Here is a 57671-nt window from a genome sequence, read left to right as displayed (position 1 = left end):
GTTTGCCCTCTTCTTGTTCAGTATTATTCTGTTCTTCTTTGTGCTTCGTAGAGGTTATCTTATCCAAACCTTAGCCAAGGAAGTGGACTCACTTCGTACAGACCTCTTTACGCACTCACGCTCGAAGCTTCCAAATTTAAGAATGCTCAATGCGAAACTGTCTAACGCCTTAGAACAAACCAGTCATACCTTCGAACAGTGGCAACTGGGTGAATTGATTTATGAACCACTGAACGATCGTTTACGCTTCGTGATGATTGATTTACCTTTCCTACGGAACATGTACACACAGAATGGTTATAAAGCAGGCCTAGAACTAGAAAATGCTTTCGGTGAGTTCCTTAAATCGAAGCTTGAAGGTCCGGCTCGCGTCTACCACTTTTCTGATTCAAACCTGCTTTATATTGAACCAAACTCAGACCGTGATTTATCACCAGAAGCAATATTCATCAAGATTCAATCTTGGGTTAATAACTTTGAGCCAGAGCGTAACATCAATCGAATTGTCCGTATGGGCATCGCTGACTACCCGTTCTTACCACGCGCTTATACCGCAATAAATGACCAAGAACTGCTAGATGTATTATTAATGTCGACTAACCTAGCACGTGAAATCAGCTTAAAAGAGCGCAGTAGCCAATGGGTATACCTAAAAGCTATCGATAATGCTCCCGCAGCTAGCCTTGCAACTGGTAACATAAGAGAAGCGTGTAAACATGCGATAAATCAAGGGTTAATTAAAATACAATCGTCGTACCAGAATGAGGACAACATCAAAAAAATGCTAAAAGATGACTGATTTGCGAGCGGTTAATACTGGTAAGTCGTGACCTTATTTTTAGTTTTGTTATTATTACTGCAATGGAACTTCACTACATGATCATGATCGATCTACGCGGCGCTAATTAATACATCTATGGGCATTCTTGAAAAAGACATTCAGGCGCAACTCCACCAACTGAAGTTTCAGTTAGAGCAAGTTCGTTTGACGCAAAGAGACACCTCGTTCAAGTTTATGAGAGAGCAGAAAGTTCTAAAGCGTATTGTCACATCTTTGAGTAAGGCGTGTGTTGGTAGTAACAGTCATCTAGATGAAAACCTCATTGCTCTTAGAGAAGAGTTAGAAAATCAAAAAGACATTAGCTCAATGATCCCAAAGTTGGCAGTCTTAGAGAGGATGCTTAAGCAGAAAACGTTGGCTATGGATAAACAGAACGGGTATCTAGACGATAGTATTAAGCACAGTGGTGAGACGTTACAACGTATAACTGGACTTCCCGCTCAGCTAAAACGCGACCTACGTAACTTACTGAGTTTCTCTGAATGCAATGGCAGCCAGAAAGTCGATCATGCCATGAAACTCCTCAGCATTTATGAACGTGCCATAAAGATTATGGCAAATAACTCACCGACTCATTTTGCCGAAGCTACACAAACGCCCGAGCAAGAATTACTTTCCGATTTATCGACAGAGTTACAACATCTGATTACTGAACTCGACTTCGAAGGTGAATCAGGCGATCTGCTTACCGATATTCGAGCGAAGTTGCTGCTTGGTGTTTCAGTACAAAACCTACTTGAACTAACACTTCAGATCCTCAAACAGGTTATCGAAGGCACCAACTTAGAACGAAAAAAATCTGAGCAATTTATCGAGCAACTCAACACATCACTCGCTTCCAGTATCAAAACAGCAGACCAAAATGCAGATCAAAGCCAAAGCTACTTTGAACACCGCCAAGGTCTAAATTCTGAGTTAAACCATCTTGTAACTAAGAGCCTGAATTCTGTTGATAAAGCTACGGACATTGATAATTTAAAGCAGTCGATAAACCCTTTGCTTCGTGAAGTCGCCTCCCTTTCAGAAAGGCTTAATCACGCAGAGCAGAAAGAACAAGCTCTGATAGAGAGAATGAGTTACGGAAAAACTCAGTTAGACTCTCTCTATGAGGTGACTCAGGATTACCGAAAACGTTTGGAAGATCAGGCTCAGCGAATGCTGCTTGACCCTCTGACTAAAGTCTACAATCGAACGGCCTTTACCGATCGCTTAGAGCTTGAATATCGCCGTTGGATTCGCGCGCAACATGCACTACAAGTGGTACTACTGGACATCGATAACTTCAAAGCCATTAACGATAGTTTTGGCTATACGGCTGGTGACAAAGCACTCAAGGTCATCGCAAGAACCATCACCAAAGAAACGGGGACTACCGATACCGTAGCTCGTTTTTCTGGTGAAGAGTTTATCTTATTGCTACCAGAGCAAACCGATGAATACTGCCATCAATTGATTCAAAATATCCAAACTCAAGTTAGCCGCCTACCATTTAAATTCCGAGACCAGCAGATCACTATTACTTTGTGTGCTGCAAGTACTCAATTTAAAGAGTCAGATACACCAGAAGAAGTATTAGAGAGACTAAATAAAACGTTAAATAAAGCAAAACAACGCGGTACAAACCAACTTGTTCGGTACTAATCCAGCTCCAAATTTAATTTATTTCATTTTTTCAAATACTTATCACATACTAATTTCCTCAATGTTTGCTAAGCTAATGATTACATTCGCTTAACAAACATTCTTGGCAAGCAATGCTGTATATACGCTCTTAAGCAAGTTTATATAATCCATTAAGCAACGCTGTCGTATCCGTTTCGTCTGGTTAACTCTCTCACCTTTAACCAAACACTTTCAACGTTTGCTTCTCACTCTCGAGCTAGAGGGTCACTTCAAAGTCGCCTCAGCTCTTTTCAGCAAGGAGGCATTATGATTACTCATATTAGCCCTACTGGTAGCATGGACTTACTTTCTCAACTTGAAGTTGAGCGCCTTAAGAAAACTGCATCTAGCGATCTGTACCAACTGTATCGTAACTGTACATTAGCCGTACTCAACTCAGGTAGCCACACCGACAACGCCAAGGAGTTGCTCGACAAATATCAATCGTTTGACGTTGAAGTACTGCGTCGAGAGCGTGGCATTAAACTCGAATTGAGCAACCCACCCGAGAATGCCTTCGTCGATGGCGCAATCATCAAGGGTATCCAAGAACACCTGTTTTCAGTGCTGCGTGACATTGTTTACGTCAATATGCATTTGGCCGACAACCAGCGACTCAACCTAACCAATGCCACCCACATCACTAACCTTGTATTTAGTATTTTGAGAAACGCGGGAGCTCTAACTCAAGGAATTGAACCGAACCTCATTGTTTGTTGGGGTGGTCACTCGATTAACGCGACTGAATATCAATACACTCGCGAAGTCGGCAATGAATTAGGTTTACGAGAACTGAACATTTGTACTGGTTGTGGACCGGGCGCTATGGAAGGCCCAATGAAAGGCGCTGCAATTGGCCACGCTAAGCAGCGTTATACTAACCATCGTTATTTAGGGCTTACCGAACCTTCAATCATTGCAGCCGAGCCACCAAATCCCATAGTAAACGAACTGGTGATCATGCCAGACATAGAGAAACGTCTCGAAGCCTTCGTTCGTATGGCACATGGTATCATTATTTTCCCTGGTGGCCCTGGTACTGCCGAAGAGCTGTTGTACATCTTAGGGATCATGATGCACCCAAATAATGCCGATCAACCTATGCCTATTGTTTTGACTGGCTCGAAAGAGAGCGAAGCTTACTTCCGTTCGATTGATAAGTTCATCAGTGAAACCTTAGGGGAAGAAGCACAGAAACACTACGAAATTGTGATTGATGACCCAGCGCGCGCCGCTAAGATCATGAAACAAGCCATGTCGAACGTACGTTCACACCGTAAAGAGACCGGCGATGCATACAGCTACAACTGGTCACTGCATATTGAACCAGAGTTCCAACTGCCATTCGCTCCTACTCATGAATCTATGGCGGCACTCGACCTTCACATGGACCAAAGAAAAGAAAGCCTTGCGGCTAATTTACGTAAAGCGTTCTCAGGAATTGTGGCTGGTAATGTCAAAGCCGAAAGTATTCGAGAGATAGAAAAATACGGTCCATTCCTCATTGATGGCGATAAAGAACTGATGACCAAAATGGATCTGCTGCTGAATGACTTTGTGGAACAACATAGGATGAAATTACCGGGCGACACGGACTACGTTCCTTGTTATAAAATTGCGCCAAATATCCGATAGCAAGCCATTCACCACAGACAAATGAACAAGTCATGACGTTTACGTCGCTAACGTTTCAACTCACGAAGTGATACGGTACTATAAGGGGCTAGCAACCCCTTATTTATTGGAAACTTATGTCTATCCATCTTGTTATTATCGATGCTTTAAACCTCATCCGACGCGTGCACTCAGTTCAGCCGGACCCAGCCGATATAGCAAGAACCATCACCACAACCACGCAAACTTTAAATCGAATTTTAAATGAGTCGCAGCCAACTCATATCATCGCAGTATTTGATCATCATGAGCAAGATCGAGGCTGGCGTGCTGAAATTCTGCCTACTTACAAGCAAAACCGTAAGCCGATGCCAGAACCATTGATGGAAGGCCTTGATGCGATCCAGCAAGCATGGTGGGAACTAGGCATTGACTCTCTGCTATCCGATGGAGATGAGGCGGATGATTTGGTGGCAACCCTCGCCAAGAAAGTGGCTGCTCATGGAGAAAAGGTCACTATAATCTCTACGGATAAGGGCTATTGCCAACTATTATCACCAACACTACAGATCCGTGATTACTTCCAACACCGCTGGTTGGACAAACCCTTCATTGAAGCTGAATTTGGTGTCAACCCTGAACAACTCGCTGATTATTGGGGATTAGCAGGAGTAAGCTCAAGTCAAGTTCCGGGGATCCCAGGTATTGGGCCAAAAGCAGCCAAAGAGATATTGACCACCTACCCGGATATCGAAACGGCATTCCAATCTGAAGAACTACCAAAGAAATATCGTAAAAAATTCGATGAGCATATCGAGTCGGCTCGCGTATGTAAGCTCGTTTCTGCACTCAAAACAGACATCGATTTAGGTTTTAATCTGCAAGATATTCGCTACGAAGCTGTGTCTTAATCCGACGTTACAAATTCAGTCATTAAAAGCTAACCGTTAGAAACAGATCGCTTATAAATCAAAAAATTAGAAACTCAATCATTAGAAAGCAGAAAGCCTTAGTCTGAACTAAGGCTTTTTTGTTGTTTCATTTTAAGACGAAACATTGCACTTATACTGATAACTCTCTATTTCTAGAATAACTTTCAGCTAAGAGCAGATTAGAAGCTATAAGCGATAGAAGCTTTAAAGTTACGACCCGCTTCATAGCTGGTGTACTTTTCTGAACCCCAAGAGATACCAAAACCAGTATGCTCAGCGTACTTCTTATCAAGCAGGTTATCGATACCAAGGTTCATCTCTAGGTCTTTAGCAAACGTCGGTGTGTAAGCCGCCCAAATGTTATGCGTTGCGAAGCCTGAGCGTTCGATCTCTTTGCCTTTTTCGTTCTCGTAATCGTTCCCCGGAACAAAGCGTGAATCCCAACCAAACACAAATTCATTGTTTAGGCTGTAGTTAAAACCGGCCTTAAAGTTATGAATACCGGTTTTATTCATGTGGCTTGTCTTGCCGTTTTTCAGGCTTTTTTGCTCACCATCTGAGTAAGAGTGGTTAGCGTAAACACTTAAAGCATCTAACTGATAGCTCAATACAGTCTCTACACCCCAAACTTCAACATCATACTTATTCGATAATGTTGCGTTGTTCTTAGTTGGGTGCATTTGGTTATCAAGGTCGTAGGTATAAGCCGTGAAACCTAGAATCGCGTAATCAGCCGCAAGCAAACGTGTTAGCTCGTAATCAAAGCCCGCTTCGTAGTTATTACCCGTCATCGCCTTAGTATCAGACTGCTTAACTTTGCTTGGTGCTTCCATCGTTAGCGTTTCTGGTAGTGACGCGCCTTTAAACAGACGACCGTAACCCACACGAAGTTTTAGGTTTTCCGTTGTTTGGTATTCACCTTTGAACTTTGGAGATAGCTGATCAAACTCGCCCTTATACACGCCACCCAGTTTATGAACGTCGTAACGAAGACCTGTTGTCAGACGGAAATCACTGAATTCGTACATATCTTGTAGATACAGACCGTAAGCCGTCACCGTACCACCATCCATGCTGTACTTCTCAGTTTGGCCTTGCTTAGTACCGCTTAGATATACGCCTTCACCAGCATCAATCCATTGCTTGGCTTTGTAGCCCTCAAGACCATAAGTAAGCTCATGCTCACCAACCCAAGAAACGTTACGAATGTCAGCACCAATGGTTGTCACATTGTATTCACGCTTAGGGTAAGACATTTTGCCATCTTTGAACCATTTACCTGCCGGTGTTTTGCCCCAAGCGGTACCTTCAAGAGCATCACGATCCATGTATTGACGGTTGTAGTAAACATTACTTTTCAGATGAACTAGATCACTACCTGCATCGTATTCGTGCTGTAGCGTCACTGTATCGCGATTAAGCGAATGATAGTCGTGTTTATCGTCAGCATACAGAGCACCCGCCTTTTCGCCAGAAAGCTGACGCGTACCACCATCACTGTATCGGTTGAAAGTCAGTTTAAATTCATTGGCATCATTAGGAATGAAAACAACTTTAGCCATACCCGACTTAAGCTCACCCTGCTTAGAGGTTACCGCTTCTTGATCAGGAATGTGCAGATCGCCATCTTCTGAATAGTTTGCAATACCCATGAACTGTAGCTTGTCGTTCACTTTTGCATACACAGCAACGTTGGTTGCAAAACGCTCATAAGCTGTTTGATAGCTTGTTTTTACTCGAGCACCAACGCTTTCACCCGGCTTAAGAAGATCGCTTGGGTCTTTCGTTTCGTAGCTAAATGAACCATTGATAGCACCAGAACCTGACAGTGCAGAGTTACCACCTAATTCAATTTCAGCTCTTTTTAGCATTGCAGGATCAATCGCTTGGTCACCAGAGTGGTGGAAAAGCTGACCTTCTTGTCGCGCACCATCAATAGTCACTACGGCAAATTTGTCTTCCATACCACGTACAAATACTTTGCGAGAGTAACGTGCGTTCCCGTCAACCGTAACGCTAGGCATAGTATTCAAAACATCTTTGATGTCTGATGCTTGCTTCTTTTCCAGTGTGTCAGAGTTGATTTCAGTCTGAATCAATTGGTCAAGGGCAGAACCGATAACTACTACGGTTTCTGGTTCGTCGGCAGCAAATGCTGTAAATGAGGTTAAGGCAACCGTAACGGCCACTGATAATGCTTTAAGTTTCATAATGCGACTTATATTTTATAGATTTAAGTAAGAGTGCACGAATGGTACACAACACTAATAACAATGTTAATAGTAATAGTTATCATTTACATTCTTTACTTACATTTACTTACTTATAATAAAATACAATTTGATTAGGATGTTCTTGCTGTAATTTACTGCTGAATTTTAAATAAACCCTTCTTCGTTTCATCGCTGAACTAGGTAGCCGTAAGTATCGATAGCTTACGGCTTTTTTGTCTCATATCGACACTACTAGTCGACAATTCGACGACTATCAACCAAGTTGAATTAGTCATATTTACAATTAAATATGACTAAAAAACGCACATAGACCAACCTTTCTAAACTATCCGTACGAAGCGATAATCAAGCTCATAAACAAACTTCAGATATAAAAAATGCCCCTTAAAGGAGCATTTTATTTATCATTGACACACTAACGTAAATATTAGTACGGTGAGATATTTGAAAGTGATTGAATATGCACCGTAATCTCTTCGCGATCATGGTAAAGATGCTTAGCTTGCATCTTGAACTTCACTTTGTTCTCAATAAGGAACACTTTTAGGTTCTCGATATCCTGCAGTACTTCATCGTAACGGCCTTTCATCGGCAGTTTAAGATTGAACAGTGCTTCTTTCGCCCAACCTTTGATGATCCATTCACCCATTAAGTGAGCAACACGAGCTGGCTTCTCAACCATGTCACAAATAATCCACGTTACGTTCTTACGGTCAGGTTCGAACTTAAAACCATCCACCATGTGGTGCTTAACCTGACCCGTTTGCATTAAGCTATCTGCCATCATGCCATTATCAACACAGTGAACGAACATCGAACGCTTAACCAATTGGTAAGTCCAACCACCTGGACACGCACCTAAATCCACACCCCACATCCCCGGAGCTAGACGTTCGTCCCACTCATCACGAGGGATGAATACGTGGAAGGCTTCTTCTAGCTTCAATGTAGAACGGCTTGGGGCATCTGATGGGAATTTCAAACGAGGAATGCCCATGAAGAACTGTGAGTTATTGGTTGGGTAAGAGTAACCAACAAAGCAATGGCCTGGTGCGATAAAACACAAGTGAAGCACTGGCTTCTTAGCGTTATCTTTCGCAGTCATCAAGCCTTTACCACGCATTGCTTGACGCATAGGCACAGTGAACTTACGGCAAAACTTCAAAAGCTCTTTAGCTTCGTTAGTATCTGGTGTTTCGATACGGATATCACCACATCGTGGGAAACCTTCTTGTTCAGAAAGCGCCTCAAGAATTGGAGATATACGATCATTGATTGGCAGGTCTTTAATTTCTACAGCCACTGCCAGCATTTGGCGAGCAAAGATCAGCGTTTGAAAATCGATCTCTTTGATCAGCTTATCAGCTTCACCTGCTTGGTAACATTCAAACAATACAAAGCCTGTATTGCTCTTTAAGCGAGGAAAACCAAACACTTCCAGTTGTGTTGCCTTGTCTTGAATTTCGCCAGCACATTCTTTTTCAAAACCAGAGCGACAATAAAGTAGTACGTGTTTCACTGAGTTACCTCTTTTATATTCAAAGCAGCGAAGGAGAAGACTCCCCAACCAATGATAAATAGTAGACCACCAAAAGGAGTTATAGGGCCAAACCATTTTATTCCTGTCAGCGCTAACCCATAAAGGCTGCCACTAAAACAAAGGATGCCGATGATAAAGCAAATTGCCGCAATGAAAAAATATTTTTGTGATTTAGCGCCAAGTTTCATCTGTAGTAACGCACCACAAGCCAATATCGCGAGCGTATGGATAAATTGGTATTGAACACCGGTCTCAAACACACCCAAAAGATACCCAGGCAAGATAGCTTTCAAACCGTGCGCGGCGAAAGCACCAAGCATCACGGCAATCGCCCCCGAAACACCCGCGATAGTGAGTAAATACTTACTTCTCATTTAGCACCTCTTTAATAAATGAAGAGAGCTTCTCAACGGTTAAGGCAATGTTCTGCTGTTCTGTGTAACCAGAGCTTTTACGCGGCTTGAAGCTGTGGTCGCCATCGGGAATAAATTCGACTCGAATTGAATCAGATAGGTTGAAGTCAGCAAATTCTTCACGCTTACCAAAGGTATCGCGCTCACCTTGTAAGATGAAACACGGCTTTGCTAACTCAGCCAAGTGATCGCCCTTATATTTCTCAGGCTTACCCGGCGGATGGAAAGGGAAACCCAAACACGCCATCGCAGCCACTTTATCCAATTCAGACAAATGGCTCGCCATACGCCCTCCCATCGACTTACCACCAATCACAAGCCTATCAGCATCACATTGCTCGATAATCTCTTGGTAGGCTTCAAGCAGCTTAGGGGCTCTGTCAGGTGGACGACGCTTGCCATCTTCAGCACGTTTAATCATGTAAGGGAAATTAAAACGGATAACTCGTATCCCTTTAAAGGCTAACCCTTTTGCCACCGACTGCATGAACTCATGGTCCATACCTGCACCCGCACCATGGGCGAAGATAAAGGTAATAGGGTTATTTTCACCATCAATAATGACGTTATTCATCCAGCAAGTCCTCTTGTTCACTTTGTGCTTTAGCCAGCATCCAGTCGCGAAAGGTGGCGATGCGTCCCATGTCGGCTTGTTTCTCATGGCACACCACATAGAAAGCATTCTTACTAACCAAGACTTCGTCAAATGGCGCGATCAAGCGACCAGCCTCAATTTCAGGTTGTGCTAAAACGTTATTGCCCAGTGCAATCCCTTGGCCATGGGCTGCCGCTTGTAGCACCATGGTTGAGTGACTGAAGATCGGACCGTGATTAACGTTGACACCTTCAATACTATTTTGCTTAGCGAACTGTTTCCAATCCTTTCGAGAGGTATCGTGCAGTAGCGTATGACATGCTAAGTCACTTAAGGACTCTAATGGTTTTGTGCCAAGTAACACTGAAGGAGAACAAAGAGGAATCAGATATTCTTGATAGAGCTTATCGGCTCTTAGCCCAGGCCAATTACCTCGGCCATAGTAAATTGCGACATCGACATCATCGGTCAGTGAGCCTTCATCCATATCCACGGCTTTGATTCGTACATCAATATCAGGTTCTTGCTGATTAAAATCGGCAAGCCTTGGCACTAACCACTGAATAGCAAAGCTTGGTGGTAAGCTGATAGTGAGAGCGCCCTTTTCACTTCGCTCAAGCACTTTATCCGTCGCTTCTGCTAATGATGTAAAAATATCTTTGATGTCTAAGAAGTAACTTTGACCTTCTTCAGTCAGCAACAAAGAACGGTTTCTTCGACGAAAAAGCTTCAAAGATAAGAACTCTTCAAGTGCTTTGATCTGGTGGCTTACCGCAGCTTGGGTAACAAACAACTCTTCTGCAGCACGCGTAAAACTCAAGTGCCTAGCTGCGGCTTCAAACACTCTCAATGAGTTTAATGGGGGTAATCGACGAGACATAGTTACTCTCTAAATAAGCATTAGTTTTTTTTATCTGAAACATTATAATTTGTCCATTGCCTAGCGGCCAGAGAAATTCTATATTTCATCCCGCAGAAGCTAGCCTGAACGGCTTGATTCTCTCCAGAATCAATTGGTTTAGCTCCTGCGATGTTGTGTTTGCAAACTCGTTCTTTTCGAGTTGGGTAGAGTTCTACCAAATGCTTTGTTGCAGTTCTATACTGAAACGAAGCATGTACTTCCTGTATTTATTTTGACCTGTCTGTCAAATTTGTTTACGCCGCCTTTATGGCGGTGTTTTTTTATGTGAAAAGAAAAACACCAACAAGTTTATCAATAGCTGTGCTAATTAATCTTTATTATTTTTCATCGTTAATCACAGAATCAGACATCCACTCAAATAATCAACTGAACACATACAAATAGAAACATTGAGTTGCATTAAAAAGTAACAGAATAGATCAAGATACTCACACTTTTCAGCCACTCAGAAACCAGCTAAACCGATCACTTCAGAATACAACACACCACACTCACTCCTGTTTCTGATGACTGTAAATCATTCATCATAGAAAACAAAAAAGCCGCTTACTTTTCAGTAAGCGGCTTTGCAAATATTTAACTATTCGGTTAACACCACACTAAGGGCGGTAAACCTTAACGTTATGGAAGCCTTGCTCTTGTAGGTAAAGTGCCTGTAGACGGCTCATTACACCACGGTCACAATACAGCAAGTACTCTTTCGCTTGGTCAAGGTCGCCAAACTGAGTCGACAGCTTGAAGAACGGGATGTGCTTAACTTCAACACCCTCAATCTCTAATGGGCTTTCGTCTTCTTCGTCTGGGCTACGGATATCAAGAACGATAGCGTGCTCAGCTACGGCTTCAACTTGTTCCACTTCAGGCGCTTGCTCTTGGCTCTCTTTCTCAATGTCACGGATATCCATAACACGAGCGTTCTCAATCACTTGATCCAGCACTTCAAAGTTAAACTTGGCTTCTTCTGCTTCAAGCTTGCCTTTCTTCGCTTTCACGGTTGGCTTCTTAGAGATAACACCACAGTACTCTGGCATTACTTTCGCGAAGTCTTCAGTACCAATAATACGAGAAAGATCGATGATGTCTTCTTTGTCCCAGTTAATAAGCGGACGAAGGATCAACGTATCTGTCACGTTATCGATGTGACGAAGATTGGTTAACGTTTGGCTAGAAACCTGACCAAGTGCTTCACCTGTGACTAGCGCTTCAATACCAAAACGCTCTGCAACCATACCACCAGCACGCATGAACATACGCTTAAGAACAACGCCCATTTGGCCGTCTTCTACATTCTCAAGGATCTCAGCAACAACTGGTTCGAAATCGACGGAGATGAACTTCACTTTTGCCGATGAACCGTATTTGTTCCATAGGTAGTGAGCCACTTGTTTAACGCCAATCTCGTGCGCAGGGCCACCAAGATTAAAGAAACAGTAGTGAACCTTAGAACCACGTTTGATATGAAGGTAGCTAGAGACACCAGAGTCGAAGCCTCCAGAGATCAAGCTGAGTAGATCTTCTTGAGTACCAAGAGGGAAACCACCAAGGCCTTTATGACGAGCGAGTACTTGGTTAAGTTTGTCGTTAGACACTTCAACCTTAACGGTCACATCAGGGTTCTTAAGTCGAACTTTCGCTGACTCAACCGCTTGGTTTAAGCCACCGCCTACGTAGCGCTCTAGCTCGATAGACGTAAAATCATGCTTACCACGACGCTTAGCACGCACAGAGAAAGTCTTGCCTTCAATGTCAGCACGGCTGCGTTCTAGTACTTGCTCATAAATATCGTGTAAGTCTTTAAATTCTGACTGTTGTACTTCTAGAGAATGATGAATACCCGGCGTGTGAGTCAATGCCTCTAACACTTCTGAGTAGTACTTATCACTTTCTGATGTTACTTCGATGTGGTCGCGACGGTTAAATACCGCAACTCCTTCACAACGACGCTGAATTACGTTACGAATGTTGCACTCTAGAATCCTTGTGAAGCGCTTACGCACCGATTCACTTTTTACAAAAATTTCCGGATGGGGCTTAACAATAAATTTCATAGTACTTTCACAACATTAATGTTCAAAATTTTTAAAAGGCTCTTCGCCAAGTAAATTAGACAATTTACACAGCACTTTAAGCAAGAGTAGATCATATCTAAATCTAAGGGCGCGAATTATACATGAGAAAGTGAAACAAGGAAAAGAGTGCTTGGCTTTGGCACCATTAATAAATACGCTCCTTATTAAAAATAGCGCCTCTGTTTGCCATCAATAGTTTGATAGATGCACCAACCCGCAATCAGTCGATGACAAGCCAATAACACAAAGAAACTAAATGAATAGAAAGAAAAGCCCAACTTCATCATAAAGTTGGGCTTTCTGGTTCACTCAATCACTTGATACTACTCAGAAATAACGGGGACTTCTTCACTGTAAAGTGGTTCACCCTGCATGATACTGATCTCTACACGGCGGTTTAGGCTGCGTTGCCATTCTGTATCATTGGGCTCTACGGGTTCGGTATCAGCCATACCACGCACTCTCAAACGTTGATGAGAGAAACCGCGAACTTTTTCCATCTCTTGAGCGACAGAGACTGCTCGTTGTGATGATAAGTCCCAATTAGAGCGATAAAGGTCGGAATCAAGCCGTTGATTATCAGTATGGCCTGAGATTCGAACGATACCCGGAACATCTTTCACTAACTCTGCAACTTGTCTGACTAAAGGTCTAAACTTCGGCTGCAAAAATGCAGAACCTGATGGGAATGCGCCTTTTTCACGAATACGAATCACGATCTGTTGGCCGAGATTTTCCACCTCAATCGCACCTTGATCGATTTCCCGTTCTAGCGCCTTCTTGATACTCTCCATCAAGGTTTCCATCTCTTGCGATTGGGCTTCAGCTTGCTGTTGTTGCTGGTCCGATTCCGAGTTTTGATTGTCATGAGTGGAAACTTCTGGTGACTTCCCTCCCGTCATCTTGCCTTGGTCACGCATTGTACCGCCCGCTCGATCAGATTCACCTTCATGAAACTCTAGCGTCTGCTGCGTAATATCAATGGTCTGTTGCATGATCACATCAATCGGTGTCGGCTCTGGGCGACCAGGACGAAACTCTTGGGCAATGATGCTGGTCCCTTTCGGGATATCTTTCACTTCCAAACGATTTTGTACACCAAACGCAAACTTCATCGATCCTGCAATTTGCTTGAACTTCAATACATCCATTTCTGAAAACGAAAGTAGCAGTACAAAGAAACACATTAGCAGTGACATCAAGTCAGCAAATGTCCCCATCCATTGAGGTAACCCCGGAGGAGGACATTTACATGGATTCTCTTCATCCATCTTCAATTCCTCTTACGCCGGTTCACCATCAATAGTACGTTTACCTTCATTTAGGTAGCTCTTCAGGTAACCATCGATCACTCGTGGGTTCTGACCATCTTGAATCGCTAATACACCATCCATAACCAAACGACGGTTCAGTGTTTCTTGGTCGCGACGCAGCGCAAGTTTATCTGCAATTGGAAAGAACACCATATTCGATAGGATTGCACCATAAAGCGTGGTTAAAAGTGCCACCGCCATCGCAGGCCCGATCGCTTTTGGATCATCCATGTTCGAAAGCATCGCTACCAGACCAACCAGGGTTCCAATCATCCCCATTGCAGGCGCAACATCACCAAAAGCAGAGAATACTTTCGCGCCTTGCTCGTGACGCTCTGTGGTTAACGATATATCTTTTTGTAGTGCAGCACGAACCACATCACCATCGTGGCCATCCACCAACAAATCGATGCCCTTTTGCATGAAGCTGTTGCTAATTTCCATCTCTTCAAGCGCTAAGAAACCACCTTTACGTGCTGCATCAGCCATCTCTACCACTTTAGCGATCAGATCTTCAGGCTCATCGGCTTTAAACATAAATGCTTTACCAGCAATTTTAGCCGCACCAAAGAACTGCCCCATGGTGAACTTCATTAGAACAACAAAGGTTGAACCACCAATCACGATCAAAATGGATGTCGTGTCATAGAACATCCCGAGGCTACCACCTAGGATCATTGCCATGATTACAAAGGCAAATCCACCAATTAAACCTATTAGGGTTGCTAAATCCACTGAGCACTCCTCATGCTTTTTGTAGTTCTACGTCGACGATAATCTTCTTATCGGCCAGACTATAAGATCTTTTAGTCAATTCTTGGCCTAAGTATCACACTTTTCGTTTTTGAATCACAACTATTGGCTTACTTTACTCTTATCCATAGCGCATAAACTCGATAAAGCTAAGGTTATTCAACCAAAGTAAGTTCAAACCTCTTAAAAACGAACTTTATAGCAAAATTTATTGGTTACATTTGACCATATCTGCGGCCTAGGGTAACGTTCGTTCATCTTTCCAAACGCAGATTTATTATGGCTACTAAGAAACCTGAAAATATGAGCTTTGAAGCGGCAATCGAAGAGCTTGATGGCTTGGTTGATCAACTAGAAAATGGTGATCTAGCTTTAGATGATGCGCTGAAAAAATTCGAACGAGGTATCTCCCTCGCTCGTGCTGGTCAAAGTAAACTAAACGATGCTGAACAGCGTGTCAGTATCCTACTGCAAAATGACGAAAATGCAGAACTTAGTGACTTTCACCCACTACCTGAATAACGAATTGTATGAGATCCCCTATGATCGAGACTTTATTATTGTCTTATCAAGCACGTAATAACGAGCAACTGAACCTTTGGCTTGATCGCCTGCCTCACCAAAATCAGAATCTTATCAACGCGATGCGTTATGGATTACTTTTAGGCGGCAAACGCGCACGTCCATTTCTTGTCTACATTACAGGGGAGATGCTCGGCTGCACCGCTGAAGAACTCGATACTCCAGCTTCTGCAATCGAATGTATTCATGCCTATTCTCTGATTCACGACGATCTTCCAGCAATGGACGATGACGACCTTCGTCGCGGCCATCAGACTTGCCATATCAAATACGATGAAGCGACAGCAATTTTAACTGGCGATGCGCTACAAACTCTCGCGTTTACTATACTTGCGGAAGGCACATTAAGTGCTGACGGGGAAAGCAATCGCGTTCGAATGATTCAACGCCTAGCTGAAGCCTCTGGTGCTCAAGGTATGTGCATTGGTCAGGCACTTGATATTGAAGCAGAAAACCGCGCAGTCACACTAGAAGAGCTGGAAGAAGTTCACCGTAATAAAACGGGGGCTCTGATGAAAAGTGCAATTCGTTTAGGTGCACTTTCTGCTGGTGAGAAAGCGTTTGAAGTACTGCCTCAATTAGACAAGTATGCCGACGCCATCGGGTTAGCCTTCCAAGTTCAAGACGATATCTTAGATATCACTAGCGATACCGAAACTTTGGGTAAGCCACAGGGTTCTGACCAAAATTTAAACAAAAGCACCTACCCTTCTTTGTTAGGTTTAGAGGGTGCTCAAGAAAAAGCGCACACTCTGCTACAGGAAGCGCTTCAAGCTTTGGCTGCAATCCCATACAATACCCAGTTACTCGAAGAGTTCGCCCGATACGTCATCGAGCGCAAGAACTAAGACAATAAGCGCGCATTACCTATGACTCTTGATATATCAAAGTACCCAACTCTTGCTTTGGCTGATAAGCCAGAGGATTTGCGTCTTCTTCCAAAAGAGACGCTAACACAGCTTTGTGATGAATTACGCACCTATCTTCTTAACTCAGTGAGCCAGTCAAGTGGTCACTTAGCGTCAGGCTTAGGTACGGTAGAGCTAACAGTGGCTCTGCACTACGTGTACAACACACCTTTTGACCAATTAGTTTGGGATGTTGGCCACCAAGCCTACCCGCACAAAATCCTTACTGGCCGTCGTAACCGTCTGTCGACTATTCGTCAAAAAGATGGACTGCACCCATTCCCATGGCGTCAAGAGAGCGAATACGACACGCTTTCTGTTGGTCACTCTTCAACGTCGATCAGTGCTGCTCTCGGCATGGCAATCAGTGCTAAGAAAGAAGGCAAGAATCGTAAAGTCGTGAGTGTGATTGGTGATGGCGCGATTACCGCAGGTATGGCATTCGAAGCGATGAACCACGCGGGCGATATTCACAATGACATACTGGTTATCCTTAATGATAACGAGATGTCGATCTCTGAAAACGTAGGGGCTCTAAACAACCACCTAGCTCAAGTTCTTTCTGGCAGTCTTTACACGTCTATTCGTGAGGGCGGCAAGAAAGTGCTATCTGGCGTTCCGCCGATTAAAGAGCTCGTTCGTCGTACAGAAGAACACCTAAAAGGCATGGTTGTTCCTGGCACCATGTTTGAAGAGTTAGGCTTTAACTACATTGGCCCAGTTGATGGTCATGATGTGAATGAGCTAATTAAAACGCTGAAGAACATGAGAGATCTCAAAGGCCCTCAGTTCCTGCATATCATGACCAAGAAAGGCAAAGGCTACGAACCAGCAGAGAAAGACCCAATTGGTTATCACGCCGTACCTAAGTTCGCTCCTGCTCATTCAAGTCTGCCTAAGAGCACCAGCTCTAAACCAACTTTTTCTAAGATTTTTGGCGACTTCCTGTGTGATATGGCCGCGCAGGATCCGAAGCTAATGGCGATCACGCCAGCGATGCGTGAAGGTTCTGGCATGGTACGTTTTTCTAAAGAGTACCCAGAGCAATACTTCGATGTTGCGATTGCTGAGCAGCACGCAGTGACGCTAGCAACCGGCATGGCGATTGCTGGCGATAAGCCAATTGTGGCTATCTACTCGACGTTCCTACAACGTGGCTACGATCAGCTGATCCACGATGTGGCTATCATGGATTTACCGGTGATGTTTGCGATTGACCGTGCAGGTCTTGTTGGCGCCGATGGTCAAACACACCAAGGTGCGTTCGACTTAAGCTTCATGCGCTGCATTCCAAACATGGTGATCATGGCGCCAAGCGACGAAAACGAGTGTCGCCAAATGCTATACACAGGCCACCAGCACACAGGTCCAAGTGCCGTTCGTTACCCTCGTGGTAATGGCATGGGTACTGAGATTCAAAGTGAATTTACTGCGCTTGAGATTGGTAAAGGTCGTATCATTCGCGAAAGTGCAAAAGCAAAAGATGGTTCGAAAGTCGCTATTCTAAGCTTCGGTACTTTCCTTGAGAGTGCACTTCAAGCCGCTGACGCTATTGATGCGACGGTTACAGATATGCGTTTTGTGAAGCCGCTAGACGAAGCTCTTATCAAACAACTTGCAGCTGACCACGATATACTTGTAACAATCGAAGAAAACGCAATCGCAGGTGGTGCGGGCACAGGGGTGGTTGAATTCTTAATGCAAGAGAAGCTGCTAATGCCTGTATTGAATCTCGGCCTACCAGACAAGTTTATTGCTCAAGGCACACAAGGTGAACTGCATGAAGAGCTTGGCTTAGATGCTAAAGGCATTGAGAAGTCTATCTCTGATTACCTTGCTAAATAGCTTTCACAAGAAAATGATATAAGCTACAAAACAAAAAAGGTTGACCTTAAGGTCAACCTTTTTTTATATCTGCTAACTCATTAACTATTCGCTGTTATTCCGCTAGTAACATGGCTTAAGCACAGGTGCGTCGTAGTTCTCTGGCTCATCAGAGTAGATAGCCACATTAAAGTTCTCAACCAAGCCTGTCTCTTCAACACACTGCTCTTGGAAGAACTGTTGAATTTCGCGACGTTGGCAATGCGCTTCAAACGCTTCGTTATCCGCCCAAATCTCGTTGAATGCGATAGGAAAGCTATCCCCTTCTGCAAATGGGCTCTGAATATGACGAGTCACTGTGTATTGAATACAACCATCTTCACGCAGAGTGTTTGGCTCTAGCGACTTTAATACTTCAAACAACTCGTTCAATTTACCTTCTTTTGGCTGAAACTGAGCAACACAATAAACTTTCTTAGACATTGTTATTCCTTGTTCTTATTCGGTATTTTCTATTTTTAATTAGCTAACCAACCAGCGAAATGTGCAACTGCATACAGCGAGATAGCGGCCATAATACCCGCCACAATATCATCAATCATAATGCCCCAACCGCCGTGGATCCTCTGATCTAGCCAACCAATTGGCCATGGTTTTACCATATCGTAAAAGCGAAATAACACAAAGCCAGTGAATAACCACTTCCAATCATCAGTAGGGATATTCAACATCGGCACTAGGCTCATGGTAATCCAAAAACCCGCAAACTCATCCCATACGATAGAACCGTGATCGTGCACGCCCATATCATCAGACGTCACTTGGCAGATCTTGATACCAATAATGCAACTCATAACAACAGCTACTATATAAGCAGGGAAAGGTAATTGAACCAACAATAGGTACAATGGAATAGACGCGAGCGTACCCATCGTTCCAGGAATAATAGGCGATAAGCCACTGCCAAAACCCGTTGCTAACAGATGCCAAGGGTTTTTAAGAGAAATAAGAGATAGTGGGTTTGTCATCAATTAACCTTAAAGTGATCGTAACCAGTTAAGTCCCAGCTTAGCGGTTCACCATTATTGTGTAATTCAAAATATTCTACAGGTCTTATCTGCCCAATGCAGGTGACTTTTGTTCCAGTGTGCGACAAAGCACTTTCCAACGAACCTTTATTTTCTTCAGGCACAGTAAAGCACAGTTCGTACTCTTCACCACTGGTAAGAGCATATTGCTGGGCAGATTCAATATCAGGGGCGAATTGACGTAATTCAGAAGATATTGGTAGCGAACTAACATCAATGCTAGCGCCAACCTGAGAACGCTTAAGGATATGTTTTATGTCAGCGATAACACCGTCTGATATGTCAATGGCAGACGAGGCAAGATTCACTAATGCCTGACCAGCCAAAACGCGTGGAGTGCTCAGGTAGTGTCTCTCTTCAAGCTCTAACGCATAAGGCTTCGCTTTGTTCTTTTCAGGGTTAAGTAACACGTCTAACCCAGCTTGGCTATCGCCTAAATTACCCGTGACGTAAATCCAGTCTCCGATTTTCGCACCATCTCTGCGTAACGCTCGTCCTTCGGGCACAAAACCTTGCACCGTCAGTGTCAGGCTTAGTGGCCCTTTCGTTGTGTCACCACCAATTAACTGAATACCGAAGTAGTCTGCGAGTTTAAAAAAGGAATCACAAAATGGAGCAAGCCACTCTTCATCCACCTCAGGCATGGTCAAAGCAAGTGAAGCCCAAGACGGGGTCGCCCCCATAGCTGCAAGATCGCTAATATTCGAAGCCAAAGCCTTGTGTGCGACCCAAGCTGGGTTCGCTTCCGCTAAGAAGTGTGTGCCTGCAACTAAAGTGTCAGTACTGATCGCAATCTCAACATTACTTGGGGCTTTTACCAAAGCACAATCATCGCCCGCAGCCAGGTGTACATCTTTACGTTGTGGTTGTCGATTTACAAAATATTTTTCAATAAGGTTAAATTCGCCAGACATCACATGCCCTATCTTTAGATTTCACAATAATTTAGTAACAAAAAAGGCCAGCATAAAAGCTGACCTTTATATTCAATAAGCGAACGTATTATTTCTTACGAACGTGCGGCGCAGCTTTATCAAGCACACCGTTAATAAACTTATGACTGTCTTCTGCTGCAAATACTTTTGCAAGTTCAATAGCTTCGTTGATAACCACTTTGTATGGTACATCTTCACGACGAGTCATCTCGTACATAGCTAAACGTAGAAGCGCGAGTTCCATCAAATCCAGATCTTGCATAGGGCGAGATACGAATGGACGAAGCTTGCTATCAAGTTCCATGTGGCTAAGAGCAACACCAGTTAGTAGGTCGCGGAAGTATGCAACGTCTGTTTCAGGCATAGCTAGAGCAGGCTCTGTAGCATGATGCTCTTCTTCATCATACTTACCACCAGATAAGAACTGTTCTTCAACGGTAGCAATATTTTCTTTAGTAATTTGCCATGAATAAATTGCTTGTAGAGCAAATTGACGTGCATTACGACGTGCGGCTGGTTTCACACTGGCCCCCATTAGGAATCGATTTCAGAAAGAACGTTGATCATCTCAAGTGCGCTAAGTGCTGCTTCTGCACCTTTATTACCAGCCTTGGTCCCTGCGCGTTCAATAGCTTGATCGATCGTATCAACGGTAAGAACACCAAACGCAACTGGAAGAGAATATTCCAGAGACACTTGTGCCAAACCTTTATTACATTCACTACAAACATAGTCAAAGTGAGGTGTACCACCACGGATAACTGTACCAAGAGATACAATCGCATCGAACTTACCTGTTTTTGCAACGCGCTGCGCTACCAGTGGAAGTTCAACTGCACCAGGGCAACGAACAACAGTAATGTTGTCTTCGCTTACTTGTCCGTGACGCTTTAAAGTATCGATTGCACCAGAAAGTAAACTTTCGTTAATAAAACTGTTGAAACGAGCAATAACGATAGCAATTTTTGCATTTGGCGCTGGGAAGCCACCCTCGATCACTTTCATAAGCCTTCCTTTAACTATTTTCATAAAGTGAGAATCGCCGGATTCTAGCACAAAACTGTGAGCAATATCTAATGCTAATTTAGAAGAACGGACACCTGGGATGTAAAGATGATAATGCAGTGTTGCTCCCAACCGTATAGGAACAACAAGTCGCCAAGCATCTGCATTTAACGCACGAAAAATTGAGCTTGGCGACTATACTCTTTTGGCTTAATTCGTTACCAAAAGATCAAGCAGAATCATCATTAATTTATGTGCTACAAACTGATAGGTAAGTGACTACTCACAAACGTATTCAACAACATTAAGACCAAAACCACCCAATGCGTGATAACGCTTAGTGCTTGAAGAAAGCAGACGCATATCGTGCACACCTAAATCTTGAAGAATCTGAGAACCTACCCCAACACGGCGCGAAGTACCTTGCTTCTTCGCCATGGTTGGCTGCTCGTTCTTATCTTGTGCTTCGAATGTCTTCACTTTGTAAATCAAAGAATCAGACGACTCTTCATTACCAAGAATAACCAGCACCCCGCCTTCGTCACCGATGCGCTTCATCGCTTTATCTAACGACCAGCTGCGCTCAGTGCCACGGTCGGAATGAAGCAGATCGGTAAACGTATCATGCAGATGAACACGCACTAAAGGAGCGCCATCAGACAAGTCACCTTTTTGCATTGCGTAGTGGATTTGGTTATCAATCGTATCGCGGTAAGTCACCAGCTCGAAATCACCAAACTCTGTTGGTAAGTGACATTGGGCAACGCGCTCAATCGTTGTTTCTGTGTTGTTACGGTATTCGATCAAGTCAGCAATGGTACCTAGCTTGATGTCATGCTTGTCTGCAAACACTTCAAGATCAGGGCGACGAGCCATAGTGCCGTCGTCGTTTAGGATCTCAACGATAACCGAAGCTGGTTCACAGCCCGCTAGACGAGCTAAATCACAACCTGCTTCAGTGTGGCCAGCGCGCGTTAAAACGCCGCCTTCTTGTGCAGTCAGTGGGAAAATATGACCAGGTTGAACCAAGTCAGCCGCTTTGGCATCTTTGGCTACCGCAGCTTGAACCGTCACCGCGCGATCTGATGCAGAGATACCCGTCGTTACGCCCTCAGCCGCTTCAATCGAAACCGTAAAGTTGGTGGTATATTGTGCATTGTTGTCTTGAACCATAGGTGCTAGCCCCATGCGACTTGAACGCTCTTTGGTCAGCGTTAAACAAATTAAGCCACGGCCATACATCGCCATGAAGTTAATCGCTTCTGGCGTCACATGTTCTGCTGCCATGATCAGATCGCCTTCATTCTCGCGATCTTCATCATCCATCAGGATAACCATTTTTCCTAGGCGAATGTCTTCAATAATTTCTTGAGGAGTACTAATTGGCATTGTTCTATATCCTTTGAAATGGTTCTGCTTCCTAGAACCGACACTATTTAAACCTGATGATATTGCTCTGATTTACAAAGCGGTATTTAGCGCGCTTTGTACAAGCTTTTAAGCAAAACCATTCTGCTGTAAGAATTCCATCGTCAATCGAGATTTAGGCTCAGACTCTTGCTGTTGGCCTTGCAGTAGACGCTCCATGTAGCGCGCTAATACATCGACTTCTAGATTCACTTTACGACCAACATTGAACTGGTCGATGGTCGTTTCTGAAGAGGTATGAGGAACGATAGTCAACTTAAAGGCATTCTTGCGTAAATCGTTCACAGTCAGGCTAATACCATCAACCGTGACTGAACCTTTTTGAGCTACGTACTTTGCTATTTCAGCTGGCATTTCTACCCAAAACTCAATCGCACGCCCTACTTGGTTACGCTCAACAATCTCGCCCACACCATCAACGTGACCAGACACGATGTGTCCACCGAAACGCGTGGTTGGTAACATTGCTTTCTCAAGGTTAACTTTATCGCCCGCTTGGTAATCGACAAAACCCGTTTTTTTCAGGGTTTCAAGCGAAAGGTCTGCACTGTAGCTGTGGTCGTTGCACTCAACAACCGTCAAACACACACCATTGGTTGCAATACTATCGCCTAACTGAACGTCAGCCATATCAAGCTTGCCAACATTAACCGTTACGGTAATGTCTTCTCCGCGGGGAGTGATTGCACTCAATGTTCCGACGGCTTCTACAATTCCTGTAAACATTTTAAAACTCTTTCTGTTGTCAACGACACGTATGTAGTTAGGGTGACTATTTCGAGAGTGGTTTCACCGCTCTTGGTTTAGTCATAATTGGTTTCGCGACGATACGAATATCCACACCAACCTGTCGAACATCTTTAATTTCTAGGTCAATAACGTCAGACATTGAAGTGAGCCCTAATGCGCCCATCAAACCTCGTCCGTCACTGCCCATAAGTTTAGGTGCTAAATAGAGGATTAGCTCATCCACCAGCTGTTCTTCAATCAAGCTTTTTGCCAATGTAGCGCCCGCTTCGACCCAAATATGGTCGATATGATTGGCAGGTAATTGACGCATCAGATCGTGCAAATCAAGCTGACCTGCATCTGTGGTTCCGACTTCAATATCAGCAGACGCTTCCGCTACTCTCAACACGGATGTTGGAGTCTGGGATAACTTGAGTTCAGGACGCAGTTGGTTTTGACGATCAAGAATTACGCGAATCGGCTGACGCAGCTCGTCTTCAGCGTAATGATCTTTGATACTGCTTGGCAACTCTGTCCAACGAACATTCAACGACGCGTTGTCTTCAATCACAGTCTGGCTGGTTGATAGCACCGCGCCTGATTTTGCTCGGTAGTTCTGAACATCACGACGCGATTCTGGCGATGTGATCCACTGGCTTTGGCCATTTTCCAATGCCGTTTGCCCATCAAGGCTAGCGGCCATCTTTAACTGAACGAATGGCATGCCAGTTTGCATACGCTTGATAAATGCAGGATTCAAGTCGAGAGCGTCTTGCTCTAGCAAACCAATTTCAACCTCAATACCCGCATCGCGTAGCATTTTGATACCACGACCTGCGACTTTTGGGTTTGGGTCCTGCATGGCACAAATCACTTTTGAAACTTGAGCCTTAATCAAACCTTCTGCACAAGGTGGCGTTCGACCATAGTGCGAACAAGGTTCTAGCGTGACATAAGCGGTCGCGCCTTTTGCCTTGTCACCCGCCATTCGCATAGCGTGCACTTCAGCATGAGGTTCGCCAGCTTTGGCATGAAAACCTTCACCAACGATCTGACCATCAGTTTGTACAATGACACAGCCCACATTCGGGTTGGGTGCCGTGGTATAAATGCCGCGCTTCGCTAATTGAATAGCACGCGACATCATTTTAAAATCTAGGGGAGTAAAAATCGGCATGATTAAAGGGTTAGTCCTCTAATTTAGCGATTTCTTCGCCAAACTCTCGGATGTCTTCAAAACTGCGGTAAACAGAGGCAAAACGGATGTACGCTACTTTATCCAGTTCTTTCAATTGGCCCATCACAAGATTACCAATCATCTCGCTTGGTACTTCACGCTCACCAGTTGCACGGAGTTGTGACTTAATCGTACTGATCGCAAGTTCAATCGCATCAGCACTCACTGGGCGTTTTTCTAGGGCGCGCTGTACACCACCCACCATTTTATCTTCATTAAATGGTTCGCGGTTTCCATTCGACTTTATGACTTTAGGCATCACAAGTTCTGCCGATTCGAACGTAGTAAAACGTTCACTACATGCAAGGCATTGACGGCGACGACGAACCTGATGGCCATCGGCTACCAGTCTTGAATCGATTACTTTAGTGTCGTTCTCTGAACAAAAAGGACAATGCATATCACCTCCAAATAATTGAATATCAGTGTAACGGAATTGCCAAACGTTAGGAAAGAAAAAGGGCCAATTGAGGCCCTTTTGTGTGGTGATTCATTGATTATTGTTACTCGATAGCCATTTCAAAAATGAGCTAAAGACTAAAATTAACGACCAACGTTAACCACGAACTAAATAGTTCGCTTTACCTACCCATTTGTAACTTGTCAGCTCTTCTAAGCCCATTGGGCCGCGAGCATGCAATTTCTGAGTAGATACAGCAACTTCAGCACCTAAACCAAACTGTGCGCCATCGGTAAATCGAGTTGATGCATTCACATACACAGCTGCCGAACCGACAGAATTAATGAAACGCTCAGAGCTTTCTAGGCTATTGGTCATGATTGCGTCTGAGTGGCTCGCATTGTGTACGCGCATATGGTCAATCGCGTCTGCAACGTCCGCGACTACTTTCACGCCTAACGTGTAGCTTAGCCATTCGGTGTCAAAGTCTCCTTCAATTGCATCACGTTGATCGTTAAAACCAGCCAGCATCGATTTAGCGCTAGCGTCGACAACTAATGTGACTTTGCCTGCTAAGCGCTGTGCTAGCTTAGCTAGGAAGGCTTCAGCAACCGCTTCATGAACTAGCAGTGTATCTAACGAGTTACACGCTGATGGGCGCTGAACTTTTGAGTTTTCGACAACATCTACCGACTTTTCAAGGTCAGCACTTTCATCAACAAAAATATGACTGATACCGAAGCCGCCAATGATCACTGGAATGGTGCTGTTCTCTTTACACATCTTGTGCAGGCTAGCACCACCACGAGGAATGATCATATCCACGTAGTCATCCAGTTTAAGCAACTGAGATACAAGTTCACGATCTGGTTTCTCGATATACTGAACAGAAGCAGCTGGAAGCTCCGCTTTCTCTAATGCAGACTGGATAACTTTAACCAGTTCCATGTTCGAGAAGAACGTCTCTTTACCACCACGTAAAATGCTTGCGTTACCTGTCTTCAGACACAGAGCTGCAATATCGATGGTTACGTTCGGACGCGCTTCATAGATAACACCAACCACACCAAGTGGCACGCGGCGGCGAGACAGTGACATACCGTTTTCCAGTACCTTACTGTCAATTTCGCTGCCTACTGGGTCATTCAAGCTAATCACGTTACGCACATCATTAGCGATGCCGGTTAAGCGCTCTTCATTAAGAAGTAGACGATCAAGCAGTGCGTCGGTTAAACCCGCTTCGCGACCTAATTCAATATCTTTCGCGTTCGCTTCTAGAATCGTTGCAGCGTTTGCTTCTAACTCATCAGCGATGATCGCCAATGCCTTGTTCTTTTGCGCCGTTGATGCGGTCGCTAGGTGGAAAGCAGCGTCTTTTGCTGCGATACCCATGTTAGTTAAATCCATGTTTAACTCTCCTAAATTCAGTCTGTCGTTTGATGTAAAAAGGCGCTTTACGATTATGCATATTCGCAGTGCATCGCCTTATCATCACGAGCTACTCTTGAATCACAACCAGGTCATCACGGTGAATGACCTCTGAACCATAGTCGTAACCAAGAATGTCACCAATATCTTTACTGTGCTTACCCGCTATTTTCGCTAGGTCTTGGCTCGAATAACTGGCGATGCCACGCGCAATGACTTTACTTTTTCTATCTGTGACTTGAGTGACTTCACCACGAGAGAATTCGCCTTTAACTCGAACGACCCCTTTAGCCAACAAGCTACTGCCTTTAGTATGCACAGCATTGACTGCACCATCATCTACCACGATGTGACCAACAGAAGCTGGGCCAGCTAAAATCCAACGTTTACGGTTTTCAAGTGCTTCTGCTAAAGGCAAGAAACGGGTGCCTTGTGGGCTGTCACTCAATGAGTCGAACACCACATTTTCAGCACTGCCCGCCGCGATAATCACTTCAATCCCCGCACGACGAGCAATATCAGCCGCCTGCAGTTTGGTTGCCATTCCGCCAGTACCCAACGTAGTTCCACTGCCGCCTGCGATCTTACGCAGTGTGTCATCAATCGTTTTTACTTCTTTGATGAGCTCTGCATTTGGATCTTTACGAGGGTCAGCTGTAAACAAACCTTTTTGGTCGGTTAGCAGCAAAAGCTTATCCGCACCGCATAAAATACCAACCAGTGCTGATAAGTTATCATTATCACCCACTTTAATTTCGCTGGTCGCGACTGCGTCATTTTCATTAACCACGGGGATAATATCGTGGTCGACTAATGCATTAATCGTGTCCCGTGCATTTAGAAAACGCTCGCGATCATCAAGATCAGCGCGAGTCAGCAGCATCTGGCCAATCTTAAGGCCATAAATAGCGAACAAAGACTCCCAAGCTTGAATCAACTGGCTTTGCCCAACGGCCGCCAGCAGCTGCTTGCTTGCCATTGAGTTGGGAAGTGCGGGGTAACCAAGGTGCTCACGCCCTGCCGCCATTGCGCCAGACGAAACCATAACCACTGAGTGGCCTTGTTTTTTTAATTCAGCACATTGACGAACCAGCTCAACCATGTGAGCACGATCTAATGCCAATGTTCCACCAGTTAAGACACTGGTACCCAGTTTAACAACGACAGTTTTACGCTGTGTTGTTGTCCCGCTTTGATGATTTATTGTCATGAAGTCTTTTATGGATAAAACAAATAAGAGGTGATGTTTTAACAATCAACAGGGGAATTCACAAGTAGAAAAGGTGCGAAATCGCACCTTTTTGCTCTATAGAGAAGACTAACCTTTAAAATCAGATGAATTCGACAGACTCTTCGTCGAATTGAACGCTGATTTCAAATTTAGTTTGAAGTTCATCAACCAATTTTTTATGAAAGGCTACTTGAGTTCGAGAGACTTCGGTGACCGCTTTCTTAGGCAGTGGCAAAGAATCCCAATTACCATCAGTGTTGTATTTACCGATGTTGTATTTCGCCGAATATCCCTCTTCCGACTTATCTAGCTTCAACCACCAGCCCCAGAACTCACGTTCTTCTGGTGATTTTTTATCGTTCACACACACAGACAAGCAATCAAAAATATAGTGCCCTTCTTTTGATTGCGGCTCTCTTAGATAAGGGCCAATAGCCTTTAAAACATTAAGCAAACGATAGTGAGTAGGTTGTTGTGTCACTTCTGACATATTGAATCTCCATCTTCAATGTTAAGAATGACGTTACTCAGGTTTAAAGCAAACGGCTAAATAGCCTTTGATTTTATAAATAGTCACTGAGTATCAGGTACTTAATCTGTACACTTTTCATGCTTAACTAATTTCGGAGAAATGTCACCTAAATAATTCATCCTCAAGCCACTTTATCGCCAATTCGAGGGATTGCTCATAACCTTGTGTAATTGATTTAGTTTTAATTTTCTTCGCTTTACCGTAATCACTGTAAATAGCAACCAGTTGATTATCCGTATGTGGCGACACCGGGTCACCCTCCAAAGCCAATGCCAAAATAGGGACACTCGTCTTACTGTTAGATAACAAACCTTGAACTTTGAGCGACCACGCCATCAATTGTCCAGAAAGGCTATTGATATCCACCGCACCTTTACCAAGGCGAGAAGCCAACACATCCAAATGCATTTTAGGCATCTGCTTTAACTTATCGGCATGAACAAAGATATCGTGGATTGGAGCACCTAAAGAGATACAAGCTTTAAGCTTGCGCTGTTCGATAAAAGATAGCCTCACCATTGCATTGCCACCAAAACGAAAACCAAATAACCCGACCTTATGATGATCCACCCACGGAATGTTAGGCAGTTCATTCAACACGGCTTGATGCAGACAAGAAGAGTCTTCGGTTAATGGCCAGTGTGAACTATGTCCTATCGATGGCATATCTACGGTTAGCATCGCAATGTTCTTCGGTGCTAAGTAATCTCTAAACAAGCGCCACATATCAGTTTGCAAGCTATCCAAGCCAGCACTCACAATCACAACGGGTTGTGGCTTGTCCGTTTTGGTTAGATGCAAATTCGCTTTGATTTTCTTGTTTTGGTATGGCACTTCAATCTGTTTGACGATCAGCTTGGTATGCTTAATCGCTTCAGAATAAGCGGCGTTCGCCAATACTTGAGCCTGGACTGCAAGGCTGTCGTTCTTAAGATGTGGGTAGCCCGCAATGCTGAAGCACAAAGATGCAGAGAACAATTCTTCTGCCATCTCTTCACCACTCTTTTCGTTCGAACTATTTTGGTGCTGCATGCCTAGCTTAGTCCACTCGTAAGCCCAGTTACCGCTGCGGTAACCCATCACAGTGTCTAACCACTCATCAGTCGTTCGGGAGTTCTTTGATGACGCAATTCGAGCCAATACAGCTTCTTGCTCTATTGGATTAACCCCTTGCCATACCCACTGCAGACGTCTTAAGTTTCGGTACCATGATGAATTGTGCTGCTTACGCTTCTCGCCGAGCAACGCTTCGGAGCTGGGCATGTAACACGTTAGCATTGAGGTCTCTTTGGCCTGCTTATGCTTAACAAACAAGGTTTCCGAAAGGTTTAAGCTCGTTTCTTTTGATTCAGACATTGGAATACTTAATAAGAAATGGTTGTCACTCATCATATAAAAAAAAATGACCCTATGATGGGTCATTTCTCAAAAAATTTAGCTTGCGCTTATTTTGACTTGCGATTTACTGGCTCAACGTAGCTTAGGCTCGTATCCCAAGGTTGCTCAATCCATGTGTCTTGAGGGATATCAACAATGTATTCATCGAGTAAATGCGCACCAGATGGTTTTGCACATACTGCGATTAATTTCGCTTTAGGGTACATTTCGCGAAGCTTGCGTGCAGTGTCACCACTATCAACAAGATCTTCAACGATTAAGAAACCTTCACCGTCACCTTCAGGAGCTTTAACGACTGTCATATCACGTTGGTGATCGTGGTCGTAGCTCGAGATACAAATCGTATCTACGTGACGAATACCCAATTCACGAGCCAAGATTGCGCCAGGAACCAAACCACCACGGCTGACCGCCCAGATACCTTTCCACTGCTCTGCTGGCATTTGCTTTTCAGCTAGTTGACGGCAGTAAGTCTGCATGTTGTCCCAAGTGATAACGAATTTGTTGCTCATAGTATAAAACCTAATAATTTTGTCATGTTATTAGAGGCTATGCCAAACATAGCCTCTTCAGCGGTTAAGCAGAAATCTAGACGATTAAGCGAAAATGTATTTAAGAATAAAGATAGCCGACATTACCCACACAGCAGGTGAAACGTCGCGACCTTTACCACTTAGCAGCTTAATTACAGCGTAAGCGATGAAACCAAGTGAAATACCCTCAGCAATAGAGTATGTCAGCGGCATAAGCAGACATGTTACCACGACAGGTGCAGCTTCCGTAAGATCACGCCAATCAATGCCCACGAGGCCAGACATCATCAGAATGGCTACATAGAACAATGCGCCTGATGTTGCGTAAGCCGGAATCATACCTGCAAGTGGCGAGAAGAAAAGAGCCAGTAGGAATAAGATACCAACCACAACAGCTGTTAGACCTGTACGGCCACCTTCCGCTACGCCTGCAACACTTTCAACATAAGAAGTCGTGTTTGATGTACCTAGCAATGCACCAATAGACGTTGCTGTAGAGTCAGCAAGCAGTGCTTTGTTTAAACGAGGAAGTTTACCGTCTTCCTTGATTAAGTTTGCTTTCGTTGCAACCCCCACCAAAGTACCCGCAGTATCGAACAAATCGACGAACAAGAATGCGAATACGACTGAAATCATACCTATTTCAAATACCGCAGAGAAATCAAGCTGCATAAACGTAGGTGCTAAGCTTGGTGGTGTAGACATGATGCCACCGTATTGAACATCACCAATAGCAATACCAAGAGCCGTGATAGCTAGAATAGCGATCATGACTGCGCCTTTCACACCACGATGAACAAGAGCAATCGTAAGGAAAAAACCAAGTGCGCCTAGGGTTGGGGCAATCGCGGTAATATCACCAAGTGAAACCTTGGTTGCTGGGTTAGAAACAACGATGCCAGCATTGCTAAGAGCAATAAACGCAAGGAAAAGGCCAATACCCGCAGAGATACCTACACGCAGAGACATAGGGATAGAGTTGATAATCCATTCACGAATCTTAAAGATACTTAAGAAAATGAAGATTACGCCCGATACGAAAACCGCTGCCAAAGCAACTTGCCACGTATAACCCATCCCCATTACAACAGCGTAAGTAAAGAATGCATTCAGCCCCATACCTGGTGCTTGAGCAATTGGGTAGTTAGCAACAAAGCCCATGATAAAACAGCCAATAGCAGCCGCTAAACAGGTTGCTACAAATACAGCGCCATGGTCCATCCCTGCGTCAGCTAGAATCATTGGGTTTACAAAAATAATGTAAGCCATTGTTAGGAAGGTTGTTAGACCTGCGATGATTTCAGTGCGCACATTGGTGCCATTTTCACTGAGTTTGAATAGCTTTTCGAACATTATCGAATCCTATAAGAGTAAACGGTTGCGTAATCGATTGGCCGTGGATTATAAAGTTATCAAATAACAAATTCCAGATAGAATTAAGGCTCTAATCGATATTTATCAGAATACTTTATGAAACAAAGCGATTAAAAAGGAAGGTAGCTAGAGAAAATAACCATAATAAACAGTTAATTAATACTATTATTCATGATGGAATTTCTTGGTTACTTTTTCGACCATCAATTATTTTAATAGAGAACCTAGCCATTAAACTCTGAATTCAAACCCACAAGAGTTATGTATTTTTCAACAAGATCAGTAATCAGGCGTAAATTGATATTTCGGCGTTTAAAAAACAACCATGCAGAACAGCAGGGAAAGTGACAAGCTAAAGCGGTTTGGAAAAGTAGCAGGCAAAAAAAACGCCACTCAAAACTGAGTGGCGGTAGAATCTGTCAACCAAAAGGGTTGTAAAAGAATTCCAATATATAGGGGTGAACAAAACTGTTCGAGTTACATGCTTACGGTATTAGTAACCAAAGCTTGTAGGGTATGCAAAGTTGCTAGTGTAAACAGAGCTGTTAAGCCAGAACATTGCAGATGGTAAACCTTTCATAACTATCACCTTAATAAATCAATAAAAAACGAATTTGATTTCTCGGTTCCTTGGAGGCGATAAAACGGACTCATCCTTTGAGCATTTACTCTTCACCTTAGAAGTTGGTTATCAATATACCCTAAAGAAAAAATATTACAACTTTTTATTGCGCCACATCACATTTTTGACTAAATAAGATCACCACCCAAACCCATAAGTGTAATTAAATTACAAAATAGACTTAAACAAACGTTTGCTTGGGTTATTTATAAGCATCAAAGCGCTTAGTTATGATCGGATGGACAAAATCGCTTTCAAAATTTGAGGTGTTTGAGGTTTAGAAGCGCTACTCGTCAAAACACTCAAGTGGTATGCTGTTACCATCAAAACAGACCCATATTTTAGATTTTTGTTCTAGGTTTTTACCCATGAGAATCCTAAATATATGGTTACCAAATAAAAAAGGAGTCATCCGTGTCTGAATTCCATTCTGAGATCAGTAAATTATCCCCTGCCCCTATTTGGCAGTTCTTCGATAAGATTTGCTCAATCCCACATCCTTCTAAGCATGAGGAAGAGCTAGCTCAATACATTATTGCTTGGGCAACAGAGCAAGGTTTAAATGTGCGTCGCGACCCAACGGGTAACGTCTTCATTACTAAACCTGCAACGCCAGGCATGGAAAACAAAAAAGGTGTGGTGCTGCAAGCGCACATCGATATGGTTCCACAAAAGAACGAAGACACGGTTCACGACTTCGCTAAAGATCCTATCCAGCCATACATTGATGGTGAGTGGGTTACAGCAAAAGGCACAACACTTGGCGCTGATAACGGCATGGGCATGGCTTCTTGCCTAGCGGTTCTTGCTTCAAACGAAATCAAGCACGGCCCTATCGAAGTTCTACTCACTGTAGATGAAGAAGCAGGAATGACAGGTGCTTTCGGTCTTGAAGCTGGTTGGTTAGAAGGCGATATCCTTCTTAATACCGATTCAGAGCAAGAAGGTGAAGTATACATGGGTTGTGCTGGCGGTATCGACGGTACAATGACTTTCGACATCACTCGAGATGCTATTCCTGCAGATTTCGTAACGCGCAAACTAACACTTAAAGGCCTTAAAGGCGGTCACTCGGGTTGTGATATCCATACTGGTCGTGCAAACGCAAACAAACTACTTGCCCGTTTCTTAGCGAGTCACGCAAAAAAGCTAGACCTTCGCATCGTAGAGTTCAAAGGTGGTAGCCTTCGTAACGCAATTCCTCGTGAAGGTTTCGTAACGGTTGCAGTTCCTGCTGCAAACCAAGAGGAACTGGCTTCGCTATACAACTACTACACCGAGCTTCTATCAACTGAACTAGGTAACATCGAAGACAGCATCGTAACATTCAACGAAGAAGTCGCCGTTGAAATGGGTACTCTTGCACAAGCAGAACAGACGCGCTTTATCGCAGCACTTAACGCAGCACCAAACGGCGTGATTCGTATGAGTGACGAGATTGAAGGTGTTGTGGAAACATCTCTAAACGTAGGTGTGATCACGACAGAAGAGAATTCAATCACAGTACTTTGCCTGATCCGTTCCCTTATCGACTCAGGTCGCAGCCAAGTAGAAAGCATGCTTCACTCTATTGCTGAACTAGCAGGTGCTAACATCGCGTTCTCTGGTGCTTATCCTGGTTGGAAACCAGACGCAGATTCAGAAATCATGCATATCTTCCGCGACATGTACGAAGGTATCTACGGTCACAAGCCAAACATCATGGTTATCCATGCTGGTCTTGAGTGTGGTCTATTCAAAGAACCTTACCCGAACATGGATATGGTTTCTTTCGGCCCAACCATCAAGTTCCCGCACTCTCCTGATGAGAAAGTGAAGATCGACACCGTTGAGCTATTCTGGAACCAAATGGTTGCACTGCTTGAAGCAATCCCAGAAAAAGCTTAATTCGATAAGCTATGTTTGCTCAATAAATCGTACTTTTCAGTAAACACCGTTTATCCGAGGCAAAATAAATCAGGTACTCAATGAGTACCTGTTTTTGTATCTAATCTTTGTAATCGACTATTTGTGACTAAAGAAGTAATACCAATCACAGTAAGTAAGTGTTCAGAAATAGCGCAGGAAAAAGGCTTGAGAACAAGGCGTGATTTTCTGATAAGTAGTTATTCTACAATCAAAAATCACAACGCAGTTATCGAGATTTTTAACAAGCTAGGGTGACCAGTTATTTACTACGATTGGTATAACTAAGCGCGTGAAGCCGCGTAGCTTTCTAGCTCATCAATTGAAGTTTGTGCCACAACTTCGCCATCGATGAAGTACGTCACCATCTCACCATCACGAACACCGATTAACGTCGCGCGCTCACCAGATTGGTAAGTAATGTCCATTTGGATCGTGTTTTCATCAATCTGCTGCATTTGACCCTGCTCGATCACATCTGCACTCGTGATAGGACCTATTGGCGCTTCCGTTAGAGACGGGTCAAGTTGGTTATTAATGTCTAGGTAAGTGTCAGTCTTTGTATCAAAGATGTGTGGAGAGCCCGTTAGTGGGTTGCTACCAGTCCAGAACTCTAGTGAATTGAATACCAGGTAATCAGCAGCAACCGTCAGGCCGTAAGCAGGTGCAAGTAGCATGTTCAAACCACCACGTGCGTAACGGTTATCAACAGCCTTAACATTAAACTTCATTAAGTAACCCGTTACTGCGTTACTACCAACACAGCCAGATAAAGCGACAGAAACCACCGCCAGTGCAACGACTTTTGAAATTGTTTTTTTCATTTTGATCTCAATATTTGAATTTGGCCGCCAAAAAATGGCGGTGGATAATACCAACGAACTGAATAACAAATATCAGAGCTAAATCAATGTATTGTCAGAAAACTCACAATTTGAAACACCCTTCAATTAGCCAAATAAAAAACTGAAACCAATTCAGAAGCCCCTTCATAAAAAACTTTTGTCGTCACCGTAAAGCGATTGATTCGTACTAAAAATCAACGATTGCTACATTCCGTGTTAACGAATTATCACCATGTTGAGAACAACCTAAATGGCAAGACTAAAACCTAACCAACCATTCGAATTACTTGGTTATACTGTTCAGCCAGGACAGCGAATGGAGATTGAACTACAAGCAGCTCAGCTTTACACGCATTCTCCACTTTCGATCCCGATTGAAATCATTCACGGTCGCCAAGCAGGCCCAACACTGATGGTAAACGCGGCGATCCACGGCGATGAGTTAAATGGTGTTGAGATTGCCCGCCAGTTAACCAATGCTATCGATCCGAAGAAGTTGAAAGGTACCTTAATTGTTGTGCCTATCGTTAACGTGTTCGGCTTCATCCATAAGTCTCGTTACCTACCAGACCGCCGTGACCTAAACCGTTGCTTCCCTGGTAGTGAGAAAGGATCGTTAACATCACGTATCGCTTACACCTTCTTCGAGAATGTTGCGAAGCACTGTGATTTCATCTTAGATTTACACACGGGGGCGATTCACCGTACGAATCTGCCACAGATTCGTGCAAACCTGTCGAACCCAGAAACACTGCGCATCGCAAAAGCGTTTGCAACACCAGTGATCATTGATTCTCCACTGCGTGACGGTTCACTGCGTAGCGAAGCGGAAAAACTTGGTATTCCTGTATTAACTTACGAAGGTGGTGAAGCGCTGCGTTTTGATCCTTTAGCGATCCGTGCCGGTTACCTTGGCGCTCACCAAGTTATGAAAGAAATCGGTATGTTGCGCCCGAACCGTAAGAAGTTGCCAGAGCCAGTATTGAGTAAATCGACCAGTTGGATCCGCGCGGAATCAGACGGCATCTTGCGTAATATGGTAGGGCTTGGTGAACAAGTTGAAGCCGGGCAAACTCTGGCTTACATCAGCTCTCCATTGGGTCACCAAGAAGGCCAAGTGATCACAACCAAAGGCGGTATCGTGATTGGTCAGCAAACTCTGCCTTTGGTCAACGAAGGTGATGCTGTGTTCCACATCGCTTACTTCAAGCAAGACGATGAAGAAGTCGGACAATCAGTAGAAAGCTACATTGAAGAAGTGGCAGAAGATGATTGGCTAACTGCACTGAATAACTGATCAGACAATGCTTAAAAGTTTAAGAGCTCGACGTTAAAAGCGAGAAGCCAAAACAGTGCTCTTAAACACAATAAAACAGAACTCCACAAACTAAAAAGCCCCAATACACTTTTAACTAGAAAGAAAAAAGTTGTATCGGGGCTTTTTTTCACAAATCCCTTATCTTAAAATTAAGGGATCTATAAATTAGTCATGCACTGAATTACTCAGCGTCTTCTTGCTCTTCTGCACGAGCTTTAGCGCGCGCTTCACGTGCTTGCTCAGCTTTAAGCTCTTTAGTGTGACGTAGTTCGTCACGCTCTTTACGCTGCTCTGATTTACGCTCGTTACGTTCAGCTTGGTTTGCGATGAAAGAGGCTAGCTCTTTCTCTGCCCACTCTTGTGCTAGAGCTTCAGTTTCGAAACCAGACTCACGCTTAGATACTGTAGTGCTGCGAGACGTTACTTGACGAGTAATCTCTGCACACCAACCGTTGCGTTTTTCTGTAAGGCGGATATCAAATTTTTTGTTCTTAGACATGTTCTATTTTTTCCTAAGGGAGATCATTAAGGGATCGGTCAACTTTGATAACTCCATCTAAGTGAGCATCTTTTAACACCATCCCTTGGTAAGCGCGATATTAGAGCACAAATCAATGAATATTGCTGCAAATATTTGCAGCGGATCACACTCCAATGCTGTATAGACTGAAATTAACTTAGCCCGGATGACCATCCACTCGCGGTGTTAGTAACATCATGCCAAATTTCCAAATAAACAGACCGAACGCCAACGTCCATAAGCCTGCACTGAGGTTAACCATCTCAAACAGATAAGCCGGGAAGAAAGTCACACCTAAGCTACGTACGAGCGCTGCTAAAAAAATAGCCGAGAACGCTAACGCCATGCTTGGCCCTTTATAGATAGCACGACCGGTGTGTCCCATTGTCACGCGCGTAATCATCGCAAGAATCAAACCGCTCAAGCCACCAATCGCAAACAAGTGCAGCATGTTATGACTGGCAAATGGGTTGTCTAACAAACCTCTGAGCAGCAAGCTGAGAGGGATACACAAGTAAGCCGCATGCAGCGACCACACCAAGGGCTCAGATAACGTAGTCCAAGGCTTCCAACGGATAAAGCGCACCAACTGAGTTACCCCTGCAAATACCATCAACTCATTGCCGACTTGAGCAAAGGTCAATGGGAAGAAACTCAGAACAAACAGTCCTATCAAAGGCAAGTTTGCAAGCCATTCCAACCAAACCAAGGGCTGCGCTTTTTCAAAGTCGAAACGACGCGCTGTGAAAAATGGAATCACTCGTCCACCCATTACAGACAGCAACAACGTAAACCACCACAACATCGCTTGCCATACCGCTGATGATGGGAACGGAGGCATGCCCTTAATGGTCGCGTAGCTAGCAAAGTTCGCCACGATAGCCAGTATAAAGAGCGGAATAAAGAACAGGTTCTTCCATCCTTTCGATTTTACAACTCGAAAGCCAATCTCGTAAGCGGCGAAGATTAAGAACAGCGCCTCAACCGATGAGATCAGCCATAACGGCGCTGGTGTCCAAAACAGAATACGAGGCGCCAACCACAAGCCGACCAGCACTCCTAATCGATAATGCTTGGTGCCATTGACCCCCGTCCAAGTTTGCACGGCAGTAAGTACAAAGCCGGCAACAATCGCCATCGAAAAACCAAACAGCATCTCATGCACATGCCACCACAGTGCCGGTACTTTTAGCATTTCTGGCTGACCGTTTTGGAACATGATGACCCAAGCCACAATCGTAATCACGGCATAGAGGCTGCCTAAAAAGAAGAATGGTCGAAAGCCTAAACGCAGGTAGGCTGGAATTGCGTCTTCTACACTTTTATCTGTGATATTTAACAAACTCGCTCCTAATTCTCAGATAGTGGCTAAGGTATTACCTAAACCCAATTTGGTGTACATCACATTCGATGCAATCTGCTGATCACACTGCATTAAACGCGCCAATTCGATAAAGCCCGTAAAACAGCTACTCACAAGATTCACTAGCCAATAAATAAGTCAAAAAAACACAACGAAAAGAGTCATAAAGACATATAGATGTATGAATAAAAACTTACTGACTTTTGCGATTGCGACACATATAGTAAAGTTAGACTTAAATGAAAAAACTCAAACAGGGAACGCGATGTATATTTTTGGTTATGGCAGCTTAATCAACTCATCTTCACGCCAGCTTACCGGTCAAACTGGGCAAGCGATCCCTGCGATTGTTCATGGCTTAGTGCGTCACTGGAGTAAGATCGACGACAGTTATGTATTATCCCCGTTGATCGTCAATCTTGGTGAAGGGCAAGTGAATGGTGTTTTGCTTGAAGTCGATGATGTAGCCTTGGCTGAGTTTGATCGCCGTGAACGTGGCTATCATCGAATCGAGTTAAAAGCCGATCAGATAGAGAGCCAAACTGATTTCAAAACGGATCAATCGATCTGGGTTTACATCAAAGACGATATTACAGCGCCTTGTGAAGACAGCCCTATCGTTCAAACCTATGTCGATACCGTTATGGCAGGATGTTTAGAGGTGTCTGAAAGCTTTGCGGCGCACTTTGTGGAACACACACAAGGTTGGCACCACCCATTAGAAAATGATCGCCACCAGCCAAAATACGGCAACCTTGCTGGCGTTTCTGAGCACCACCACAGTGTGATTGATGGTTTAATACTGAGTGTTCGCAGTTAGCCTTTGAGGGCTTTGGATATTTTGGATCTTTGAGAACAGGGAAGTCGATGAACTTATAACAAGTAGGCTCACCGACTAAAATAAACCGCTTAAACCACTCGAATACCCGCTGGCATTGCACGTTCTGGCGTCAGCAATACGCTTTCAGATTCATCTTCCGTTTCTGCACATAGCAACATGCACTCAGAAGTGTACCCTCTCATCTTAGCCTTCGCTAAATTACACAGCACAACAACCAGCTTGCCCATCAACTCTTCTTCTGTGTAATAAGGGACTAGGCTGGTCACTGTTTGTAGCGTCTTCTCACCCACATCCACTTGCACGATGTAAAGCTTGTCTGCGTTTTCATGACGCACAACCTCGATGATCTTACCCACACGCATTTCTAACTTAGCAAAGTCGCCATAAGAGACAGTATCCATTTCTCACTTCCTATATTAATTGGTTTTTTACCTATCAAATAATTTTACTAAAATTAAGTAAAGCGTAAGCATTTACACTAGCATTAAGTCTAATAATTACAAGCAGTAAAGATCTCATTACTGCAAGTAAAATGAGAGTTTCGTTGCCTTGCACTTATTGTCGGTGTTAAATAGATGCAGCAATGTATAGAGGTTAAAAATGGCAACAATTAAAGATGTCGCAAAAGAATCCGGTGTATCCGTCGCAACCGTATCTCGGGTGATCAACAAATCTCCGAAGGCCAGTGCGAGCTCTATTGAGTCGGTGACAAAAGCGATGGCTAAGCTCGGCTATCGCCCGAATGCCAATGCCCGTGCGCTGGTAAGCCAAAGCACCAATACCGTCGGTGTATTGGTTGGTGATATTTCCGATCCTTTCTTCGGCACGCTAGTTAAATCGGTAGACAACGTTGCTAGAGAGAACGGCAAACATATCTTGGTGGGCAATGGTTCTCACAATCGTGAAGAAGAACAACAAGCGATTGAGTTGCTGATCAACAGTCGCTGTGATGCACTAATCATTCACTCGAAAGGCCTAACTGACGAGGAACTGATTGCTTACTCTAAAGAAGTGAAAGGCTTAGTACTGATCAACCGTTACATCGAAGAAATTGCCAATCGCTGTATCTTCCTAGATAACAAGAAAGGTGCATTCCTCGCGACTGAATACTTAATCCGACATGGTCATAAAAACATTGCGTGTATCGCCTCCTCTTCAAGTATTGAAGATGCTAACGAACGTGTTGAAGGCTACCAAGCCGCGCTGAAAGAGTATGGTATTGAGTTGTCTGAAAGCTATGTTGAACAGGCTCTGCCAACCAGTGACGGTGGCGAATATGCGATGACGAATCTGCTGACTAAGTCACTGCCAATCACTGGCATTGTGGCTTACAACGATTACATGGCGGCAGGTGCTTTGTCGGTACTAGATGAGAACGGAATCCAAACGCCAGAGAAGATGTCGATCATCGGATTTGATGATGGCTTGATTGCCCGCTATGTTCATCCAAAGCTCACCACCATTCGCTACCCGATTCAGATGATGGCAGAGAAAGCAACACGACTCGCGCTGCACCTAGCCAAGGGTGAAAACACCTCTACTGAACCAATGATGTTCTCTCCAACTCTGGTACGCCGTAATTCGGTAGAGAAAGTCTAAGCTCTAGTCTACTCACTAAGCCCTAAACAAAAAAAAGCCCTAACAGAATCGCTTCTGTTAGGGCTTTCCTACCTTACTCTCTTGTCCAACAATCACTCCCTATGAGGTAATAGATTACTAGGTGCCACTTTTGCTCATCCCCCAAGAACAACGCAATAACTCACATCGTCCTATTCACAAGCAAAAGACATTGGCATCACCGCTTTGAGCTAGAGCGTACTAGTTTGAAGAATCCCCCGAAAATTCAAACTGGTAGCAGGTACTGTAGTTATATTCTTGTTCAGGCTTAAGAATACAACTGTCCTGCTTCCACTCTGGGTGGTTAGGAGAGTCAGGTAAGAACTGGGTTTCTAGCGCCAAACCAGCGTAGTCTTCATAGCTGCCACCACTTCGGTTTGGTGTGCCACCAAGCCAGTTCCCAGTGTATAGCTGCATCGCAGGTTTGGTTGAAAATACTTTTAGTGTGACGAGCGCATCCGGTGACGTTATGGTCGCGGCGCATTGAGTGCGTTTGCAGCCGTCAGCCAATAAGAAAGAGTGGTCGTAACCCTTTGCTGCTTTCTGCTGTTCATCACCCAACAGACGCTCTGAGATCATTATAGGCTGATTGAAGTCGAAGCTGGTCGATTTCACCGATTTTAGGTTACCTAATGGAATTCCTACCGAGTTGGTCGGTAAGAATTGATTGGCGTTAATGCTGACAATGTGTGACAAACAATCGTGTCCAGCTTCTGCGCCAAGTAGATTGAAGTACGCATGATTCGTTAGGTTGACTACGGTCGGCTTGTCTGTGGTTGCAGAGTAATGAATGGATACTCGATTGTCTTCGGTGATGTCATAACGCACCGACACATTCAAATTCCCCGGGAATCCTTGGTCGCCATCAGCAGACTAAAGAGTAAACACCACTGACGTTTCGGTTTGCTCGGCAATATTCCAACGGCGTTTATCAAATCCGTCCGGACCACCATGTAAGGTATTGCCCGCTTGGTTGGTTTCCAGCTTGTAATTCTGACCATCAATTTTGAAACGACCATTAGCAATGCGGTTAGCATAACGGCCAACGGTTGTGCCCATATAGCTGGCTTGTTTATCGAAGTTCTCCATTGAGTTAACACCCAACAAAACTTCTCTTTTGTTTCCTTTTACTGGCAGGATACAGCTCAACCATGTTGCACCAATATCCATGAATGTCACCTGCATGCCATGCGTATTTGATAGCGTCACTAACTGAGCGGGTTCGCCATCATAGGCTGGAGTCTGCGTCATGGATTGATGCAGGTTTTGCTCTTGTGTCATTCTAAATTCCTTCTAGTGCCAGTAAAAAGCCTCTACCTGAAGTAAAGGCTTTAGCATTTGGCCTACCATGATCTTTTTACTTGGTAAGCTTTATATTAAGTCTCGAAGCCGTTAGATTACTTCAACTAAGCCTGCTCCGTCTTTCGCTTGGCACACATAAATAGATTCTTTTAGACCCGTCGCCGCTTGATATTTCTGTTCAACAGTTGTTTTGATTTCATCAACCAATGCAGGTGGAACCAATGCCACAATACAACCACCAAAACCACCGCCAGTCATACGCACGCCACCTTGTTCACCGATCACTGCTTTGACCATATCAACCAGCGTATCAATCTCTTTCACCGTGATTTCAAAATCATCACGCATTGATGCATGCGATTCAGCCATCAGTTCACCCATACGCTTCATGTCGTGAGTGCACAGAGCTTGAGCCGCTTCAACGGTTCGGTCGTTTTCAGTAATCACGTGACGAGCACGTTTCGCGACCACTTCATCTAACTCAGACTCTTTCGCTTTGAATTGTTCAATGGTCACATCACGAAGCGCAGGAAAACCAAAGATACGCGCTGCTTCTTCACACTGCTCACGACGCGTGTTGTATTCGCTGTCGACTAAGCCGCGTTTCTTGTTTGAGTTGATGATAACCACAGCCATATCTTCTGGCATTGAAACCGCTTGAGTTTCTAAGCTACGGCAATCCAAAAGCATCGCGTGATTCGCAAGGCCTTCTGCCGAGATCATTTGATCCATGATGCCGCAGTTACAGCCTACAAATTCGTTTTCCGCTTGCTGACCATTTAGCGCAACTTCAGCCTGACTTATCTCTAAGTTGTAAAGTACCTTAAATGTCTGTCCAATGACCACTTCCAGAGCCGCAGAAGAACTTAAACCGGCACCTTGAGGCACGTTGCCGGCTACAGAAATATCCGCACCTTTAAACTCATAGCCACGACCAATTAAGCACTTCACCACGCCACGAATATAGTTCGCCCACATCTTGTCTTGTTGGAAAGTAATCTCTTGCGTGATATCGAATTCGTCTACCGCATTATCGTAGTCGACAGACACCACACGCACCATGTTGTCATCGCGCTTTGCTGCTGCGACAACGGTTTGGTAGTTAATGGCACACGGTAGAACAAAACCATCATTGTAGTCAGTGTGTTCACCAATCAGGTTCACACGACCAGGCGCTTGAACGATGTAAGTCGCTTGGTAACCAAGGACTTGCTCAAAAGATGCTTTCACGTTTTGGATTAGATCAGACATAAGTAAACTCTCTGCTTAAACTCTTTGTTCAATTGTGGTCCCTTCATGGCACCACTTTAATTCTATGAGATTCTCTATCTCGTTTGTTATTTACGAAGCAGGTATCACTGCTCTTTGTAGTGAACATCACTCAAATCGCGAAGACGTTGCGCCGCTTGTTCTGCGGTCAAATCGCGTTGCGATTCCGCCAACATTTCGTAGCCCACCATGAACTTACGAACAGATGCGCTGCGTAGTAGTGGCGGGTAGAAAAGCGCGTGCAGTTGCCAATGGTCGATGTCGGTGCCTTCTTCAAAGAACGGCGCATAGTGCCAACCCATCGAGTATGGGAATGAACATTGGAACAAGTTATCGTAGCGGCTGGTCAGTTTCTTAATCGCAAGTGCCAAGTCATCACGTTGTTCTTCAGTCAGTTCACTCATACGGCGAATGTGTGTTTTTGGCAGCAACATAGTTTCGAATGGCCATGCTGCCCAGTAAGGAACCACAGCAATCCAATGTTCCGTTTCAACCACAGTGCGAGAGCCGTCTTTCATTTCAGCTTCAACGTAATCCACTAATAGGTTTGAACCTTGTTGCTCGAAGTATTCTTTTAGAAGCTTTTCTTTACGTTCAATCTCGTTTGGCAAAAAGCTGTTCGCCCAAATTTGACCGTGTGGGTGAGGCTGAGAACAGCCCATTGTCTCGCCTTTGTTTTCGAAGGCTTGAACCCATAGGTAATCCTTACCTAGCTCTTCAATCTGCTCGTTCCAGGTATCAATCACACCACGGATTTTATTGACCGGTAACTCTGGCAGCGTTTTGCTGTGGTCCGGAGAGAAACAGATAACACGGCTCAACCCGCGAACACCTTGAGTCTTGAATAGAGGGTTTTCAGACTCTGGAGCGTCAGGTGAATCAGGCATCAACGCCGCGAAATCGTTACTGAATACGTAAGTACCATCGTAATCCGGGTTTTCGTCACCCGAGATACGTGTGTTAGTTGGGCACAAGAAACACTCTTTCTCGTACTCAGGAAGTTGTTCAGTCGATGGCTTCTCGTCTTGACCACTCCACGGGCGTTTAGCACGGTGCGGTGATACTAAGATCCACTGACCCGTTAGTGGGTTATAACGACGATGCGGGTGGTCTACTGGGTTAAATTCAACTTTTGACATGTTTAGATTGCTCTCAAATTTTGTGTCTTGGTCAATTCACCAAGATGAATAATTCTTCTACAAGGAGATTCCAAATATCTCTTCATCTGCATTCACCAATAAAATTGGAGTTGCAACCAACAACGCTGCGACTTCAATTACACAGACTAGTAGCCGTTCGGGTTATTCGATTGCCAGTTCCACGTATCCGCCGTCATTTCCATCACGCTGCGAGTTGCTTTCCAACCTAACTCACGCTCTGCTTTGTCTGTGCTTGCCCAGCATTCGGCAATGTCACCAGCGCGGCGTGGACAAAGTTCATAAGAAACCGGTTTGCCCGATGCTTGTGCGAAGGCTTCAACCATCTCGAGTACGCTTGAGCCTTTGCCTGTACCTAGGTTGTAAATATGTAAGCCCGCTTTCTCGCCCACCGCTTTTAATGCCGCGACATGGCCATCAGCTAAATCCATCACGTGGATGTAGTCACGAACGCCAGTTCCATCCGGTGTCGGGTAATCGTTTCCAAAGATAGAAAGCTTATCTCTACGGCCAACGGCAACCTGTGCGATGAACGGCATTAGGTTGTTTGGAATGCCTTGTGGATCTTCACCCATGATGCCTGACGGATGTGCGCCAACAGGGTTAAAGTAGCGCAGTAAAGTGACGCTCCAGTCGTTTTCCGCGTTGAACAGATCGCTTAAGCACTCTTCCGCCATATATTTGCTGCGTCCATAAGGGTTAGTTGTCGCGCCAGTTGGTGAAGTTTCAGTAATAGGTACAACTTCAGGGTCACCGTAAACGGTAGCCGAAGAACTAAATACGATGCTTTTCACGCCCGCTTTCTTCATGCTACGCGCTAGGACCAGAGAACCATTGACGTTGTTATCGTAGTACTCCAAAGGCTTAGCAACTGATTCTCCTACCGCTTTTAGGCCAGCAAAATGAATCACCGCTTGAATGTCATGCTTGGCAAACACGCTATCTAGGAAAGATTCATCACGAATATCTCCAAGGTAAAATGTTGGTGTTTGACCGGTTAGCGCATTGATTCGCTCCAGTACGAGTTCTTTGCTGTTGCAAAGGTTGTCTACAATGATTGGCTCTATGCCCGCTTGCATCATTTGAATGCATGTATGACTTCCGATGTAACCCATGCCGCCCGTAACCAATACTTTCACAATCAACCTCTCTTTGTCGTCATTCGTGGGCTAACTCGAACTGACATTCAGCTCAGTAGCACCGTATGTCAGAAATAGTAGCAGCCATTTTGACTATAATTCTGTGATCAAAATCACGAAGTGTAAACGTTTACACAGATCGCATCATTGGTACTGACATGACATAGAGAGAACGTATAGCTGTTAACTTCTAATTCATTGAATTTTAATAATATAATTATAGATAGTTAGATTTGAGACATCACAGATGTGTTGAGCATTTATTTTACTAAAAGTTAATGCATTGGCTTTCAGTTTGATTACAATAGGTCTGTAGAATTAAGAGGTGCATTGCTTTTTTACTAAAGACGAATTTCAAAGCAGCGCAATGTTCCAAGAACAGGAAGTGAGTATGGCAACGTTAAAAGATATCGCGACTGAAGCAAATGTTTCATTAGCTACCGTTTCCCGGGTTCTCAATGAAGATCCAACATTAAGCGTCAAGGAAGAGACCAAGAGGCGGATCTTTGAAATTGCCGAGAAATTGGAATACAAAACCAACAGCTCACGTAAATCTGTTAGCGGTAAAAAGCAGAACCACCACTTCCTTGCTCTGTACAACTACAAGCAAGAAGCGGAAGTTAACGACCCTTACTACCTATCCATTCGCCATGGTATTGAAACTCAATGCGAAAAAATGGAACTTGGACTAACCAATTGTTATGAAAGCAAAATACAAGTTAACTCTAGCAATATTACCGGTATTTTATTAGTCGGTAGAATGACACAAGAAGTTATCGAGCAAGCAAAAAATCTCACCGATAATATTTGCTACGTCGACTTTACGGATCACTCAGAACCTTATGATTCTGTCGATATCGACCTTGCTCGTATCAGCAAAGAGATCACCAACTTCTTCATTAACCAAGGTTATCAACGGATTGGTTTCATTGGTGGACAAGACGACATTAACACCTCTGATATTCGCGAAGTGGCTTTTGCTGAATACGGTGGCCTCAAAAATGTTGTCAGTGAGCAAGACATCTACCGTGGTGACTTCTCTAGCTCGTCGGGCTACGACCTAGCGAAGAAAATGCTAGAGAGCGGCAATTACCCGAAAGCCATGTTTATTGCATCAGATTCCATCGCTATTGGCGTTTTACGAGCGATTCATGAGCACGGATTGCGCATTCCTGAAGACATTGCGCTGATCAGTGTCAATGACATCCCAACCGCTAAATTTACCTTCCCATCTTTATCGACTGTTTGTATTCACTCTGAATTAATGGGAATTCAAGGCGTTAACCTGTTGATCGAGAAAGTACGTGACGGCCGAACCATCCCATTACGCGTCTATGTACCAAGTAAACTCAAGCTGCGCGATACAACAAAATAATTAAATATATCAAATAGATAAATAAAGGCTGCCTTTGTTGAAGGTGGCCTTTTTTGTGCCCGTCACATACATCAATCGACACATCCCCCCCCTCTTTAACCTGCTACATAAAACAGCCAATAGCATTATTTTAAGTGGATCACACACCACTGTAAAAAGCCCATAAAAAACGTGATGGAGTTAAATTAAAACGTTTTCACCAGCTTAATTTAGTAAAAGTTTTACTAACAATGACCTCAGTCCAAAAATACTCGTATTCACTACGACCCAATTACGCATAAGAACGTCGGTCAGCAAATTGCATTCAGACCGAGAGAGAGGCAACGTGAATTACTCACCTCTAATACCGCCTTCAGGTTTAGGTCTTAGCGTTAAGCTGAGGCCCATTTTTATATCCGCAGAAATAGTTTTTGGCCTACTATGATCCTTTGACTCCATTTGCTGTACTTTAACCATTGTCAACACAACAAAAACACACCTAATAACGGCAATGCCCTTTCAATAGCTTGATATAGATCTGTTGCGTTAGCTCGATTTTTAACTTAGAGCTTGTGTCTGATCTGCATAGTCAGAAACAAAAAACCGAAAGTAAAAACTTTCGGCTTTTGAATAATGTTGGGTAATCAGATCAATAGATTTAATACCTCAACTTATTAAAGTCGTCGCCTATTAATCGCAATTTATTTCATCCCAGAACCAATTCGATTGAACAGGGCTTTCCCATACGCCAGGGCCATTTTTAGCCACGAAGCACTTGCCGTTATTTGTCACCTTGTCGCCATTACTCACTTGGCTCACGCCCGCTTCCCATGTGATAAACACCGATGGATCTACGACAATTGGTGGCTCAATCACTGGCGGTTCAACAGGGCTTGGGTCTAGCGGATCAGGATCGACAGGTGTAGGCTCACCGGCAACTAATTTCCAAGGGCCGCCATTGGCAGGGTCATCACCTTGTGTCCACCATTTCGCTTCGTAGGTTACGCCATTATGAGTCACTTGATCACCAGCGTTGTATACCTTAGTCGCGCTCCAACCGTTGCCACCGGGATCTGTCCCTGGGTCTACCGGATCAAGCTTGTCGACCACTTTCACTTCAGGCCAGCTCGCGTGAGAACCGTAGAAGTTGGTCACACACTTCTCGTAATCTCCAGCAACCAACGCTGAATATGCCGTTTGGAAACCAACAAGCTCACATTCAAATGAGTAACCTTCGGGGCGATCTGCGTAGTATTTCCAGTTACCATCCCAGTTAGTGTATAGCACGTCAGTGGCACCGTTGAGGTTTAAGCTTCCGTAAGGGGTTTGCTGCCAACACGTGTTCTGCTCGTCCGCTTCTACAGGAATTTCATAGTGAGCCGCTAGGCCTTCCCAGTAACGAATTCGGTTAACGGGTTGACCTTTGTCTTTATTCTGCTCACCACACTCAATTCCACCATTGATCACGTTGATAGTAGTACCAAAGCCATAACCAATACCGGCATCCAATTCACGTTGAGATGGCGTCCATGTACGGTCGATTACGTGCAACATTGCAGGTTTAGGTGCTTGAGGAGTAAGGAAGAACCAAATAGCAGAAGCTAGGTTTAACCAAGAGTCAGCCACTAAGGCCGGATTATTCAATAGAACCGTCGCATCACCATCGAACATCACTTCCGAGAACGCACCGTAGTTAAAATGGTAAGAAAGCTGTTTAGCACCACGTCCGAAATAGCCCTGCCCTGTGGCACAAGGCCAACGTTCATTTTGCCAATCGTTCTGGCCACAACCTGTGGTGTAGCCTTCTTGCCCTTCAGACCATCCCATTTCACGAACATGTACCAGCGCTTGCTGCCACTCTTCTAGAGCTAATGGGTTATCAAAAGTGTTGTCGATTGCGATGTGACCGCCCGTCTCTTGAGAGAAGTGAGCAAAAGCGGTGATGATGGATTTCTTACAGATAGCATCAGAATCTCGCCCATCTGTGTACTCTCCACAGAAGGCTGGGAATTTACCAATCGCACGCAGGAAGCGAGTGTAAGTGTATTCTGGCGCTGCCATCTGAGTAAGGAAGTCCCATTCAGATTGAGGAAATACACGCTCAACACGCTTTACGTTTTCAGGGTTAGAAGGCGAACCGGGTTCAATCGCTTCAACGATAGTGTTAGAACGAGTTTGAAGGGCCTGTGACCAGATCGCATACATAGGGTCGGAGGTTTTCACCTGTTCAGCAGCTTGTAATGCCGACTTCTCAACAAGGTAACCATTCGGGTTTTGCGGATCAGGTTGGATGTTCAAAGACGCATGGCTTTGGGCTGCTAATGTACATCCAAGTATTGCCGCCAAATATTTAATTTTTAACATGGTGGATTCTCTTATCTGTCCTTAATAAGTCCATCAAAGAGTATGCGTCACATGTGAAATGGCCTAGCTGGTGTGGTATGAATTTATAAAAATTGCGAGTGATATTTTTATGTATAGTCCAACACAACAAAGCGTCTCATTGTTTCTTGAGGCGATGTCTAATTTTCGACTAGTTTGGCTCCTAACCGTTCGATATGACTCTTTAATACCTGAATAAGAAAGAAAAAAGCCCCGAACAGAGTTCGAGGCTTTTAAGATTTCAATCAACGTTGGCTAATTCTCTAAGAGATTATTCCCACTCGATAGTTGCTGGTGGCTTACCAGAAATATCGTAAACAACACGTGAAATGCCGTTAACTTCGTTGATAATACGGTTAGATACCTTACCTAGGAAGTCGTATGGCAGGTGTGCCCAATGAGCCGTCATGAAATCGATAGTTTCTACAGCACGTAGAGATACAACCCAATCGTACTTACGGCCATCGCCCATTACGCCAACTGAACGCACTGGTAGGAATACCGTGAATGCTTGAGATACTTTGTGATAAAGGTCAGCAGCGTGAAGTTCTTCAATGAAGATAGCATCAGCACGACGCAGCAGATCACAGTACTCTTTCTTGATTTCACCAAGAACACGAACACCTAGACCAGGACCTGGGAATGGGTGGCGGTAAAGCATGTTGTATGGAAGACCAAGTTCTAGGCCGATCTTACGTACTTCATCTTTAAACAGCTCACGTAGAGGCTCAACAAGGCCCATTTCCATATCATCAGGAAGACCACCAACGTTGTGGTGAGATTTGATTACGTGTGCTTTACCCGTCTTAGAAGCAGCAGACTCGATTACGTCTGGGTAGATAGTACCCTGAGCAAGCCATTTAGCATTCTTCAGTTTCTTAGACTCTTCATCGAAGATATCTACGAATACGTGACCGATGATCTTACGCTTAGCTTCCGGTTCAGCTTCACCTTCTAACGCATTAAGGAAACGATCTTCAGCATCTACTTTGATGATGTTTAGGCCAAACTTGTTACCAAACATATCCATAACTTGCTCTGCTTCGTTCAAACGAAGAAGGCCATTATCTACAAATACACAAGTTAGTTTGTCACCGATTGCACGGTGAGCAAGCATTGCAACTACAGATGAATCAACGCCACCAGAAAGGCCAAGGATAACTTCATCATCACCTACTTGCTCTTTAATACGAGCAACCGCATCTTCGATGATGGATTCAGAAGTCCATAAACGCTCACAGCCGCAAACGTTAAGAACAAAGTTCTCAAGCATTTTAAGACCATTCTTAGTGTGCGTTACTTCAGGATGGAATTGCACGCCATAGTACTTCTTCTCTTCATTTGCCATCGCAGCATATGGGCAAGTGTCTGTTGCTGCGATCTTTATGAAATCAGCAGGAATCTCAACCACTTTGTCGCCGTGGCTCATCCAAACATCTTGCGTCGCTTCAAGGTTAGCAAATAATGCTGAATCACCCGTAACCTGAACCGCGGCGTAGCCGAATTCACGCTCGTTAGAACCGGCAACTTTACCACCAAGCTGTTCTGCCATGGTTTGCATGCCGTAGCACACACCAAATACAGGAACACCTGAATCAAATACGTACTGAGGTGCGCGCGGAGAGTTCTCTTCCGTCACACTTTCAGGTCCACCAGATAGGATGATACCGTCTGGATTGAATTCACGAATATCCGCTTCTTCTACATCCCAGCTCCAAAGTTCACAGTAAACACCGATCTCACGAATACGACGAGCAACTAGCTGTGTGTATTGAGAACCGAAATCCAGAATTAGAATACGTTGGTCATGAATATTTTTAGTCATTGTAAGCAGTCTTATTGGCTATGTGATAAAACGGAGGCGAGTTTACTCACCTCTGATTAACTCTTCAAGAAATAAAGCAAACGTTTTCGTTGGTTATCTGTAAGACGATGTTTTGTGAGAACCACTCTCTAAACAAAACAGGCTTTAGATAAAATAATGTGCCGACTAACTCGGCACATTATTCAAACGTTTGGACGTATTATTAACCTAAACGGTAGTTAGGTGCTTCTTCCGTGATTTGAACATCGTGTACGTGAGATTCTTTCATGCCCGCACCAGAGATACGAACAAACTCAGCTTTAGTACGCATGTCTTCAACAGTTGCAGAACCCGTTAAGCCCATGCTTGAGCGTAGACCACCCATCTGTTGGTGAACGATCTCTTTTAGACGACCTTTGTATGCGATACGACCTTCAATACCTTCTGGAACAAGCTTGTCTGCGGCGTTGTCAGATTGGAAGTAACGGTCAGAAGAACCTTGAGACATAGCGCCAAGAGAACCCATACCACGGTAAGACTTGTAAGAACGACCGTTGTAAAGGATAACTTCACCCGGTGCTTCTTCAGTACCAGCGAACATTGAACCGACCATCACACAAGATGCGCCAGCAACGATAGCTTTACAGATATCACCAGAGAAGCGGATACCGCCATCTGCGATTACTGGAATACCGTATTCGTTTGCCACTTCAGCAGCGTCTGCAATTGCTGTTACTTGAGGAACACCAACACCAGTAACGATACGAGTCGTACAGATTGAACCAGGGCCGATACCTACTTTAACCGCACTAACACCTGCTTCGATAAGAGCACGAGCACCAGCGCCAGTTGCTACGTTACCACCGATGATTTGTAGATCAGGATATGCAGCGCGAGTTTCGCGGATACGGTTAAGTACGCCTTCAGAGTGACCGTGTGAAGAGTCGATAAGTAGAACGTCTACGCCAGCTTCAACTAGAGCAGCAACACGCTCTTCGTTACCAGCACCAGCACCAACAGCTGCACCTACACGTAGGCTGCCGCGCTCATCTTTACAAGCGTTTGGTTTACGTTCTGCTTTGTGGAAATCTTTTGCAGTGATCATTCCAGTCAGTTGGAAGTCATCATTTACAACAAGAACTTTTTCAACACGCGCTTCATGCATTTTCTCTTGAACTTCTTCACGAGTTGCACCTTCTTTAACAGAAGCAAGGCGAGCTTTAGGCGTCATTACTACATCAACTTTCTTAGAAAGGTCAGTAACAAAGCGAACGTCACGGCCAGTAATGATACCAACCAATTCGTTTGTTTCAGTAACAACTGGGAAACCGGCAAAGCCGTGTTTTTGGGTAAGGGCTACAACATCAGCGATTGTCGCGTCAGGGTTTACAGTAACAGGGTGAGAAACCACACCTGCTTCGTAAATTTTAACCTGGCGAACCATTTCAGCTTGCTGTTCAATAGACATGTTCTTATGAATGAAGCCGATTCCGCCTTCTTGTGCCAGTGCAATCGCTAGGCGAGCTTCTGTCACAGTATCCATCGATGCAGAGATCATTGGGATGTTTAGGGAAATATTCTTCGTCAGCTGAGTGCGAAGATCAGCTGTATTAGGGAGAACGGTGGAGTGTGCTGGCACTAGCAGTACGTCGTCGAATGTCAGCGCTTCTTTGGCAATTCTTAGCATTTGCAATATCTCACAATAATAGGAGTAAAAAGAAACAATCCAATCTCATCGTTTCGCCTAATGAGGGCAGCCAATTAAGGAAAATCGAACTGCATTTGGATTAGATATTGCGGACGGATTATACGGCCAACGAAATCGCTTGGCTACACATTTTTGTATTTTTAATTTGCATTTACCCCCTTGCTATGTATTATATTGCCGCTATCTTCCATACTCACGCCCTGTGAGATTCCAAGAAAGACCTTCCTTCAAGGAAAGATAGTGCTTCTATGACTAATCCAAACATCTTTACTGTTTCTCGCCTCAACTCAGAGGTTCGTCTCCTATTAGAAAACGAAATGGGAATAGTCTGGCTCGTTGGTGAAATCTCAAACTTCTCTGCACCTGTATCTGGTCACTGGTACCTCACGCTTAAAGACTCTCGCGCTCAAGTTAAGTGCGCTATGTTTCGTGGCAATAACCGCCGTGTGACTTTCAAGCCTCAGAACGGTAATCAAGTGTTAGTCAAAGCTCGCCTGTCGCTTTATGAGCCACGCGGTGACTACCAACTGATCATCGAAAGCATGCAGCCAGAGGGTGACGGTAAACTTCAGCAAGAGTTTGAAAAGCTGAAGATGAACCTTGCCGCTGAAGGCCTGTTTGCTCAATCGAGTAAGCAACCGCTTCCTGAACATCCAAAACGCGTTGGCGTCATCACCTCTAAAACCGGTGCAGCACTGTTTGATATTCTTGATGTCCTGAAAAGACGCGATCCTTCATTGCCTGTTGTGGTTTACCCGACCATGGTTCAAGGCGAAGAGGCGGCAATTCAGATTGCTCAGGCGATTGGGCGTGCCAATGAGCGCAATGAGTGTGATGTGTTGATCGTGGGTCGTGGCGGCGGTTCGTTAGAAGACCTATGGTGCTTCAATAACGAGATCGTAGCTCGCACAATCGCTGCAAGCCAAATCCCGATTATCAGTGCAGTTGGCCACGAAGTTGATGTCACTATCGCCGATTTCGTCGCAGATATGCGCGCTCCAACACCATCAGCAGCCGCTGAATTGGTTAGCCGTGATAACAGCCATAAAGAACAAGCTTTTGCGTCTAAACGTGCTCGCTTAGTCAGTGCGATTCGTCATGTGTTAATCAAACAAGCGCAATCCACTCAAACATTGAAGTACCGCTTAGAGAAGCAACATCCTAGTTACCAACTGCAAAAGCAGAGTCAGCAGCTTGATGACCTAGATATGCGTTTGCGTCGTGGTATGACTCAATACCTCAAGCAGCATGCACAACGTGTTGAACGTAAACAGCACCAGCTTCAATTGAACTCGCCAGTGAAACGACTTGGTGAACAAAAACTGCACCTGCAACGTTCAGAGCAAAAACTATTGGATGCGATGGATAAGACATTACTGACCACTCGCCACCAGCTAGCCATGGCTGCCGAGAAGTTAGAAACAGTGAGCCCGCTGGCAACGCTAAAGCGTGGTTACAGCATTACCCATTCCGCATCGAGCAAGACTGTGTCATCGATTAACGATGTTGAGGTGGGCGAAGTGATCACCACTCAAGTAGAAGATGGTGTGATTGAATCGCAAGTGACAACAAGAGTCGCTAAGAGCGAGCTTTAGGTTCGACTAAAACGTTGAAAATCATTTAAAACCAGAAAGCCCTATCGATAATCGATAGGGCTTTTTTGTGTCTATTGGCTTCAAAAGCAAACGAACGGATTCAAACCTTACTCCCTACTCACGACTCAGTCGTAGAAGGCTCCTTCATGGTCAGCATTCCTTCCGTCACAATAAAGTTGATGATGAAGTCCAACCCTTGGCTCTCTTTTAGGTTGGTGAACACGTATGGCTTGGTTGGTCGCATGCGTTGTGTGTCTTGCTCCATCACCTCAAGCGACGCACCTACATACGGTGCTAAATCGATCTTATTGATAACCAACAGATCAGAACGTGTAATACCCGGACCGCCTTTACGTGGGATCTTCTCCCCTTCCGCTACATCAATCACGTAGATAGTCAGGTCGGCTAATTCAGGGCTGAACGTAGCACTGAGATTGTCGCCACCACTTTCGACGAATACCACATCGAGGTTCTTGTGCAGCTTAGCCAGCTCTTCTACGGCAGCTAAGTTCATCGAGGCATCTTCACGAATCGCCGTGTGCGGACAGCCACCCGTTTCAACACCAATGATACGATCCGGTTCTAGCGCTTCTGCTCGCGTGAGTATCTTTGCGTCTTCTTGGGTGTAGATGTCGTTGGTTACCACAGCAATGTTGAGCTTGTCGCGAATAGCTTTACATAGCACCTCTAACAGCGCTGTTTTACCAGACCCTACTGGGCCGCCAATACCAATTCGAAGGGGTTGCTTATAACTTTCCATTGTCTACTTCCTTATATTCTTTTCACTACACCGTTCGAGCTGACCGCTACGAACGAAATAGTCTCGTGTATTGTGTTTCGTGCAGTGAGCTTGCTAATGCCATTGATGGCGAAAAGCTGCCTACCATCCAATCTTCTATCACGCGGGCCTTTTCGATCACCTCAGGAAAGGTGTTGGTGATGTTAATCAATGCCAACTGCCCGTCGGTTTGCCCTAAAGGCACCAGTTTCACGCCTGCGGTAACGATATTTTCAAGCCAACTCCATAAGTAACCCTGCTTGAGACTTTCTAAATCAATGCCCCAATGCTGGGCTGCCATACACATGCCCAACAATTGGTTTGGGTGACTATCAACAGAGTCCACCAGCGAAATATCGATATCTAAGCGCTTCAACAAAGTATTTAATGCCTGCCCACGTTGCTTCTCTTCCGCTCGCAATTCACTGGTTTCACGGCTTGAATACAAGTAGTTACACCAATGCTCAATCTCATCGAGTTCACCTTTTTCTAGCGCGTGATAAAGGCGATCTAAGATAGGTAACTCCAAGGTCGCGACACTAGAGCTGACAATGGTATTAAGCCACTGTTCCATACTGTTGCGATCGGTCACCCACCCCGCTTCAACCGCTAACTCTAGGCCTTGCGAGTAAGTGAACCCACCAATCGGCAATGACGGACTGATCAATTGAAACAGACGATAGATGGCGAGATTTTCTGTTGTGGTCATAACCGTGCCCTCAGTCTTCTAGAATCAAATAAGTTCGAGAGCTTACGCGCCTAACAGTAATAGTGCGCTTGCTGAAGCCACACCGACTGACAACCATTTAGAGTAAACCGCGCGGCCGACAAATGTACCGATAACCATCAGAGCCAAAGCTGTGATGCTCATACCGGTTGCAAACTGAGTTAGGTTGCTCGCAGCTTCAACGCCGTGTGCATAACCATGAAAAAACAACATCGCAATGGAAGCGACTAATACGCTGTTTACACGCTTGGTTGATGGTGAGAATACGTGCCATAGACATAGGCTGACGACGAATAGAGAAGCGATGATTGCTGGTTCAACAATCACAGAGAAACCTAAGGCTTGGCCTGCGATAAGCCCCACGACCAAAGACGCCAACCCGCCGCCAATCAGAGCGGCTTTTGTCTTGGTGGAAAATGAAAGTGCGCCAATTAACAAACCAAAAGCGATCAACATGATCAGGTGATCCATACCTGTCACTGGGTGAGTTAATCCAGACATAAATGAGTGAGACTCATGAACTGAGTGCGCTCCATGTCCTGGGTGAGCGAAAGCCAATGTTGATGTTGTTAGAGAAGCTAGTGTGAAAGTGCATAAGCCTGCAGCTGTTTTAAAATTCATCGCGAGTTCCTTGCTTTATACCAATCGTAGTAAATAATTGCTCACCCTAGCTTGCTAAAACGCTCGATAACTGCGTTATAATTTTTGATTGTAGAATAACTACTTATCGAAAAATTATGCCTTGTTCTCAAGCCTTTTTTCTGCGCTATTGTTGATCACTTACTTACTGTGATTGGTATTATTGTTATTAATATCGTGGTTGTATCTATAAATGGGTGAGTCTCAAATGACTCGATTAATGATGGTGATGATGTCCACCTGAGCGACCGCCATAAGCGCCACCTTCGGGTTCAAAAGGTTGTTTTTCGGTAGTCACTGTCGCGCCCAAACCTTCAACCATTTCATCCAAAACATGGTCGTGTTGATAACGCACCCAGCCCGCTTCCACTTGCAGCGGAACATGACGGTTGCCAAGGTGATACGCCACTCGCGTTAGCAAGTGTGGGTCTTCACAGTAAACGGTTGAAACGGTTTCCGGTGCCGCTTTCACTTCTACGACTAAACCACATTCACTTGAGAGTTGTTCGCCACCACGCAAGATATGACCTCGTGGTAGAAACAGGCCGGCATTGCGCCCGTCATCTAGCATCACCTTAAGGCGGCTTTTGATGCGGCTATCGATCGGCAGGCTCAAATAGCCGTCCGGTGCATTTTGTATTTGAGTATTCAGTTGAGTCAGTTCAATCATGCTTTTACCTCAATCTCCTTGTGAGATTTATAACGTTCAAAATAGGGTCACTAAAATAAGATTCTTTAGTCAAAGGCTTAGAATAGAAAGTACCGCTGAGCCATTGGCAGCTCTTCAGCAGGCTCACACGTCAGCAATTCACCATCGGCGCGCACTTGATACGTCTGAGAGTCGACCTCAATCTTCGGCATCCAATCATTGAGCTTCATGTCGGATTTGCTGATATTTCGGCAATTGCTGACAACACCAATCAAACTCTGCAAACCCAATTTCTTATCGATGTTCTGCGCTTTGGCTTCTTTAGAGACAAACAACATCGATATGTTCTGACACGCCTTGCCGTAGCTACCAAACATAGAGCGGTAGTGAACTGGCTGAGGGGTTGGGATTGAAGCGTTTGGGTCACCCATCGGCGCCATGGCGATCATGCCGCCTTTCAAAATTACGCTTGGTTTCACGCCAAAAAAGGCTGGCTTCCATAGAACTAGGTCAGCTAATTTCCCGGCTTCGATCGAACCGATTTCATGAGACATACCATGAGTGATCGCAGGGTTGATGGTGTACTTAGCGACATAACGTCTTAAACGGAAGTTATC

51 protein-coding genes and 1 pseudogene (2 of these 52 cut by a window edge) are annotated in these 57671 nt (G+C 44.5%); 13 read left to right on the top strand and 39 right to left on the bottom strand.

Annotation, left to right across the window (positions count from 1 at the left end; all coding sequences use genetic code 11):
• From WR49_RS08325 to xni, 4 genes are all read left to right on the top strand, one after another.
• Window positions 1-799: the end of a tetratricopeptide repeat protein gene (locus WR49_RS08325; protein ID WP_046223692.1), read on the top strand. It extends 1460 nt beyond the left edge of the window; the window shows 799 of its 2259 coding nt (coding positions 1461-2259); the start codon falls outside the window, past its left edge; its stop codon occupies window positions 797-799.
• 117 nt (window positions 800-916) lie between these two features.
• Complete coding sequence (locus WR49_RS08320; RefSeq protein WP_046223691.1) at window positions 917-2482, top strand: GGDEF domain-containing protein; 1566 nt, start codon at window positions 917-919, stop codon at window positions 2480-2482.
• Between the two features lie 288 nt (window positions 2483-2770).
• Window positions 2771-4138 carry a nucleotide 5'-monophosphate nucleosidase PpnN gene (gene ppnN / locus WR49_RS08315; RefSeq protein ID WP_046223690.1) on the top strand — a complete coding sequence of 456 codons (1368 nt, stop codon included), beginning with the start codon at window positions 2771-2773 and terminating at the stop codon, window positions 4136-4138.
• 116 nt (window positions 4139-4254) lie between these two features.
• Window positions 4255-5028 carry a flap endonuclease Xni gene (gene xni / locus WR49_RS08310; protein WP_046223689.1) on the top strand — a complete coding sequence of 258 codons (774 nt, stop codon included), beginning with the start codon at window positions 4255-4257 and terminating at the stop codon, window positions 5026-5028.
• A gap of 200 nt (window positions 5029-5228) precedes the next feature.
• Here the strand turns inward: xni and WR49_RS08305 are convergent, their stop codons facing one another.
• From WR49_RS08305 to pomA, 8 genes are all read right to left on the bottom strand, one after another.
• Complete coding sequence (locus tag WR49_RS08305; RefSeq protein WP_046223688.1) at window positions 5229-7259, bottom strand: TonB-dependent receptor plug domain-containing protein; 2031 nt, start codon at window positions 7257-7259, stop codon at window positions 5229-5231.
• Window positions 7260-7710: 451 nt separating this feature from the next.
• The gene (gene rlmM, locus WR49_RS08300) at window positions 7711-8802 is read right to left on the bottom strand and encodes a 23S rRNA (cytidine(2498)-2'-O)-methyltransferase RlmM (protein ID WP_046223687.1); all 1092 of its coding nucleotides are present in this window, start codon (window positions 8800-8802) and stop codon (window positions 7711-7713) included.
• Window positions 8799-9197 (bottom strand): DUF423 domain-containing protein, encoded by a 399-nt coding sequence (locus tag WR49_RS08295; RefSeq protein ID WP_046223686.1) that lies wholly within the window; start codon window positions 9195-9197, stop codon window positions 8799-8801. Before WR49_RS08295 ends, rlmM begins: the two co-directional genes overlap by 4 nt.
• Window positions 9187-9810 (bottom strand): alpha/beta fold hydrolase, encoded by a 624-nt coding sequence (locus WR49_RS08290; RefSeq protein ID WP_046223685.1) that lies wholly within the window; start codon window positions 9808-9810, stop codon window positions 9187-9189. Before WR49_RS08290 ends, WR49_RS08295 begins: the two co-directional genes overlap by 11 nt.
• Window positions 9803-10711 (bottom strand): transcriptional regulator GcvA, encoded by a 909-nt coding sequence (locus WR49_RS08285; protein WP_017056263.1) that lies wholly within the window; start codon window positions 10709-10711, stop codon window positions 9803-9805. Before WR49_RS08285 ends, WR49_RS08290 begins: the two co-directional genes overlap by 8 nt.
• Before the next feature lie 641 nt (window positions 10712-11352).
• Window positions 11353-12801: a tRNA uracil 4-sulfurtransferase ThiI gene (gene thiI, locus WR49_RS08280; protein WP_017056262.1), complete on the bottom strand. Its 1449-nt coding sequence runs from the start codon at window positions 12799-12801 to the stop codon at window positions 11353-11355.
• 344 nt (window positions 12802-13145) lie between these two features.
• Window positions 13146-14093, bottom strand: coding sequence for a flagellar motor protein MotB (locus tag WR49_RS08275; protein WP_017056261.1), 948 nt, complete (start codon window positions 14091-14093; stop codon window positions 13146-13148).
• Between the two features lie 12 nt (window positions 14094-14105).
• Window positions 14106-14870, bottom strand: a complete 765-nt coding sequence (gene pomA / locus WR49_RS08270) for a flagellar motor protein PomA (protein ID WP_017056260.1) — start codon at window positions 14868-14870, stop codon at window positions 14106-14108.
• Between the two features lie 297 nt (window positions 14871-15167).
• Here pomA and xseB point away from each other — a divergent pair, with 297 nt between their 5' ends.
• Genes xseB through dxs form a run of 3 tightly spaced genes read left to right on the top strand, consistent with a single transcriptional unit; the run spans window position 15168 to window position 18223 of the window.
• Window positions 15168-15410: an exodeoxyribonuclease VII small subunit gene (gene xseB / locus WR49_RS08265; RefSeq protein WP_029626968.1), complete on the top strand. Its 243-nt coding sequence runs from the start codon at window positions 15168-15170 to the stop codon at window positions 15408-15410.
• A 20-nt stretch (window positions 15411-15430) separates the two neighbouring features.
• Complete coding sequence (ispA, locus tag WR49_RS08260; protein ID WP_046223684.1) at window positions 15431-16318, top strand: (2E,6E)-farnesyl diphosphate synthase; 888 nt, start codon at window positions 15431-15433, stop codon at window positions 16316-16318.
• 21 nt (window positions 16319-16339) lie between these two features.
• Window positions 16340-18223: a 1-deoxy-D-xylulose-5-phosphate synthase gene (gene dxs, locus WR49_RS08255; protein WP_046223683.1), complete on the top strand. Its 1884-nt coding sequence runs from the start codon at window positions 16340-16342 to the stop codon at window positions 18221-18223.
• 102 nt (window positions 18224-18325) lie between these two features.
• Here the strand turns inward: dxs and WR49_RS08250 are convergent, their stop codons facing one another.
• The 15 genes from WR49_RS08250 to WR49_RS08180 form a co-directional block, all read right to left on the bottom strand.
• A complete protein-coding gene (locus tag WR49_RS08250; protein ID WP_046223682.1) occupies window positions 18326-18685 on the bottom strand; it encodes a putative quinol monooxygenase in 360 nt (119 codons plus the stop codon).
• A gap of 35 nt (window positions 18686-18720) precedes the next feature.
• A complete protein-coding gene (gene pgpA, locus WR49_RS08245) occupies window positions 18721-19230 on the bottom strand; it encodes a phosphatidylglycerophosphatase A (protein ID WP_017056255.1) in 510 nt (169 codons plus the stop codon).
• A complete protein-coding gene (gene thiL, locus WR49_RS08240; RefSeq protein WP_046223681.1) occupies window positions 19230-20204 on the bottom strand; it encodes a thiamine-phosphate kinase in 975 nt (324 codons plus the stop codon). Before thiL ends, pgpA begins: the two co-directional genes overlap by 1 nt.
• A gap of 88 nt (window positions 20205-20292) precedes the next feature.
• Entirely contained in the window at window positions 20293-20760 is a 468-nt protein-coding gene (nusB, locus tag WR49_RS08235) for a transcription antitermination factor NusB (RefSeq protein ID WP_017056253.1), read from the bottom strand.
• Complete coding sequence (ribH, locus tag WR49_RS08230) at window positions 20760-21230, bottom strand: 6,7-dimethyl-8-ribityllumazine synthase (RefSeq protein WP_004741508.1); 471 nt, start codon at window positions 21228-21230, stop codon at window positions 20760-20762. Before ribH ends, nusB begins: the two co-directional genes overlap by 1 nt.
• A gap of 279 nt (window positions 21231-21509) precedes the next feature.
• Window positions 21510-22619: a bifunctional 3,4-dihydroxy-2-butanone-4-phosphate synthase/GTP cyclohydrolase II gene (ribBA, locus tag WR49_RS08225; protein ID WP_017056252.1), complete on the bottom strand. Its 1110-nt coding sequence runs from the start codon at window positions 22617-22619 to the stop codon at window positions 21510-21512.
• 108 nt (window positions 22620-22727) lie between these two features.
• Window positions 22728-23384, bottom strand: coding sequence for a riboflavin synthase (locus WR49_RS08220; protein ID WP_046223680.1), 657 nt, complete (start codon window positions 23382-23384; stop codon window positions 22728-22730).
• Window positions 23385-23430: 46 nt separating this feature from the next.
• Window positions 23431-24534 carry a bifunctional diaminohydroxyphosphoribosylaminopyrimidine deaminase/5-amino-6-(5-phosphoribosylamino)uracil reductase RibD gene (gene ribD / locus WR49_RS08215; RefSeq protein WP_046223679.1) on the bottom strand — a complete coding sequence of 368 codons (1104 nt, stop codon included), beginning with the start codon at window positions 24532-24534 and terminating at the stop codon, window positions 23431-23433.
• A gap of 40 nt (window positions 24535-24574) precedes the next feature.
• On the bottom strand, window positions 24575-25024 hold the full coding sequence (gene nrdR / locus WR49_RS08210) for a transcriptional regulator NrdR (protein ID WP_004734394.1): 450 nt from the start codon (window positions 25022-25024) through the stop codon (window positions 24575-24577).
• Between the two features lie 156 nt (window positions 25025-25180).
• Entirely contained in the window at window positions 25181-26431 is a 1251-nt protein-coding gene (locus WR49_RS08205) for a glutamate-5-semialdehyde dehydrogenase (protein WP_046223678.1), read from the bottom strand.
• A 91-nt stretch (window positions 26432-26522) separates the two neighbouring features.
• Window positions 26523-27707, bottom strand: a complete 1185-nt coding sequence (gene proB / locus WR49_RS08200; protein WP_170960252.1) for a glutamate 5-kinase — start codon at window positions 27705-27707, stop codon at window positions 26523-26525.
• A gap of 76 nt (window positions 27708-27783) precedes the next feature.
• Window positions 27784-28173, bottom strand: a complete 390-nt coding sequence (gene crl, locus WR49_RS08195) for a sigma factor-binding protein Crl (protein ID WP_046223677.1) — start codon at window positions 28171-28173, stop codon at window positions 27784-27786.
• A gap of 144 nt (window positions 28174-28317) precedes the next feature.
• Window positions 28318-29571, bottom strand: coding sequence for an esterase FrsA (frsA, locus tag WR49_RS08190; RefSeq protein ID WP_046223676.1), 1254 nt, complete (start codon window positions 29569-29571; stop codon window positions 28318-28320).
• An 89-nt stretch (window positions 29572-29660) separates the two neighbouring features.
• Window positions 29661-30125, bottom strand: coding sequence for an oxytetracycline resistance phosphoribosyltransferase domain-containing protein Tet(34) (tet(34), locus tag WR49_RS08185; protein ID WP_017056245.1), 465 nt, complete (start codon window positions 30123-30125; stop codon window positions 29661-29663).
• Between the two features lie 84 nt (window positions 30126-30209).
• On the bottom strand, window positions 30210-31499 hold the full coding sequence (locus WR49_RS08180; protein WP_017056244.1) for an NCS2 family permease: 1290 nt from the start codon (window positions 31497-31499) through the stop codon (window positions 30210-30212).
• A 1057-nt stretch (window positions 31500-32556) separates the two neighbouring features.
• Between WR49_RS08180 and WR49_RS08175 the strand changes: the two genes are divergently transcribed.
• The gene (locus WR49_RS08175; protein ID WP_046223675.1) at window positions 32557-34029 is read left to right on the top strand and encodes an aminoacyl-histidine dipeptidase; all 1473 of its coding nucleotides are present in this window, start codon (window positions 32557-32559) and stop codon (window positions 34027-34029) included.
• Window positions 34030-34331: 302 nt separating this feature from the next.
• Here the strand turns inward: WR49_RS08175 and WR49_RS08170 are convergent, their stop codons facing one another.
• A complete protein-coding gene (locus tag WR49_RS08170; RefSeq protein WP_046223674.1) occupies window positions 34332-34871 on the bottom strand; it encodes a DUF3332 family protein in 540 nt (179 codons plus the stop codon).
• Between the two features lie 271 nt (window positions 34872-35142).
• Here WR49_RS08170 and WR49_RS08165 point away from each other — a divergent pair, with 271 nt between their 5' ends.
• Window positions 35143-36189, top strand: a complete 1047-nt coding sequence (locus WR49_RS08165; protein ID WP_046223673.1) for a succinylglutamate desuccinylase/aspartoacylase family protein — start codon at window positions 35143-35145, stop codon at window positions 36187-36189.
• 202 nt (window positions 36190-36391) lie between these two features.
• Here WR49_RS08165 and WR49_RS08160 read toward each other — a convergent pair whose 3' ends face one another.
• Window positions 36392-36709 carry a DUF3622 domain-containing protein gene (locus WR49_RS08160; protein ID WP_017056240.1) on the bottom strand — a complete coding sequence of 106 codons (318 nt, stop codon included), beginning with the start codon at window positions 36707-36709 and terminating at the stop codon, window positions 36392-36394.
• A gap of 178 nt (window positions 36710-36887) precedes the next feature.
• The gene (locus WR49_RS08155) at window positions 36888-38072 is read right to left on the bottom strand and encodes an NnrS family protein (protein WP_046223672.1); all 1185 of its coding nucleotides are present in this window, start codon (window positions 38070-38072) and stop codon (window positions 36888-36890) included.
• A gap of 286 nt (window positions 38073-38358) precedes the next feature.
• On the opposite strand from WR49_RS08155, the gene WR49_RS08150 reads away from it, so the two are divergent.
• Entirely contained in the window at window positions 38359-38913 is a 555-nt protein-coding gene (locus tag WR49_RS08150) for a gamma-glutamylcyclotransferase family protein (RefSeq protein WP_046223745.1), read from the top strand.
• Between the two features lie 89 nt (window positions 38914-39002).
• Here the strand turns inward: WR49_RS08150 and WR49_RS08145 are convergent, their stop codons facing one another.
• Window positions 39003-39335 carry a tRNA-binding protein gene (locus WR49_RS08145; RefSeq protein WP_046223671.1) on the bottom strand — a complete coding sequence of 111 codons (333 nt, stop codon included), beginning with the start codon at window positions 39333-39335 and terminating at the stop codon, window positions 39003-39005.
• 199 nt (window positions 39336-39534) lie between these two features.
• Between WR49_RS08145 and WR49_RS08140 the strand changes: the two genes are divergently transcribed.
• Window positions 39535-40533, top strand: a complete 999-nt coding sequence (locus WR49_RS08140) for a substrate-binding domain-containing protein (protein ID WP_046223670.1) — start codon at window positions 39535-39537, stop codon at window positions 40531-40533.
• Between the two features lie 219 nt (window positions 40534-40752).
• Here WR49_RS08140 and galM read toward each other — a convergent pair.
• From galM to galE, 4 genes and pseudogenes are all read right to left on the bottom strand, one after another.
• Window positions 40753-41832, bottom strand: a pseudogene (galM, locus tag WR49_RS08135) (galactose-1-epimerase).
• 111 nt (window positions 41833-41943) lie between these two features.
• On the bottom strand, window positions 41944-43104 hold the full coding sequence (gene galK / locus WR49_RS08130) for a galactokinase (protein WP_046223669.1): 1161 nt from the start codon (window positions 43102-43104) through the stop codon (window positions 41944-41946).
• A gap of 104 nt (window positions 43105-43208) precedes the next feature.
• Window positions 43209-44261: a UDP-glucose--hexose-1-phosphate uridylyltransferase gene (locus WR49_RS08125; protein ID WP_046223668.1), complete on the bottom strand. Its 1053-nt coding sequence runs from the start codon at window positions 44259-44261 to the stop codon at window positions 43209-43211.
• A gap of 146 nt (window positions 44262-44407) precedes the next feature.
• Entirely contained in the window at window positions 44408-45418 is a 1011-nt protein-coding gene (gene galE / locus WR49_RS08120; RefSeq protein ID WP_046223667.1) for a UDP-glucose 4-epimerase GalE, read from the bottom strand.
• A gap of 391 nt (window positions 45419-45809) precedes the next feature.
• On the opposite strand from galE, the gene ebgR reads away from it, so the two are divergent.
• Window positions 45810-46793, top strand: a complete 984-nt coding sequence (ebgR, locus tag WR49_RS08115; RefSeq protein WP_046223666.1) for a transcriptional regulator EbgR — start codon at window positions 45810-45812, stop codon at window positions 46791-46793.
• A 669-nt stretch (window positions 46794-47462) separates the two neighbouring features.
• On the opposite strand, the gene WR49_RS08110 is transcribed toward ebgR, so the two are convergent.
• The 3 genes from WR49_RS08110 to guaB form a co-directional block, all read right to left on the bottom strand.
• Complete coding sequence (locus tag WR49_RS08110; protein WP_046223665.1) at window positions 47463-49136, bottom strand: chitinase; 1674 nt, start codon at window positions 49134-49136, stop codon at window positions 47463-47465.
• 289 nt (window positions 49137-49425) lie between these two features.
• On the bottom strand, window positions 49426-50979 hold the full coding sequence (gene guaA / locus WR49_RS08105) for a glutamine-hydrolyzing GMP synthase (protein WP_017056215.1): 1554 nt from the start codon (window positions 50977-50979) through the stop codon (window positions 49426-49428).
• 202 nt (window positions 50980-51181) lie between these two features.
• The gene (guaB, locus tag WR49_RS08100; protein ID WP_017056214.1) at window positions 51182-52645 is read right to left on the bottom strand and encodes an IMP dehydrogenase; all 1464 of its coding nucleotides are present in this window, start codon (window positions 52643-52645) and stop codon (window positions 51182-51184) included.
• 269 nt (window positions 52646-52914) lie between these two features.
• On the opposite strand from guaB, the gene xseA reads away from it, so the two are divergent.
• Window positions 52915-54261 (top strand): exodeoxyribonuclease VII large subunit, encoded by a 1347-nt coding sequence (gene xseA, locus WR49_RS08095; RefSeq protein WP_046223664.1) that lies wholly within the window; start codon window positions 52915-52917, stop codon window positions 54259-54261.
• 118 nt (window positions 54262-54379) lie between these two features.
• On the opposite strand, the gene ureG is transcribed toward xseA, so the two are convergent.
• The 5 genes from ureG to ureC form a co-directional block, all read right to left on the bottom strand.
• Window positions 54380-55021 (bottom strand): urease accessory protein UreG, encoded by a 642-nt coding sequence (gene ureG / locus WR49_RS08090; RefSeq protein WP_004735125.1) that lies wholly within the window; start codon window positions 55019-55021, stop codon window positions 54380-54382.
• A gap of 46 nt (window positions 55022-55067) precedes the next feature.
• Window positions 55068-55748, bottom strand: a complete 681-nt coding sequence (locus tag WR49_RS08085) for an urease accessory protein UreF (protein WP_046223663.1) — start codon at window positions 55746-55748, stop codon at window positions 55068-55070.
• Window positions 55749-55790: 42 nt separating this feature from the next.
• A complete protein-coding gene (locus WR49_RS08080; protein WP_046223662.1) occupies window positions 55791-56387 on the bottom strand; it encodes a HupE/UreJ family protein in 597 nt (198 codons plus the stop codon).
• A gap of 235 nt (window positions 56388-56622) precedes the next feature.
• The gene (ureE, locus tag WR49_RS08075) at window positions 56623-57075 is read right to left on the bottom strand and encodes an urease accessory protein UreE (protein ID WP_046223661.1); all 453 of its coding nucleotides are present in this window, start codon (window positions 57073-57075) and stop codon (window positions 56623-56625) included.
• 77 nt (window positions 57076-57152) lie between these two features.
• On the bottom strand, window positions 57153-57671 hold the 3' portion of the coding sequence (gene ureC, locus WR49_RS08070) for an urease subunit alpha (RefSeq protein WP_046223660.1). Its footprint extends 1185 nt past the window's final position; the window shows 519 of its 1704 coding nt (coding positions 1186-1704); its start codon lies off the right edge, out of view; it ends in the stop codon at window positions 57153-57155.

This window comes from Vibrio sp. ECSMB14106 (genome assembly GCF_000972265.1).
Lineage (GTDB): Bacteria > Pseudomonadota > Gammaproteobacteria > Enterobacterales > Vibrionaceae > Vibrio > Vibrio kanaloae.
The sequence above is the reverse complement of the archived record's forward strand: the minus strand, read 5'-3'. Positions and strand labels throughout refer to the sequence as shown.

Coding starts and splice junctions, on each gene's coding strand:
- WR49_RS08320 (WP_046223691.1), top strand. CDS start 917: ATGGGCATTCTTGAAAAAGACATTCAGGCGCAACTCCACCAACTGAAG.
- ppnN (WP_046223690.1), top strand. CDS start 2,771: ATGATTACTCATATTAGCCCTACTGGTAGCATGGACTTACTTTCTCAA.
- xni (WP_046223689.1), top strand. CDS start 4,255: ATGTCTATCCATCTTGTTATTATCGATGCTTTAAACCTCATCCGACGC.
- WR49_RS08305 (WP_046223688.1), bottom strand. CDS start 7,259: ATGAAACTTAAAGCATTATCAGTGGCCGTTACGGTTGCCTTAACCTCA.
- WR49_RS08295 (WP_046223686.1), bottom strand. CDS start 9,197: ATGAGAAGTAAGTATTTACTCACTATCGCGGGTGTTTCGGGGGCGATT.
- WR49_RS08290 (WP_046223685.1), bottom strand. CDS start 9,810: ATGAATAACGTCATTATTGATGGTGAAAATAACCCTATTACCTTTATC.
- WR49_RS08285 (WP_017056263.1), bottom strand. CDS start 10,711: ATGTCTCGTCGATTACCCCCATTAAACTCATTGAGAGTGTTTGAAGCC.
- thiI (WP_017056262.1), bottom strand. CDS start 12,801: ATGAAATTTATTGTTAAGCCCCATCCGGAAATTTTTGTAAAAAGTGAA.
- WR49_RS08275 (WP_017056261.1), bottom strand. CDS start 14,093: ATGGATGAAGAGAATCCATGTAAATGTCCTCCTCCGGGGTTACCTCAA.
- xseB (WP_029626968.1), top strand. CDS start 15,168: ATGGCTACTAAGAAACCTGAAAATATGAGCTTTGAAGCGGCAATCGAA.
- ispA (WP_046223684.1), top strand. CDS start 15,431: ATGATCGAGACTTTATTATTGTCTTATCAAGCACGTAATAACGAGCAA.
- dxs (WP_046223683.1), top strand. CDS start 16,340: ATGACTCTTGATATATCAAAGTACCCAACTCTTGCTTTGGCTGATAAG.
- WR49_RS08250 (WP_046223682.1), bottom strand. CDS start 18,685: ATGTCTAAGAAAGTTTATTGTGTTGCTCAGTTTCAGCCAAAAGAAGGT.
- pgpA (WP_017056255.1), bottom strand. CDS start 19,230: ATGACAAACCCACTATCTCTTATTTCTCTTAAAAACCCTTGGCATCTG.
- thiL (WP_046223681.1), bottom strand. CDS start 20,204: ATGTCTGGCGAATTTAACCTTATTGAAAAATATTTTGTAAATCGACAA.
- nusB (WP_017056253.1), bottom strand. CDS start 20,760: ATGGGGGCCAGTGTGAAACCAGCCGCACGTCGTAATGCACGTCAATTT.
- ribH (WP_004741508.1), bottom strand. CDS start 21,230: ATGAAAGTGATCGAGGGTGGCTTCCCAGCGCCAAATGCAAAAATTGCT.
- ribBA (WP_017056252.1), bottom strand. CDS start 22,619: ATGCCAATTAGTACTCCTCAAGAAATTATTGAAGACATTCGCCTAGGA.
- WR49_RS08220 (WP_046223680.1), bottom strand. CDS start 23,384: ATGTTTACAGGAATTGTAGAAGCCGTCGGAACATTGAGTGCAATCACT.
- ribD (WP_046223679.1), bottom strand. CDS start 24,534: ATGATGTCGCGTGCTATTCAATTAGCGAAGCGCGGCATTTATACCACG.
- nrdR (WP_004734394.1), bottom strand. CDS start 25,024: ATGCATTGTCCTTTTTGTTCAGAGAACGACACTAAAGTAATCGATTCA.
- WR49_RS08205 (WP_046223678.1), bottom strand. CDS start 26,431: ATGGATTTAACTAACATGGGTATCGCAGCAAAAGACGCTGCTTTCCAC.
- crl (WP_046223677.1), bottom strand. CDS start 28,173: ATGTCAGAAGTGACACAACAACCTACTCACTATCGTTTGCTTAATGTT.
- frsA (WP_046223676.1), bottom strand. CDS start 29,571: ATGTCTGAATCAAAAGAAACGAGCTTAAACCTTTCGGAAACCTTGTTT.
- WR49_RS08180 (WP_017056244.1), bottom strand. CDS start 31,499: ATGTTCGAAAAGCTATTCAAACTCAGTGAAAATGGCACCAATGTGCGC.
- WR49_RS08170 (WP_046223674.1), bottom strand. CDS start 34,871: ATGAAAAAAACAATTTCAAAAGTCGTTGCACTGGCGGTGGTTTCTGTC.
- WR49_RS08165 (WP_046223673.1), top strand. CDS start 35,143: ATGGCAAGACTAAAACCTAACCAACCATTCGAATTACTTGGTTATACT.
- WR49_RS08160 (WP_017056240.1), bottom strand. CDS start 36,709: ATGTCTAAGAACAAAAAATTTGATATCCGCCTTACAGAAAAACGCAAC.
- WR49_RS08150 (WP_046223745.1), top strand. CDS start 38,359: ATGTATATTTTTGGTTATGGCAGCTTAATCAACTCATCTTCACGCCAG.
- WR49_RS08145 (WP_046223671.1), bottom strand. CDS start 39,335: ATGGATACTGTCTCTTATGGCGACTTTGCTAAGTTAGAAATGCGTGTG.
- WR49_RS08140 (WP_046223670.1), top strand. CDS start 39,535: ATGGCAACAATTAAAGATGTCGCAAAAGAATCCGGTGTATCCGTCGCA.
- galK (WP_046223669.1), bottom strand. CDS start 43,104: ATGTCTGATCTAATCCAAAACGTGAAAGCATCTTTTGAGCAAGTCCTT.
- WR49_RS08125 (WP_046223668.1), bottom strand. CDS start 44,261: ATGTCAAAAGTTGAATTTAACCCAGTAGACCACCCGCATCGTCGTTAT.
- ebgR (WP_046223666.1), top strand. CDS start 45,810: ATGGCAACGTTAAAAGATATCGCGACTGAAGCAAATGTTTCATTAGCT.
- WR49_RS08110 (WP_046223665.1), bottom strand. CDS start 49,136: ATGTTAAAAATTAAATATTTGGCGGCAATACTTGGATGTACATTAGCA.
- guaA (WP_017056215.1), bottom strand. CDS start 50,979: ATGACTAAAAATATTCATGACCAACGTATTCTAATTCTGGATTTCGGT.
- guaB (WP_017056214.1), bottom strand. CDS start 52,645: ATGCTAAGAATTGCCAAAGAAGCGCTGACATTCGACGACGTACTGCTA.
- xseA (WP_046223664.1), top strand. CDS start 52,915: ATGACTAATCCAAACATCTTTACTGTTTCTCGCCTCAACTCAGAGGTT.
- ureG (WP_004735125.1), bottom strand. CDS start 55,021: ATGGAAAGTTATAAGCAACCCCTTCGAATTGGTATTGGCGGCCCAGTA.
- WR49_RS08085 (WP_046223663.1), bottom strand. CDS start 55,748: ATGACCACAACAGAAAATCTCGCCATCTATCGTCTGTTTCAATTGATC.
- WR49_RS08080 (WP_046223662.1), bottom strand. CDS start 56,387: ATGAATTTTAAAACAGCTGCAGGCTTATGCACTTTCACACTAGCTTCT.
- ureE (WP_046223661.1), bottom strand. CDS start 57,075: ATGATTGAACTGACTCAACTGAATACTCAAATACAAAATGCACCGGAC.